Below are 57,671 nucleotides of genomic sequence, written 5' to 3'. Positions count from 1 at the left end.
ACAGTCGATACCGCCGTTATGGAAGCCAAATATAACCTTTGCCACGGATGGTTTTCACCCTTGGCCGACCATCGCTACGCTCGGGGAGTTTTTTACGTAGATTCGATAAATGCATGTCCAAGCTGCGATCGAAGGGCATGAGTTTTTTGCCGAGCACTTTCTCGTTTAACTCTTCCTTGTTCATCAACTCTCCAGCGTGCAGTGCTAGGGTGTGCAGCAGAGTGAATTCAGTGCCTGTGAGTATGATTAATTGCTCATTACAGTAAGCTTCTTGGCGCGATGGATCTAAGCGTAGATCGCCAAACTCTTGGGCGGGCGCGGCATGGATTTCTTGGGTTGTTAAGTTCGAACGACGAATAATGGCGCGGATACGGGCGATTAACTCTCTGTCATTAAACGGCTTTGGCAGATAATCATCGGCGCCGATTTCAAGCCCAACTACGCGATCGATTTCATCGCCGCGAGCGGTCAGCATTAATACTGGGGTTTGTTTATGTTGGCGCAGTGCGCGTAGCACTTCAAAACCGTTTAATTTAGGTAGCATGACATCGAGTAGGATCAGATCGTAATCTGCGGTCAGTGCCAGATCTAAACCTTGTTTACCGTCGTAGGCCAAGGTTAATTGAAACCCTTCTAACTCGAGCAGTTGCCCTAGTAGCTCAGATAACCCCAGATCGTCATCGATTAATAATATCCGACTCATACTGTTCCTTAATCTCTGTAATGTGGCCTCATGTGCCTGTTTATCATAGACACTTTTAGCGCTTTGGCTGAGTATACCTGTTTTGATGTCAATTGCTGTGTAGCAATGTAAGCCAAAGTAAAGAATAGAGTTATTGCCGCAACTTTACAGTGATTTACTCAGGCAACGCCCTCACTTACATATAGGGGTTTAGACTGGAAGGGTCGAAAGTGACTCGGCTTAAAAGGGTCGTCACTGTGTCTTATTAATTGCCATATTAAAGTTGAACCATCGAGGTTAACACTATGAAAACATTATCACCTTTGAAAGCGAGCCTGTTTGCCATTCTAGCGAGTTCTGCGGTTTTCGCGACGGCAGTTAATGCTGCACCTAAGGATGCTGGCTGCGACTTCTCTAAATCTGAATTCCATAAAGGCGACCGCATGGAACATGGCGGCCGACATATGGACCACGGTGGTATGCATCGTATGTTTGAAGGGCTCGATTTAACGGATGCCCAGAAAGCTGACGTCAAAAAGTTGTTTGCCGATCAGAAAGCCACGCGCGCTGATAATCGTCCAACGAAAGAGGAACGCTTGGCACATCGCACTGAGATGCAGGCCTTAATTACCGCGCCTAGTTTTGATGAAACACAAGCAAAGGCACTGATGAGTGCGCAGCAAGAGCAGCGTCAAACTCAAGCCATTGAACGTATGAAGCTGCATAATCAAATATTTAATCTGCTGACACCAGAGCAGCAAGCTAAGTTTAAAGCGAGATTTGAAGCACAAGCTGGTAAAGAACCTCGCGGTTAAGCGTCTTAGCTGATATACAATAGGGTCATAGCTTCTCAAGATAGATCCCTTATGACTCAAACTTCCCAATACGATTTTTGGGTCAAACTGGCTAGCCGCGCTTCCGTGGCTACCGCTTTGATCCTTATTCTTATCAAGATGTTCGCTTGGCTTTATTCCGGCTCTGCCAGTATGTTGGCATCTTTGACGGATTCCTTTGCCGATGCTCTCGCTTCTATTATCAATTTTATTGCCATTCGTTACGCGCTTGTGCCGCCGGATCATGACCACAGATATGGCCATGGTAAGGCTGAGCCGTTAGCGTCTCTAGCGCAATCCGCCTTTATTATGGGCTCTGCATTTTTATTACTGTTCTATGGTGGCGAGCGTCTATTAACACCTGTTCCGGTTGAAAATGCCACCATAGGTGTAGTTGTTTCTATCATAGCGATTGTGATGACGTTAGCTTTAGTCATGTTGCAGAAACGCGCATTAGCGGCGACAAAAAGTACTGTGGTTGAAGCTGATTCGCTGCACTATAAATCAGATTTATTCCTTAATGGTGCGGTATTGTTGGCATTAGTATTAGCGCAATACGGTTGGTGGTGGGCTGACGGTTTATTTGCGGTAATGATTGCATTTTATATTGGTCATCAAGCCTTTGGCTTAGGTTATCGCTCAATTCAAGCCTTGTTAGACAGAGAGCTAGACGAAGAAACTCGCCAGCAAATCACGCAAATCGCGATGGAAGATCCACGCGTGCAAGGGCTGCATGATTTACGCACTCGTCAAGCAGGCAAAACTGTTTTTATTCAATTTCATTTAGAACTCGATGGCAATTTGAGTTTGAATGAAGCCCACAGTATTGCCGATACAACAGGGAGAAGAGTCAAAGCCGCCTTCGAAGATGCCGAGGTGATTATTCACCAAGATCCGGTTAAACCTGATGTAAACGAAACATAAATTAAGGGCAAGCTATGGCATGGATGCAGAAGCAAAGTCACAGATGGGATCATTCCACTCGATTGATATGTTTGGATGTGAGAAGTCGTTCCCTCATCCGTTGGCTATATGCAAGTTTTATAGGATTGTTGCGGGTGCTAAGTTAAAATCGTTAGTTGTTTCAATTTAAAAAATAATACTTACAGTAAATATGGTTTTGTTACATAACGAATAACGATAACTTCCATTTTCCGACTCAAGCTGAATCAATGCTGTATGATTTGTATTTTGATAATTTAAACCATGACACTCCTGAATTGCTTATTGTAATATCCGCGCCATCTAATACTTTCGTTAAATCATTAGGGAATTATGATGAATAAATTATCAATTGTTGCTATCTCTTTATTATCAGCATTAGCGGCCACTCAAGTCTCTGCAGCAACCGACACTACTGGATTTTATGTGGGTGGTGCATTAAATAGAGTCACAGCTGATGCTTTTGATGGTTCAGAAACCGGTACTGGTGTAGGCGTATACGGTGGCTATAACTTCAATGAGTGGTTTGGTTTAGAAGCTAACCTGTTTGCCACTGGTGACTTAGGCGATAAGGATGTTGATATTAGTGCAGGTGCATTAAGCTTCACACCTAAATTTACTGCACAAATTAATGATATTTTTTCTGCCTATGCCAAAGTGGGTATCGCATCTATGGCAGTGAATGTTGATGGCTATGGTTACGATGAAGACTTTACTGGTTTTGGTTGGACTTACGGTGTAGGCGTTAATGCCGCCGTAACAGAACACTTAAATATCCGTGTAAGCTATGATGTCACTACGGGCGATTTAGATGCAGACCGTAGCTATTTAGGATTAAAAGATATAGACACTGATATTAAGCAATTCGCTGTAGGTGTGCATTATCAATTCTAATTTTTTAGATTTGGCATATTTAATTCATGCCAATGAAAATTAATTTCAAATAGAAAGGGATGTGAAGATATCCCTTTTTATTGTTTGATATGAATAAGCTTGTATTGATATAACGAGTAGTAACGTTATTTTATCTACTCAATCCATCGACAGTTCTTTTAATTTCCGCGTTAAGGTATTTCGTCCCCAGCCTAAACGTTTCGCCGCTTCCTGTTTATGGCCTTGAGTATGGCGCAGCGCCGTTTCTAGCAGTATGCGTTCGAATGCGGGCTGCACCTCAGTTAACAGATCGCTGTTTCCTTCCGAGAGTTTTTGATCTATCCACTCAGTCAGTGCCGATTGCCAATCTTGGCTGCCTTTCGCCGTGTGGGTGACACTCACAGGGTCTTTCAGTAATTCTGGCGGTAAATCTTGGGGTAAAATTTCTTGCCCCGATGCCATTACGGTTAACCAACGACAGGTGTTTTCGAGTTGTCGGACATTACCGGGCCAAGGTAATTGGGAGAGTTTTACCGCGGTTTCCTTGGTCATTATTTTAGTTTCTACGCCAATTTCCTTTGCTGCAGAGGCGAGAAAATGGGTGGCGAGCTGGGGAATGTCTTCCCGTCTTTGTGACAGTGGCGGCAAGTGCACGCGGATCACGTTGAGGCGATGGAACAAATCTTCCCTAAAGCCACCTTTTTGTACTAATAATTCAAGATCTTGGTGGGTCGCCGCTATGATACGCACATCGACTTGTACCGCATTATGACCACCGACGCGGTAGAACTGGCCATCGGCGAGCACTCTGAGTAACCGTGTTTGTACGTCTAACGGCATATCGCCTATTTCATCTAAAAAGAGCGTGCCACCGTTTGCTTGTTCGAAGCGACCTTGGCGGACATTGGCTGCGCCGGTGAAGGCACCTTTTTCGTGGCCGAATAGCTCTGATTCGATCAAATCCTTAGGGATCGCAGCCATGTTCAGCGCGATAAACGGCTTCTCTTTACGTGGGCTGTGCTTGTGTAACGCGCCAGCCACTAACTCTTTACCCGTTCCCGATTGACCATTGATCAGCACGCTGATCGATGAGCGTGAAAGCCTGCCTATGGCGCGAAACACTTCCTGCATCGCTGGCGCTTCACCTATGATTTCGGGTGTTTTGACTTGGGCTTCCTGCGCGGGTGCTGGGCTCTGTTCAGTGGCATGGGTAAGTGCGCGCTCAACCAGAGAGATAGCCTCATCGATGTCGAAGGGTTTAGGCAGATACTCAAATGCGCCCGCTTGATAGGCACTCACTGCACTGTCTAAGTCTGAGTGCGCTGTCATAATGATCACGGGAATATGGGGATAATGCACCTGCAATCGTTCGAGCAGGCTTAAACCGTCCGTGCCGGGCATACGGATGTCCGACACTATCACGTGCGGTTGCGATATTTCTAATGCCTGCCACAGGGATTCGGCGGCGGCAAAGCTGGCGGTGCTGAGCTTAGCACCTTGCAGTGCCTTTTCGAGTACCCAGCGTATCGAGCTGTCATCGTCGAGGATCCACACTTGTTCACTAATTCGCATCTTGCTTCCTCATACGGTATGGGTAGGTACTGTCGAAATTATTTAGCGCTTAAAATCGGTAATGAAATGATAAATTCTGTGTGCCCAGCGCTGGAGAGGCAATCGATTCTTCCCGAGTGTAAACGGGCAATATTATGGGCAATTGAGAGGCCTAAACCTGAACCTTGCTCACGGCTTGTCACCATTGGATAAAATAATGTGTCCATTAGCTCAGGTGGTATACCGGGGCCGTTGTCGATAATCGATAGGGTTAACACTAGCTTGTGGCGCTGTGAACCTATAGTGACTTGGTGTTGAGTGCGAGTGCGGATCAAAATCTCGCCCCCCGTATGCTCAAGTGCTTGCACCGCATTTTGTAAAATGTTCAGCACAGCTTGCTGCATTTGGTCAGGATCAATCTCGATATCGGGAATGGATGGATCGTAATCCCGTTTGAGCTGGATGTTAGCGGGCAGCGCCATTTCAACTAACTTATAGACCTTTTGCACCACTTGATGGATGTTGTGCAGACTGTGCTGTGTCGGCCTTTGGGGGCCGAGCAGACGGTCCACTAAATTACGCAGCCGATCGGCCTGCTCTATGATGAGCGTAGTGAATTCCTTCAGCGCCGGATCATCCAGCTCCCGCGATAACAACTGCGCCGCACCGCGAAGGCCGCCTAAAGGATTCTTGATTTCATGGGCTAAGTTGCGCACCAAAAACTGCGCCGCTTGTTGCTGTGCATCTTGACTCAGTTGCTGATGAATGCGTCTTTGTTGGTCAACTTGGCGCAGTTCGAGCAGGCTGAGCTCTGCCTCGTCATCGAGGGGAATAAGGGTTAAATCAACGGTATGATGTTGGCCATCGAGCGTGACTAGTGCTGCCGTATTGACCGTTAAGCCTTGGCCGGCTGTTACTGCATCCATTAATAGCTTGGCGTCGACACCGAGGATTTGATAGTGCTCAGGCAAAGTTTGTTCTACGAGTCTATGGCTACCAACACCTAATAATTGCTCTGCTGCTGCGTTGGCATAACAAGGCTTGAGATCCTTATCTATGACAAGTACAGCGGTAACTAAATGATTGAGCAGTGTCTCTTTATCCATCGACCGTTCCTAGAAATAGGGTTGCACCACTATGGTGCACCAATCTGGTGCAAGCTGCAACTTGTCTTCATCAAACGGTTTAGTCAGGAGGAGTTAATCTAACTTCATGTATTTAAAGTTTTTATACTAACTTTTACTATACAAATAGTGACATTAACGCTTAGCTGCTTGATGAAGAAATATCTTTCTTGGTGAACTTGATGCAAAGACTTTGCCGTTTTGAGTCAAAGCGTCAACGACTAAGGTATGTTCACCTCTGTCGATGTTTTTGAGTTTGAAGGTACCGCCAATTTGCGGCTGACCGACGGGGTTGCCATCGAGCTTGAGGGTCATCAAATACTGACTTTTTAGCTCTGGGGTGATAGTCGCAACGACGTCGAAATCGCCATTGTTATCTCTGACGGTTTCCTCTTCGGTTGGAGAGGTAATATTGACTTGATATTGAATAGATTCAATTGCTTGATTTGAGCTGTTTAAGTCTGTTTTGGGCAGAGGAAGGGCAATTTGATTTAAGGTCTTATCTTTTAGCTCAACGACTTGGGCATTTGGCTGCGGCTCATCGGAGTAATGGACTTTGCCATCTTTATCGACCCATTTATAAACAGTCGCTTGCGCTAACATGCTAAATAGCACTAAGCCGATGAGTGTGAGTGAACGCATGCTAAAGTCCCTGTAGCCTTGAGATAGAGTTAATCAAGATTAGTCTCTTTTACATCAAAAATCATGGTGTTTGTTGCGCTAAGTGGTTAAGGATGTCACCACAGAGAAGGTATAAAGTCGACAGAAAATGGGGAGGCAGAAACAGGGGTTAGTTAAAGTGGGTTAAGCTCGGGCACTAACATGTGCCCGAATTCGATCCATCAATTACAGGCTTGCATCGAGTTGTTTCTCGATCTCACTCGCTTTGACCCAAGCGGCATGTTGGGATAATTGAGTGGCATAGCGTTCAATGTGTTCAAATTTCGCGAGATCGCCACTGTTCGCCAGTAGCTCTACGACGAAGGACATCATGATATCCGCACCCGTGAGCTTGTCTGCAACAAGATAGGTTTTATCGGCCAACATATCATTGAAGTAATGGCTTATCTTACTGACTTCTATCGCCGCATAACCTTCAAGGAAATTGGTTTTACAACCGTCCTTTTGCACGAACATACGCAGTAACAAAGGCAGCATGGCTGAGCTTTCGGCAAAGTGTAGCCATTGCAGATAACTGACATAGTCTGGGCTGTCTCTGGCGGGGGCAAAGGTATCCGCCGCATATTTTTCAATCAGATATTCGGTGATCGCCCCCGATTCTGCTATCACTTGACCGTCCATTTCGATAACGGGTGATTTGCCTAACGGATGAATTTGCTTAAGTTCGGGTGGCGCGAGAAAAGTCTGGCTATCACGTTGATAACTCTTAATTTCATAGGGTTGACCGAGCTCCTCTAGCAACCAGATGATGCGTTTAGAGCGTGATTTATTGAGATGGTGCAAGGTGATCATGGGCTTTCCTTTGGACAGTGAGAGTACATTTTGGCTGTCGCACTATTATGGTGCGACAGCTCTTTTTAACGTATTTAGCACACTTGTGCGCCTGTCTTTGTTCATTTCAAGCTGAGCGTCGCGTATTTATCGCTTAGCCTCTCGCATTCAATTGCGCAACTATGGTTTCGGCTACGGCTTCGGATGATCCCGGATTTTGGCCTGTGATCAAATGGCCATCTGCGACGACAAAGCTTGTCCAGTCATCACCTTTGACATAATTGCCACCATTTTTCTGCAGCATGTCTTCAACCAAAAATGGCACGATATGAGTGAGTTGCACGGCTTCTTCTTCAGAGTTGCTGAAACCGGTAACACGCTTGCCGCTGACCAATGGCTTACCATCACTGGTTTTAGGGTGCTGCAATGCAGCAGGCGCATGACATACGAGCCCTAGGGGTTTATTGGCTTGATAAAACTGTTCAATTAAGGCGATAGAATGTTTATCTTCGGCAAGATCCCACAGTGGGCCGTGACCGCCCGGATAAAAAACCGCATCATAATCGGCTGCATTGATTTCACTTAAGCGAGTGGTATTCGCTAGCAGTGCTTGAGTCTCAGGATCTTTGCTAAAGCGCGCAGTGGCTTCGGTCTGAAAATCTGGCTCATCACTTTTTGGATCGAGTGGTGGTTGACCGCCCAGTGGTGAGGCTAAGGTAATGTCAAAACCTTTATCTTTAAAAACATAAAAAGGTGAGGCGAATTCTTCTAGCCAAAAGCCGGTTTTTAAACCGGTATCACCGAGTTTATCATGCGACGTGAGTACCATTAATATATTCATTTTCATACCTTTACCTAAGTTGCTCACATCAATACGTGTGAGCTTTGGGTTTAGTTCATTTGACGTTATAGGGCTAAAGTCAAAATGTTACGGCTCATGGCTGGGTCAATATTGCCATGTTCGCCGAGTGCCACCATGCCGTGCAGTTCAAGCTGTTTCACTACGGTATCAACGTGGTTGGCATTGAGATCATAGGCAGATAAATGTGTCGGTATGCCCATGGCTTCGAAGAAAGCCTTGGTTTTTGCGATAGCGGCGTCGATACGCTCGTCATCTGTACCTGTGTTGATGTGCCACACACGGTCGGCGTACTGGAGTAACTTTTCGCGTTTAGCCTCTTTTGTACATTTCAACAGGGCCGGTAGTACGATTGCCAATGTGCGCGCATGGTCGATATCGTAAAGTGCAGTTAGTTCATGGCCAATCATATGGGTTGCCCAGTCGTGGGGAACACCGACACCAATCGTGCCGTTGAGTGCCATAGTGGCAACCCACATTAAGTTCGCGCGAATGTCGTAATCTTCGGGTTGAACTAGTACTTGTGGACCAAGCTCAATCAAGGTTTGTAAAAGACCTTCGGCAAATCTGTCCTGCACGGCGGCGTTAACTGGGTAAGTGAGGTATTGCTCTGTGATATGTACAAAAGCATCTACCACACCGTTGGCCACTTGGCGCTCTGGTAGGGTGAAGGTTTTCGTCGGATCAAGTATTGAGAATTGTGGATAAACCAAGTCATTACGGAATGGCAGCTTAGCTTGCAGTGATTTGCGGGTCACTACGCTGGCGTTGTTCATTTCGGAACCGGTCGCAGGTAAGGTTAAGACTGAGCCAAAAGGCATAGCTTGAGTCACATTTGCGCCCCAGCTAGTGAGAATGTCCCAAGGTTCACCTTCGAATACCGCTGCAGCGGCAACAAATTTAGTACCATCGATAACCGAACCACCGCCAACCGCGAGGAGGAAGTCGATATTCTGCTCACGCACTTGGGCGACGGCTTTCATTAAGGTTTCATAGGTTGGGTTTGGCTCAATGCCATCGAACTCGACAACGAAACGATTACCCAATGATTGTTTAACTTCGTCTAACGTGCCTGTTTTTCTAGCACTGCTGCCGCCAAAGAGGATCATCACTTTAGCATCGCTCGGTACTAGAGAATCAATTTCGGCGATAGTGTCTTTACCAAAACGGATTCGGGTCGGGTTGTAATAGTTAAAATTTAGCATGGATGATGTTATTCCTATTATTACTTTAAATGAGCAGCGTTAATTGAGCTGCATTAATTAATCGCCCGTTAAATTAGTAGACCAGTCGTCTAATTTTGGGGCGTGAAGCTGTATTCTTTAAAAATCTGGGCTGATCGATATCAGCAAATATTAGTTTTGAGTCGGTATTAGGTTAAAGGGCCGTTTTAGGCGTTAAAATGGATTCAGTCGTTACGAGTGCACGTTCGAGTGCCGCAGGGCTGTGGCCCAACTTGTTCATTAAGCTGGCGCCTAACCACATGTGATACAACATTTCTGCGGTTGATTGCGGATCTTGCTGGGCGATTGATCTATCGGTTATGCCCACTTGAACACAAGTCGTTAACCTCTCTATGATGCCGGCGGAGCCTTTAAGTAAGGCAACACGCATGGCTTCTGATAAATCGGCCACTTCGGCGCTGAGCTTAACGACTAGACACTTTTGGTCTACGCAGCCATCGGCTTGTACGTGCAACCATTGTTGCCAGTATTGCATCAAGCGTTGATGGCCTGTCAGTGCTGAGTCATTGAATAATGCGTCTAGATCTAATTGATATTTTTCAAAATAATCAGTAATAAGCGCTTCGCCAAATTGTTCTTTGGATTTGAAGTAGTGATAAAACGAGCCTTTTGGCACTTCGGCCGCCTGCAGCAGTAGGGATAAGCCGACGCTGGAGAAGCCTTTGCGTACGATCAGCTTGTAGCCGATATCGAGAATGTGCTGGCGAGTGGATTGAGTTTCAATTTTCATGTGGGTTAGGATAAATCAAATTAGACCGGTCGTCTAGTGTTGTTTTTTTCGGCGATATCAACGCATTCGATTTAGTATGCTTTGCATTGTGACTTTTGCGCTGCCTTGAGCCAGGTTAATAAAATTGCCAAATTGATAAATGTTAGACGGATAAGGCATTCTGATGGTGAAATGGTGAAATGGTGAAATGGTGAAATGGTGAAATGGTTCGGTAGGACAACATACTCACAGTGCTGAGATAAACCGTCACTGTGAGCGTTCGATTAACGATTGATATGAAATATTAATCGCACTGTCACTTAATCGAGATGACTAGAGATAGCTACAGCAATATTCGGCAATGGCTGTGTTACGAATTTTAAAGCTAACATTTGCAGCCAGCTCAAACTGAGTTCCTTCGCTAAATTCTTGCCAAGTCGTTGTTTCTGGAAGCAACACCTCAAAACGGCCGCTAGTCACTTCCATGATTTCGCCTTGGGAGGTTGAGAACTCATATTCCCCTGGTAATACAACACCTAAGGTTTGCTTGCTGCCATCGGCAAAAAATACGCTACGGCTAGCCACTTTGCCATCAAAGTAGATGTTGGCTTTTTTAGATACTGACACTTGCTCGAGTAAACTCATTATTAATCCTCTATAAATTGGCTTGGGATGAATTTATATGCATATTTAATAAATTTCAATGCATCATTTGTCGCATGGATGTGCGCATTGAATATAAGTTGATGCTAACGTTCGGTTTATCGCTTATTTCCCACTATATCATTTTGTTTGAAATGGTCGGTATGGCTTGGTTGTCATTTAAAGTTATTAATCATTTTTCTACTTAAAAATAATGAGTTGTCGGAATTTTAGTGAACTTTTGATGAAAATAGTCGGCACCGCTTTGTTTAGCTGAGATTCTTCTCCTATAGTTTTAAGGCAGGTTTGATTCTGCAAAGATTGAAGGAATGGAATTCGACGCGCGACAAGGAGTCTCACCATGGGTTTTACTCGTAAAATTCAGCTTATCAGTTTATTGATTGTCCTATTACCCCTCATATTTGCCACCGCAATAGTGACTTACATTGCTCGGGATGAATTGTTTGCCGAGGCTCAGTCTCGTTTAGTGGCTGTACGTGAGATCAAGCAACGGCAGATTGTTGGCATGTTTCAGGACTTTTCCGATAACCTGCAGGCCGTCAGCGCCGTAATTGCCAGCCAAAAAAGCCTCGATACTCTTACTGACATAGATCAAACCTTGCAGTCATTAAATAAATCCCTCGGTTTTTATGACCTATTTATTATTAGTGACGACGGCACCGTTTTATATACAGTGGCGAAGGAGTCTGATTTCGGCACCAATTTGCGTACTGGGCCCTTCCATGATTCGGGATTAGCACAGTTATTCAATAAGGCATTGGGATCGGCTGGCACTGTATTACTTCAAGATTTCTCCGCATACGCGCCTTCAAACGGTCAACCTGCGGCATTTATTGGCCAGTCGATTCAGTTTAATCAACAAAGATTGGTGGTGGCGGCTCAAGTATCAATCGATCGCATCAACAGAGTTATGCAAATTCGTGAGGGTATGGGGCAAAGTGGTGAAACTTATCTCATTGGCCCAAATAATCGTATGCGTTCTGATTCTTTTCTCGACCCCATTAATCGTACTGTTACGGCTTCGTTTGCGGGAACGGTAGCTCAGAATGGTGTTGATACGCTGGCGGTAAAGGAGGCGCTGGCTGGTAAATCGGGGGTGATGCAAGTGAATGACTATAACAATAATCCCGTTTTATCCGCTTATTCTCCTGTCGTTGAGCTCGGTTTACGTTGGGGTTTGATGGCTGAAATTGATGTGAGTGAAATTGCTGCTCCCGCCTACCGTATGATGTTTATCGGTTTATCTGTTTGTGCAGCAGCCTTAGTGTTGGCGTTCGCTGCCGCTAAGTTAGTTACAGGGTTTGTATTAAAGCCGCTCGGCGGTGAGCCTGAGGACATGTGTAACTTGACCAGTATGATCGCCTCTGGCGATTTAACTCATAATTTACCGCATGTTCAAACGGATAATCACCTGATGAGTTGGTTGGCGCGGATGCAAACTAAGCTCAAAGAAATCATCAGTCAGCTGGTGGGCGTTGGGCATGAACTTGAATCTGCCGCCGAACAAAACTCTGCCGCTATGACACAAGCCGATTGCAGTATTCAGATGCAGGCTAAAGAAACTGATATGTTGGCCACTGCAGTTGAAGAAATGAGTTATGCCGCAGCTGAAATCAGCACGAATACGATGAGATCCTCCGATGAAGTGTCCGCCTGTACCCATTCGAGTGAAATTCTTTCGCAAAACTTGGCCAGTACTCGTAAAAGCTTAAAAGTGACCTTGAGCAGTTTTGCAACTATTCATCAACAGGTGGGCAGTCTTGAGGCGGATAGTCAGAAAATCGGCTCAGTATTAGCTGTGATAAATGCGATTGCGGAACAAACTAATCTCTTGTCTCTTAATGCGGCGATTGAAGCAGCGAGAGCTGGCGAGCATGGTCGTGGATTTGCTGTGGTTGCCGATGAGGTGCGTCAGTTAGCGGTGAAGGTTCAGTTAGCAACTCAGGATATTGGGCAAGTGTTAAAAGGTATTCAGCAACAGTCAGGTGTGCTGGCGTTGCATAGTGTGACTTGTTCCACTGAAGCCTCTAAAACCGCAGAAGATGCCGATGGAATGCAGACCGCGGTGGATGATATTGCTTTGCGCTTAGAAACCTTAAAGGCATTAATGATTCAAACCGCAACCGCTGCGGAAGAACAAACAACGGTTTCGGCGACGATTGCGCAGGGGATTGCGGGCTTAAGCGTGGCGGCGGAGGAAAATAGTGCGGCTATCAGCCAAGTGGCAGCGAGTACGCGGAGTCTGTTAGGGTTAGCGAATCAGCTTGGTTTAACAACGGCACAGTTTAAGGTGTAGATATTTTTCGCTGCATTTACAGTGTTCTCACCTTAGTTGGTGCTGTAAATGTGACTGAGCTGGATGTTACACATCCGCCAGAAATGGATTTCTGGCGGATATTTTTATCAGGACTTCAGTTGGTTATCCCATGAGTGAGCATTAACGTTTACGCCAAATTGTCATTTCTGAGATGGAATGTTGGAATTTACGTTTAGTCTCGCGGATCACGAAGGGAATTTCCTTCACTGCGACCAGCTCAAATTGGCCGATCAAGGTTTCGGTCAAACCATCTAAGGTGGTGAAGTTCTCTCCTTTGACTTTAACGCCACCTAACCATTTATCCTTGGGCGTATAATCTTCAAGCCAAGTGTATGGCGAGGCAATCACAAGGTATCCACCTTGATTAATTCGCTGGGCAATACTGGTTAAAAAGTGTTTAGGCTCGTTCAACCTGTCGATAAGATTTGAGGCATAAACCAAATCATAACCTGTGTAGATGGGCTTTAAATTACAGGCATCACCTTGCATAAAGTTGACCTTTTTCGCCTCAAGCTCATATCCCAGTTTCGCGAGACTCGCACTCTTAAATTCCTGTAAGTCGCCTTCGGTACGTATGGTGTAACGTTTTTCACCTTGTTCTGTCAGCGCATAGGCCTGTTGAATAAAGCGCGCCGAGAAGTCGATACCATCAACATGATCAAACACTTTTGCCAGTTCGAAACTCGCGCGACCAACGGAGCAGCCGATATCGAGGGCTTTAGCTGTATGAGTCAATTGAATTTCACTCAGCGCTTGCTGCACACCATTGACGCAGAAGTTAGCCACCCCGAAATATTCGGCGCCATAGTGGAACTCAAGGTATTGGGAAATCAGTTCATCCGTTTCGTACACATTGACCTCGGCCATTTGAGCTGGATTTTGGGGGGATTCCACATAGCGAAAGCCCGCGTGTTGATAAAAATGTCGACGAAACGCATAGCGTGATGAAGCAATTGCCTCATTACCCGTAGAGATCCACGAGCCGCCTTTGATGAGATTATGTTTGCCATCGAAGGTTGGGGTGGAGAAATCATCGTAAAGTGGGTGTACGGCGAAGCCGTCAAAACCGTCGATTGCGGTTTCTGTCCATTGCCAAACATTACCGACAATATCGAAAAAGCCATTATGTTCGAAGCGATTCACTGGGCAAGAAGATGCGTAATAAGCCAAAGCAATATTGCCCGGCACTTCATGCCAATCGGGCGCATCGGCGGGCACATTCTCGCGTAAGATGTACCACTCAGCTTCAGTTAATAGACGTATATTGCTTTGCTTTTGTTCGGCTTTCCAATTACAGAAGGCCTTAGCTTCGAGCTGATTCACTTCAACAGGCCAGTTTAATGGCAGCGGAATTTCTTCCACTAAGTTACGTTGCCACCATTTATCTTGTCTTAAGCGCCAAAAACGCGGCATTTGTGCTTGGGTATAGGCAAGCCAAGCTTGGCCTTCTTCATTCCAAAATTGGGGTGAGCGATAGCCGCCAGCCTCGACGAATGCGAGATACTCTTGATTCGAGACTAAGAATTTAGCAGCCTTAAAGTCGTTAACGTTAAATATTTTATGGCCGTATTCATTGTCCCAACCGTAGGTTTGGTCTTGTTCAGTTTTGCCTAAGGTCACTTTTTGCCCTTTTACAGCCAATAAACTGTTGGCCTCGGCAGGGGCGGTGTCTTGGCACGCAGGCCAGAGGTGGTTGGGTGCGACATATTCCAGCGGCAGTTGGCGTATGATCACCGATGAGGTTTCTAAATGAATACGCTCATGTTCAATGCCCATCAAAATGATCCAAGCTGGACTATTTTGAGTGATAGGTAACGCTAGAGGCATTTCATCGATAACACGATTGACGACAGCATTAACTTGTTGGCGATAGCTTCGCACCTCTGCCACATCCGGCCACGGATAATGTTGTTCGTTCAAATCATCCCAAGACATCTCATCGACACCAATGGCGAACATGGATTCGAAGTTGTCGTTTACCCGTTCATCGAGAAATTTACCGAGTTTGAGTTTGTTGATATAGAAAGTGGCCGTATGGCCAAAGTAAAAGATTAACGGATGGCGCAGCGGCTCGGCTTTGAGGTAATAGGCGCTATCTTCTTGGATCAAATCATACAGAGACTCGTATAAAGCCCATGTCTGATTAAAGTATTGCTTAAGCTCTTGACGCTTTCCGGCCTCAGTTTCACCAATGAGCTTAAGGGTTTGAGGGGGTTGCGTTATGGGCTTATCCATAGACAAGTAAACTCCGTATTTATCGGCCTGCGGTGCAAGCATGGGAAGATTAATCTATCGTGTGTGACTCTATACGCGATTACTGAGCTCAGGATCACTTTGTCAGCTTAATGTGTCGGTTTGAGGCAAAGTGTTTTACAAACTAACAGAAAGACTAATTGAGTCCAACATCAGTGCTGGAGCTTAAAGCATCTCAGGTATGACCCTCTGGTTTGGGATTATCTTACAAAGAAAGTGATGCGCTCAATTTAGTGATGCTATTCCTTACAGGGATTAAAATTATTTTATCCCTGAAGAGTATTTTCTCTGTCGGGGTTAAGGCAGAATGATCCCGTCCGTAAAATTATTATGCAGGATATAACGGGATGACAATTAACGCATTATGGATACCCGCCTGGTATGAGCTTGATCCGTCGATCGTAGTGGGTGTGACTGAGGAGTTTGTTTTTCACAAGACTGCCGCAAACGAGGCGTTAAAGTTTTACAGCGGTGCAAAGGAAAACGATGCCGTTAAGGCAACCGGAACTATTTCGGCCATTAAGCACAATGTCTTGGGGGACATTGAAAGTGTCGATGCGCAGGGGCTCGATTATACGCTTGTGTTGCAAGATGGACGGCGTTTGTTAGTCAACGCAGAGGAAAACCCTGGCTTGGTTTATGAGTGGGTTGATGACAGTTGGCAGCCTTCAGATATGGTCATTACAGATTGGACATTAGCAGTACAATTTGCGTCTTTATCACCATTGACGCCAATAAAGTAATTGAAGGTTTATCGTGAGTAACTAGATGACAAAGTGCAGTTAGCGCTCGGGATCCGAGGTTGACTGCACTTTTACTTGTTCAGCCAGTTGTTGGTATTCTTGTTTGATTTCTGCAATATAAACATCGTGAAAATTCAATTCATTAAATTCTTCTATACAGAGCTGATAACGGCGTAGCTGCTCAGATTTTTCTTCGGCGGTATCCCATATTTCCATTAGCATAGCGTTTGATTCCATTCATAAATTTAATATATGTATCCAGCATGCATTTTAACTATGTCTACTGATAATTAATCGAGTCGGCTTCAAAATGGTTACGCTTCATTTTGTCCTGAGACGTTATCTTTTCTATAAATCGATTTTAAACAAAGTGTTAGAGTTAATGGTTATGTTATACCGTATGAGTGTACAACTGTTTTCCTCATCTTCTTCGGGACAAATGCTTACATCAAGGCGCTGCCATATCCTTATAGTGTTTCTATCTTGATGATTGGATTGTGCCTGTGAGCATTTTGCTCTAGATTGATATTTCTTTGTTTTTATCTTCTGGCCTTGATGCTTTTTTGCCCTTTGGAGCCGTGTAATGGCTAATATTCTGTTAGTTGCCAATCTCAACTGTGATCGGATCTTACTGCTTGATAAACCTTTAAAAACGGGTGGACGTTTCCATTATCAAGATGGCGGCCAAAGGCTCGGCGGTGGTGGGGCAAATACCGGATTAGGTTTAGTCTGGGCAGGGCATAGTGTCGCGCTGGTGAGTCAAGTGGGCCGTGATGACATGGGGGATTGGCTCATTGCAGAAGCCAGTACGCAAGGTCTCGATTGTCGTTTAGTGCAGCGCCGCGCCGGCAATACATGCGAAATGCTGCTTGTAATGACGCCAGATGGCGAGCGCACCATTATTCGGCCACAAAGACCCATATTTGAATTATCTGTACCGCCGAAATGGCAGCCATGGGACGCGCTGTATTTTAATACTTCCGCAGAAGGCTCTGTCAGCTGGGCAAAAACAGCTTTAGAACATTGTCTTGTGGTCGCGCAATTAGCCAAGGACGACAGACAGAGACCTTGTCATATTTTATTGGCCTCCATGAGTGATATTCAGGGGCGTTGTGATGGCGCATCTTGGGAATATGGCAAAAGCATTGGCGGCGATTGTCTGCGTTACTTTATTGTCACCGATGGTATCAATGGGGCTAAGGTTTACACGCACGATGAAGTGCAGCATGTTGCCGCTATCCCTGCCACAGTTGTTGATACCACAGGCGCGGGTGATGCCTATGCGGCAGGGTTGATCCACAGTCTCTGCATCGGCCAGTCGATTACTGAGGCCATGGCAGAAGGGGCGATTTGGGCGGCATTTGCGGTGGCAACTGATAGTTCTATTCCGGGTGAGGCACTAAAACAGTATTTAGAGGCGAAGCAAATCGCATGATAAATCTGCGGGCGAGCAGTTTGAGTCATCTTTCTGTCATACGTCCTTGCTAGAGTATGTCTTGTGGCGCATAGCTTGTCCCTTAACGTTTTCTTGTACTTTTCTCCCATTTATTGGTTAGTATGTTTTTTGCCTCGTTTCCCCAACGAGGCATTTTTTTGCTCAAAATAAAGTTATTCCATCGTAGAACGCCAATACGACAGAAATCTTGTGCGGCCATGGCACAATTGCGTTAACATTTATTCAACTAAAATAGTTATCGTTAAATTAAAATAATAAGCCACTCAAGGTGTTCTGTAGTCTTTGGAGTTGAGAATGGGCAATAACGCTTGGAATGATAAAAATAAATTTATTTGGCTTCTGTCTGTTTTGCTTTTGGTCGCCTTTTTAGTGACCAGCGGTATCAGTTACAAAGTGGCCCATGATTCACTGAGCCAGCAAATAGAGAGCAATACCTTACCGCTCACAAGTGACAATATTTATTCAGAAATTCAACAGGATTTGTTACGACCCATCTTTATTTCATCCTTGATGGCGCAGGATACCTTTGTTCGGGATTGGACCTTAAGTCATGAGCAAGAGCCCGAAAAACTCATTCGTTACCTTAAGGAAATCCAAGAAAAATACGGTACAGTCACTAGCTTTTTTGTGTCTGAGAAAAGTCGAAATTATTACCATTCCACGGGCATTTTAAAACAAATCCAAGATGTAGAGCCTGATGATGCTTGGTATTTTCGAGTGCGCTCTTTACCCGAATCTGAACATTATGAGGTCAATATTGATGCCGATACGGCAGATCGCAGTAAGACAACCGTATTTGTGAATTATAAGGTTTTTGATTTTGAAGGAAAATTTATTGGTGTTACCGGTGTGGGGTTGGCGGTTGAAAAGGTTAAAGCCTTAATTGAGTTATATCAAAAGCGTTATAACCGCCGAGTGTTCTTTACCGACCGGCAAGGTAATGTCACTTTGCATGGCGATCAATATGACGGTACGGATTCGCTGCAAACGAACGTAGGGCTTGATAATTTGGCTACGCGTATTTTAACCAGCCCAAGTGCCGCCTTCAGCTATCAGAAAAACGGGAAAACGGTTTATCTCAATAGTCGCTTAGTTCCTGAGTTTAAGTGGTATTTGATTGTTGAGCAGGAGGATGCGCCACAAGAGCGGGAGCTGTTAAATACGTTTTGGGGTAATTTGGCGTTAAGTCTAATGGTGACTCTAGGTATTTTATTCATCTCAAACATGACCTTAGGTCGTTATCAGCGCAAACTAGAAATTATGGCGTCTACCGATAAGCTCACTGGCGCCGCTAACCGTCAGGTGTTTGATGAGTACTTTAGGCAGGCATTAGATAAAGCTAAGCTGACACAATCGCCGATTTCAATACTCTTGCTGGACATCGACCATTTTAAAAAAGTGAACGACAGCTATGGGCATGGAATTGGTGACTTAGTATTAAAAACCATGACAAATATGCTGCGGAGCGCACTGCAGCAACAGGATATCTTATGCCGTTGGGGCGGCGAGGAGTTCTTGATTTTACTTCCGGGGATGGATTTAACCCAAGCGGCAGAACTGGCTGAGCAGATCCGTGAGCTTATTTTTCAGCGGGAAATTAAAGTGAATGGCTTACACATTTCTATTACCGTTAGTATTGGCGTCGCTGAGCATCAGGCGCTAGAGCCTGCGGAAGATCTGATCAAGCGTGCCGATCTGGCCTTGTATCAGGCTAAAGAAGCCGGTCGAAATCAAGTGGTGTTAAATCATTCATAGATTCTGCCTCGTGCTTACTGGCGGCAAGATGTCGTCTACATTTATGAGTTATTGAGTGAGTTGATTGTGTTATTGGCGCATCGCAGTTTACACTCTGGCGGTAATGCGAGATGGGTTATGGATTGGGAGTTGCAGATGTCAAAGTTGTTGATCAATAAGTTATCTGGATTGTATTTAGGGACGCATCTGCAAGAAATAGCAGGTGTCGCCACAGGTATTGATGGCAAGCAAGCTGCTCAACAACTGCTAGTACATGTCAGCCATGTTGAAGGGGATGCGCAGGCCGATCCTAAACACCATGGCGGACTCGATCGCGTGTTACATCATTTTCCCCGCGAGCATTACGGTCAATATCGTCGTTGGGATTTAATCACTCAACTCGAAGATGCGCCCAGTATGGGAGAAAACATCAGTACCGTTGGGCTGAACGAAACCCAAGTTAATATTGGTGATATCTTACAAATTGGCGCCGTAACAGTGCAGGTTACTCAGCCGCGTTCACCTTGCTTTAAGTTGAATCTGCAATTTGGTCACAGAGAATTCGCACTCGCCATGCAGCAAAGCCAATTATGTGGTTGGTTTTATAGAATCTTAACCCCAGGGATTATTCAGTTAAACGATAGGATTGAATTAGTTGAGCGTCGTACTGATATCAGTGTTGCCGAGGCCATGTCACTCTATTTCTCGCCAACGTTTAATGCCAGTGCCTATGATCGTTTAGCTTCCTGCGAGGGATTAGCGCTGAGTTGGGTTAATAGCCTACAACGCCGCTTAGCATTACAGACAGTAGAAGATTGGCAAATGCGTTTATATGGGCCGAGTGGAAAATAAGGCTTTATATTCAAAATGATAAAACAGGGATGACCTATGATTGAACCCGTTACAAAAAGTGATAAAGATTTTGGCTTACTGGTATACGCCTCAAGTTTTATTGGATACTTAGTGCCGTTGGGCTCTATTCTTGGTCCTTTGATCATTTGGCTGATGAAGCGTGAAGAGTCCGCATTTGTCGATCAATGTGGCCGTAGTTGTTTGAACTTTAAATTGAGCCTGTTGATTTATGTGATCATCAGTGCCGTATTAGCTTTGGTCGGCATTGGTTTCATCTTTTTAGCCATACTCGGCATATTCGATTTGGTGTGCACTGTGCTGGCGATAATTAAGGCCAGCGAAGGTAAAGTGTATCGCTATCCATTAACGATTAAATTTATTGCTATGGATTAATTACCTCTGCGAGTTAAAGAAAAACGCCTTAGATGGAAACATCTAAGGCGTTTTTTATGGCGTAAGTTTTAAGGTTTTACACCTTAAACTTGGCCACTAAGGTATCTAAGCGGTGTGACAGTTGATTCAAGGCTAAACTCGCCTGTGCCGCCGCTTGTGCTGTATTGGCAGTACGTTGAGTAATGTCATTGATTTCAGTGACGTTACGGTTGATGTCCTCCACAACTGTGGATTGTTCTTCCGTTGCCGCAGCAACTTGAATGTTCATGTCGCTGATAAGACCAATGCGATCGCTAATGCCAATTAACGATTTACTGGCTTCATCGACGGCCACAACGCCTTCGTGGGAGCGGGTACGACTCTGGGCCATCGCATTAACCGCGCGGCTGGCTTCCGATTGCAGTTTGTCGATCATGCCTTGCACTTCATTGGTCGATGCCGCGGTGCGTGAGGCTAAGTTACGTACTTCATCGGCCACGACAGCAAATCCGCGTCCAGCTTCGCCGGCACGTGCAGCTTCAATGGCCGCGTTAAGTGCTAACAAGTTAGTTTGTTCAGAGATTGCGCGGATCACATCTAAAATACCACCGATGGATTTAGTGTGGGTCGCGAGGGACTCAATCACTTCACCCACTTGGCCAACGTCTTTTGACAATTGGTTAATGGTATCGCGGGCACGGGTTACCACAACTTGGCCGCTGCTGGCTTCAGTATCTGCATCTCTGGCGGCAACCGCAGCTTGGGCGGCATTACTGGCAATTTCGTTAACCGTCGCGCCCATTTCATTAATGGCCGTTACCACCATCATAGTGCGATCTTTCTGCTCGTGGCTGTCTTCTAAGGTTTGTTGTGCCTGATTCGACACATCCTTAGCCGAGAAACCGAGCTGTTCGCTGGTTTGTGCCACTTCGATGACCGAATCTTGGATCTTACTGATAAAGCTGTTAAATCCCTTGGCGAGTTGCGCAATTTCATCTTCACCATTGACAGGTAGACGTTGACGTAAGTCACCTTCGCCTTCGCCTATGTCGTGGAACATCGCGGCAACTTGGGCAATAGGACGACTTACTGAACCTGCCACCACGATGGCGAGGACAATAAAGCCCGCTGCAATGATTAGCGTCCAGATTAAGATCTGATAAGCCGCTTCGGTTAATAGTGCGAATACTTCGGCCTCTGGCACCTGTGCGACTAAGTACCAATCCATAGATGCGATATAACTACTGGCAACCAGCATGTTTTCGCCATTGATTTTGGTATTGATCAGATTGAAATCACTGCGGTTTAATAATGAGCTTGAACTTGCATCCTTGTATAAGCTGCTTAGGCTGCTCTTACCAATTTGGCTCGTATCTGGGTGGAGTTTTACCTCACCTTTAGCATCCACTAAGTAGACTAAACCAGTTTCTTCAATCTTAAACGAGCTCAGCAAACGCACCATGTCATCGAGTGATTTAGCAAGCCCGACTAAGCCGCGACCATTGGGTTGTTGGTAGTTGATAAAGAGTTTGACTTCGCCGTTGGCCTCAGTAAATACGTTCAACATTCGTTCTTGGCCACTGTCTCGGTAACCAAAAAACCAGCCATCCTGCGCAGGAGTGAGCACTCGCAGAAAACCATCTTGAGTGTAGTAGGCGGCAGTTTGTCTGTCGGCGTAGGAAGCTTGCGCTAGCTTATACTGACGAGTGATGTCTTTGAGTTGGGCTACGACTTGGGTTTCTTGGGCCTGCGGTCTACCGTCTTCGAGCCATTGCAGTAACATGCGGCTACTGGCCAATTGCTCTGCAGCATTCATCAAAGTGGAAATGTCGAGATCGATCTTATTGCGAATTTGCATCATTAAGCTCGGTAATTCCGAGCCTAACATCCTTTGTTGTACGACATTTTTCGCGCTACGTTGGCTTAATACGCCGACGAGTATGGTCGACAACAGTACTGCAAATGTCACTGTTAACAGAATTTTCTGCTTAATGGTGAGGTTATTAAATATCATAAATATCAATATGCCTGTGTTGGACTATTTTGAGTTATCGGTCAACGCACTCTTGTACGGTAAAAGATTATCGGACAGAAATGTGAAAAGTTAACCTTAGTCTAGGCCGGTTGCCGAATAAAACAGCGTATAGAACACTTATTTGGCCTAACCTGTTGGTCTTGCTGTAGATCTAATTATGTAGAGTATAGATGGAAATGAGATGGTGATTGAAAACGAACTCTTTTTTGTGTGGCAATTGTGGCCAATGTCGCGAGTAAGGGCAAGCAAAAAAGTGAACTATTCGTGTAAAAGGTGAAAAAAAGGCGCTCCACTGAGCGCCATTATTTACATTTATCATCCAAATGTTACATGTTGGGGTAGTTTGGACCACCACCGCCTTCTGGTGTAACCCAAGTAATGTTTTGGCTCGGATCTTTAATGTCGCAGGTTTTGCAATGAATGCAGTTTTGCGCATTGATGACAAACTTGGGTTGACCCGCCTCTTCGACGATTTCATACACGCCTGCTGGGCAGTAACGCTGTGCTGGCTCATTAAACTGAGTCAAGTTAATGCCCAGTGGAATGCTGCTGTCCTTGAGACGTAAATGGCAGGGCTGATCTTCCTCATGATAAGTGCTCGACAGATACACTGAGGACAGTTTATCAAAGCTAAGCTTGCCATCGGGTTTTGGATAATCAATCTTGCTGTAAGCGTTCACAGGTGCCATTTGCGCATAGTCTGGGTGCTCATCACGCAGTGTGATAGGGAACTTTCCGCCAAACCAGTTTTGATCTATATAGTTGAATGCGCCGCCTAAATAGGTACCAAATTTGTGCATCGCTGGACCAAAGTTGCGGGATTTATGCAATTCTTCGTATAGCCAGCTTTCTTCAAGGTGGGTTTGGTAACAGTCGAGATCTTTACCGCCTTCAACCCCTGCCATCATGGCTTTACCTAAGGTTTCTGCTGCAACAATCCCGCTCTTCATCGCAGTGTGAGTGCCTTTGATTTTAGCAAAGTTCAAAGTACCCGCGTTGCAGCCTATGATAAGACCGCCAGGAAAACTCATCTTAGGTAGCGAGTTTAAGCCGCCTTTAGTAATCGCGCGGGCGCCATAACTAAGGCGTTCGCCACCCGTTAAATACTTAGCAATCACAGGGTGGGTTTTATAGCGCTGGAATTCGTCAAATGGGCTCAGATGCGGATTTTTGTAGTTCAAATCAATAATAAGGCCGACCGCAATTTGGTTATCTTCTATGTGATAAAGGAAGCCGCCACCCGATGCGCCCTCGGTTAATGGCCAGCCACCTGTGTGAACGACTTTGCCTTGTTCGTGTTGCTCGGCGGGGACTTTCCAAATTTCTTTGAAGCCTAAACCATAATGCTGTGGTGTTTTACCATTATCTAAATGGTATTTTTCGATAAGTTGCTTGCCTAAGTGGCCGCGGCAACCCTCGGAGAAAACGGTATATTTAGCATGCAACTCCATGCCTGGCATAAAGCTGTCTTTGGGTTCGCCATCGGCACCCACTCCCATATCGCCAATTAAAATACCTTTAACGCTGTTATCGGCGTTAAATAGCAGTTCACTGGCGGCAAAGCCGGGGAATATTTCGACACCGAGTTCTTCTGCGCGATTGGCAAGCCAGCGGGACAGATTACCGACGCTGATAATAAAATTGCCGTCGTTGTGCATGGTTTTTGGCACAAAAGCATTAGGCATGACTCGGCCGTCGGTGGCTGAGCTGAGTAGGTAGATTTCGTCGTGGGTGACAGCGGTTTTTATTGGGGCATCTTTTTCGCGCCAGTCGCTGAATAGCTCGTCTAGCACTTTTGTCTCGAACACTGCGCCTGACAGAATATGCGCGCCCACTTCTGAGCCTTTTTCTACCACACAGACGGTAATTTCTTTGCCTGAATCCTGTGATATTTGCATTAATCGACATGCCGTGGCCAAGCCAGCTGGACCAGCACCGACGATAACAACATCGAATTCCATTGATTCGCGTTCCATCAGTTCACCTCTTCCTTCACGTTTCCCCGATTTTTATCGAGTGTTGTAGTTTGTAAACGGGCGTTTTATTGCTTGCACCACCTTACCTGAAAATAAGATAAGGTCACAGTGGATTAAGCTGCTGTTTAGTCTAATTCAATACAAATCTTTAGGTGAGGACTGTCACAGATTATTCACGCTAGCGTGATCTAGGTTAATAAATACCTGTTTAGGGGTATAGCTAGTGAGTACTTTCGGCCTATAATCACCGACGACGGTTCTCCGAGCTTGCCTGCCTAAGTCGAAAGATATGGAGGTGTAGCCGTGGTAATAATGCCACCGGGGTGGGATAAGAAATGCTCTCACCTCCCACACTTGGAAAGGTGATCATGTCTCAATTACAAGACAGCTTTGGTCGAAAATTTCACTATTTACGGATGTCAGTCACTGACGTTTGTAACTTCAAATGCAGTTACTGCCTCCCTGATGGTTATCATCCTGAAGGTAAACCAAAATTCTTATCTCTCAATGAGATAGAAAACTTAGTCTCCGCATTTAGCCAAGTCGGCACCCAAAAAATCCGCATTACAGGCGGTGAACCTACCCTGCGTAAAGACTTTACCGACATCATTCGTGTCGTCGCTGATAACCCGCGCATTCATACTATTGCGACGACGACTAATGGATATCGACTCGAAAAGCATGCCAAAGAATGGTTCGATGCTGGCTTGCGTCGTATCAATGTGTCCGTGGATAGTTTAGATCCCAAAATGTTTTACCAGATCACTGGCGAAAATAAGTTTGATGAAGTGATGCGGGGGATTGATGCCGCCTTGTCGGCAGGTTTCGAGCGAGTAAAAATCAACGCCGTACTGCTTAAAGGTTTAAACGATAAAGATTTGCCACGTTTTTTACACTGGATTAAACACACGCCAATCGACCTGCGTTTTATCGAGCTGATGGAAACGGGTCTTGGTCGTGAGTATTTTGAAGCCCATCACCTAGCGGGCGCCGACATCAAAGCACAGTTACTGGCAGATGGCTGGCAATTAGATACACCAAGTGCGTCCGATGGTCCAGCCCAAAATTTCAGCCGCAGCGATTATCAGGGCCGTATCGGCTTGATCATGCCCTATGCCAATAATTTTTGTGCTACCTGTAACCGTTTACGGGTATCTGCTAAGGGTAAATTGCACTTGTGCCTCTTTACGGAATCCGGTGTCGATTTACGTGATCTGCTACAGCATTCTAACCAGCAAGCGGAATTAATTGAGCGTCTGCACGGTCAATTAGCCCAGAAGAAAGAAACCCATTACTTGCATCAAGGCATCACAGGTGTCACTCAGCATCTTGCCTCTATTGGCGGCTAGACCTGATTTTAGGTCTGTTGTCATAGCCAATTTAGCGCGAGTATAAGCTCAATTTCCCTTGTACCCTGTTTTGACCTCAATTAAAGGATCGCTCCGATGAGCAATGTATTTACTCATATTAATGCCGATGGCAATGCCCATATGGTCGATGTAACTGAAAAGGCCGTTACTGAGCGCGAAGCCCGTGCAGAAGCTTTTATTGAGATGGCGAGCACGACACTCGAGATGATCATGAGTGGCAGCCACCACAAGGGGGATGTGTTTGCGACCGCGCGTATTGCGGGCATTCAAGCCGCGAAAAAAACCTCAGACCTTATCCCTCTCTGCCATCCGCTGATGCTAACGAAAGTTGAAGTCGATTTAGAGGCACAACCTGAACATAACCGCGTGCGTATTACTAGCCTGTGCAAGTTATCCGGCAAAACGGGCGTAGAGATGGAAGCGTTAACTGCAGCTTCAGTGGCGGCGTTAACTATCTATGACATGTGCAAGGCCGTGCAAAAAGATATGGTGATCTCCCAAGTCCGTTTGCTAGAAAAACGTGGCGGCAAATCGGGACATTTTAAGGTTTAGCCTGACAGAATAGGCTTTAGCCACTCGGCAGATTACCAAGTGAGCGAAGCTGTCCAAGCTTAAGTCTGACGCGCTATTGGTGAGTCAGTTAAGCGGATCAAAAACGAGAGAAGATTATGATTAACGTGTTGTTTTTTGCTCAAGTTCGAGAATTATTGGGCACAGCTAAATTAAGCCTAGAGGCGAGCGAGCAGACACAAACCGCTGAAGCGTTACGTGCGACGCTGGCCGCCACCGACGATAAATGGGCTAAAGTATTAACCTCAGACAAATTGCTGGTAGCGGTAAATCAGACCATCAGTCAATGGGATACGCCTGTAAACGATGGTGATGAAGTCGCCTTTTTCCCACCCGTTACCGGAGGTTAATATGCGCTTATTACCCGCAGTTCGAGTGCAAGAAGTCGATTTTAGTGTGACCGACGAATATCGGCAGTTGGCTCAAGATGATAGCGATGGTGCCGTAGTCACTTTCGTCGGTAAAGTGCGTGATTTTAATGATGGCGCCGCCGTGACTGACTTAACCTTAGAGCACTATCCTGGCATGACAGAAGCCGTGCTAGAACAAATCGTTGTCGAGGCGCGCAGTCGCTGGCCACTGAACAAAGTCACTGTGATTCACCGCGTGGGCACTATGGCCTTAGGTGAGCAAATTGTATTTATCGGCGTAACCAGCGCCCATCGCAAAGCCGCCTTCGCGGCCTGTGAATTCTTAATCGACTTCCTAAAAACCAAGGCGCCATTCTGGAAATTAGAAGCGGGCGAGCAAGGTAAAAGTTGGGTTGAAGCGAAAGATGCCGATGAACAAGCGGCTAAGCTATGGCAACACAAAGACTAGTCGCGTGGCAGAGATACTCGTAGTCGCAACGCAGCTTGCCAGTTTAAGACCCGCGCGAATATTGCACTAAGGTGACCCAATGCAGAGTTTGACCCGTTTCTTCCATACCTGTGTTTTTGCATTACTCTGGTGCTTGGCGGTCGCGCCATCGTTCAGTCGAGCGGCGGATAATACAGCGATTCCCGCAATTGCCGCTGCCTCAGATTTACGTTTTGCCCTCGATGATATTAGCCAAAAATTTACCAATGAAACTGGGCTAAAAGTAAAAATATCCTATGGGTCATCGGGCAATTTTGCTACTCAAATCCAAAACGGTGCGCCCTATGAATTATTTTTATCTGCGGATGAAAAATATATTCAACAATTGCATAGTGCTGGCGTTGCCCGCGATGCTGGTGTGCTTTATGCCCAAGGGCAACTCGCTATTGTTGTACCTAAAACTGGTTGTTTGTCCGTTGATCCTGAACTTAAGGGGTTAGCCGAAGCACTCGCTGCAGGAAAAATTACCCGTTTTGCTATTGCTAATCCTGATCACGCTCCCTATGGCGAAAAGGCCAAAGAAGCATTGCAGTTTGTGCAGTTGTGGGATGCGATTCAACCTAAATTGATCCTTGGGGAAAATGTGTCCCAAGCAGGGCAGTTTGCGATTAGTGGTTCAACCCAGGGCGGGATTATTGCGCTCTCTTTAGCTATGTCTCCTACTTTTGCCAAACATAGCGATTACGCCATAGTGCCAGCAAAAATGCATAGTCCACTGTTTCAGCGTATGGCATTAATGGCCAAGGCGGGTGAAACTGCTCAGCATTTTTACGATTATTTAAGAGCCGATAGTGCTCGTCGTGTTTTGGCCGATTATGGTTTTTCATTGCCAGAGCAACCATGATGGATTGGCAGGCACTTTGGTTATCGGTCAAGCTGAGTGGCATCACAGTTTTAGTGTTGATTCCTCTAGCTATATTGGCTGGACGGGCATTAGCCTATCGTCAATTTGTCGGCAAATCTTGGGTCGAGGCGCTGATCATGGTGCCCTTAGTATTACCGCCAACTGTGATTGGTTATTACTTGCTGGTGGGGCTTGGCAGTCAAAGTTGGCTCGGACAATGGATTGAGCAAGTCATGGGTCAGCAACTCGTGTTTCACTTTTCTGGTCTGGTTATCGCCTCCGTTTTAGTCAATATTCCCTTCGCTGTGCAGCCGATACAACGCGCCTTTGAAACTGTACCTAATGATGTTCGCGACGCAGCGGCTTGTTGCGGTATGAGTCGACTTAAAATTCTACTTAAAATTGAATTGCCTATGGTGTGGCCGGGTGTGCTAACGGCATTAGTTCTGTGCTTCTCCCATGTGCTTGGGGAGTTTGGCGTTGTGCTGATGATGGGAGGTAATATTGCTGGCGAGACTAAGACGATTTCGATTGCAATTTATGACAGTGTGCAATCATTCGATTTTAATGCCGCTGGCACTATGTCATTAGTCTTATTGCTGTTTGCCGTGACGGCGTTAGCACTAACAACCAGTCTATCGCGGCGTTTAGGAGGTCAGCGTGGCGCAAATCATCGCTGATCTGCAGTGTCAGATCCAAAATCATAAACACATTAAACTCAACGCCGATTTTCGCTGTAAAGCGGGTGAAGTACTTGCTGTGGTAGGGCCGTCTGGCGGTGGAAAAACCACGCTGCTACGGATGATCGCTGGGTTAAATCATCCCGATACGGGACAAATCCACTTTGGCGATCGGCCTTGGTTTGATGATAAAGCGCGTATCGCCTTAAGCCCGCAGCAACGCCATATCGGTTATATGCCGCAGCATTTTGGCTTATTTCCGAATCTCACTGCCTTAGAAAACGTAGTCGCTGGACTTGACCATATCCCCAAATCGGAGCGCATACCGCGCGCGAAAGATTGGCTCGAACGGGTCAATCTACAGGGATTACCCGATAGATTACCGGCGCATTTATCGGGCGGCCAGCGCCAGCGCGTTGCGCTTGCCAGAGCGCTTGCCCGTGAACCGTCGGTTTTGTTGCTGGATGAGCCTTTTTCTGCGGTGGACAGGGAAACCCGTGAGCGATTATACCTTGAGCTTGCGCGCCTCAAAGAGCTGTTACTCTGCCCAGTGATTATGGTCACCCACGACTTAAATGAAGCCTTACTGCTGGCTGATTCGATGATTTTGATCAGCCAAGGCAAGATGCTACAGCAAGGTGCACCTTTCGAGGTATTGTCGCGACCACGAAATGAAGCTGTGGCTAGGCAGATGGGGCTAAGAAATATTTTTGATGGTGAAGTGGTATTTCAAGACTGCACTAAAAATCTCACTTGGCTTAAATTTGGCGAGCAGCTTATTGCCTGCGACTATGGCAAAGATCGCCCTGTGGGAAGTCGAGTCCGTTGGGTTATCCCCAATCAAGGTATTCGTTTTAATTCGATATCCAAAGGGCGTTTATGCCGCAGTTTTAATAAATTAGATGTCACGATCGACGCTATGTTGGTGATGGGCGAATCCGTTCGGCTCATCTGCTACGTCACTGGCACCTCATTACAACTTAACACTGAAGTCTCGCTGCATTTTGCCCAAAAGCTTGCTCTTACTAAGGGGATGCAAACTACGGTGGCACTCAAATCCGAACAAATTCATATTTTGGAATAGCTTAGCCCTTAGTCCACCATGATAACTTTGAGTAAACCTGCCACCATATTAGGTGCGATTTCGCATTATCGTGTCTAGCTCACTTATCAATTGGGCTATTGTTGTTTGAAATTGAGCTAATTCCGCTTCAGCATTATTATTTCCCTGTTGCCTCATTTTTTCTTCGAGTATCCAAGCGTGCTCTGCTATTGATGTGAGCCCTAACATACTGATAGTTCCCGCACATCTATGGATCTTATCCGCAAGTTGAGGTGCTTTAAGTTGAATATCCTGAAGTGAGATTTCGAGCTCAGTTTTAAACATTAATAGCATTTTGCTTAATGTCTCTTCCCGACCAAAGGCATCCTCTAAAATTTTTATATCGATAAGTGCTGGTTTTGCAGAGGGTAGCCATTTCAAAAGCATTTCATACAACTCATCTAAGTGCAGTGGTTTTGCCAGTAAGTCATCCATCCCAACTGCCATGCACTTTTGTTTTTGCTCATTTAGCACGTTGGCCGTGAGTGCGATGATGGGAATATGTTGCCCCTCGATTTCCTGCGATCTCACTTGTTGGCAAAAAGTGTAGCCATCCATCACTGGCATGCGGCAATCGCATAACACTAAGTCATATTGAGTCTTTTGCATGAGGGCGAGCGCTTGGGCACCGTTATCTGCAATATCACATGTTAGGCGTAACTGTTTCAGCTGTCGCTGCACCAATATCTGATTAAGTTGATGATCTTCAACTAATAATATTTTGCATTCTGGCCAGTTAAACTTAAATTGAATATCCCTTTGCGGGGTTGAGACGATAGTATCAATCCACCCCATGTTGATGTAACAAACATCCTTCACAGCTTGCGATGTTAAGGGATTTGCATTCAATAAACATTGCTCATTTTGATATCTATAACCCAGTGCTTCATTAAAGTGAGTGCAGAGTATGTGTTGCCGATCATCCGAAGCATTATCAGTAAACAACAGGTCTGCATTGGCTTTATTCTCTGTTAATACAATGCCTAATGAAGCTAAATGCCAAGATAAAGTGTGACGTAGTTTTATATCGCCGATGGCGATATATGCTTTTAATCCCTGTAATTGCTCATCAAATTCATTCTGAGCCACCACAGGTAAGCGAATGCGTAAACCAATAAATGTGCCTAAATGAGGGGCGCTATTCAGGATGATGTCGCCGCCCATCATTTCGGCGAGTGTATGGCTAATGGCAAGGCCCAAACCTGCACCACCATAGCTACGTGTTGTCGAGACGTCAGCTTGCTCAAAAATATTGAATATTCGCGCTTGAGTCTCAGTGTTCATGCCGATACCCGTATCTTGTACGCCAATGAGCAGTAATTGTTGACCTTCTTGTTCGGCTTCAAGCTTGACTGAGACTTCAATAAACCCGCGTTCAGTGAATTTAATGGCGTTATTTACCCAGTTGAATAGGATTTGCTTTATGCGAAGACTGTCTCCTGTTACCCGTGCTGCTACGCCTTGGTCAACGTGTAAGTAGAGGCTTAAGCCTTTAGTGCGTAAATCATTCATGACCATATTAAGCGTACTATCGAGAACTTCACGCAATAGTATTGGTGTCGATTCTAGACGCATTTTTCCCATGTCTATTTTAGAAAAATCGAGAATATTATTAATGATTTGGAGGATTTCTTCCGCGCCATTACTAATGATTTGCACCATTTGTTTTTGTTCTATGCCAAGAGGGGTAAAGCTGAGTTGCTCTGCCATACCCACGAGTCCATTCATGGGCGTGCGGATCTCATGGCTCATGGCTGCGAGAAATTCAGCTTTTCTTTTAGTGGCTTGCTCGGCGTTTTCTTTTGCGATGGCTAGAGCATTTTCGACGATGCGCCGTTTATTGATTTCTTGCCTGAGTTTTAAATAGGCTATGGTTAAGCCGCCAATGAAAAGCAGTAAACCTATCGCAATCGGCAGTAGTGTTTTGAGTAAGGTGTGCCAAGAGATGCCTTCGCTGTAATTTACGGCTAGCCAAGTATTGCGGATCTGCTGTTTTTCTTTCTCACTCATACTGGAGAAAACACGGTTAATTAATGGGATAAGTGGCCAATAAGGTTCACGAACGGCAACAGCGAGTTCATCTTTATAAGGCGTTGGTGCTGCTACTCGTAATTCATCGTCAAATTTGTCGTCGATGAGCATAGTCACAACGGCCAAATTACCTATGTAAGCCGCTGCTTTGCCCTTTGCGACTAAGGTCAGACCTTCGTCAGGATTGGCTGAAACTACAACATCGATATTCGGATAGGCTTTTTTAATGCTTGGCAGCAGTAGATTATCTGTGATGACCACGCGTTGAAAGTTCAGTTCTGACAGCCCCGCGATTCGCGGACTGTTGCGGGCAGTGGCTATAACAATAGGGAAAGACGTAAACACTTCGCTCATGTGCCAGTCTGGATATTGTGCTTTCAATCGTGTTGGAATAATGGCGAGATCAATCTCATGATTAACGAGTGCGCTTTGGATTTCATCCCACGTTCTGGTTTTTTGTGCCGCATAATCAAGCCCTAGTTTTTCTCTGAACTGTTCAAGATAATCAGCAAGTAAACCAACCAAGATGCCTTTATTGTTAACCGAAGAGAATGGCATCCAATGACTTACAAATCCGACTCTGAGTGAAGGTAAACCTGCCAGCCATTCGCGTTCATTGGGTCTAAGTAGAAAATTACTGTGGCCTAAAAAATGAAGATCGCCCATACCTAGCCAAGTCACTTCGAGAGCATTGCGCTCTTCTACACTCAGAGCCATTAAGGCGTTATCGAGTTGTGTTACAAGCAGGCTATTGTTCTTCGTGATCCCTAAATGTAAGTTTTCCATCATCAGGGGGGCTTGGGCAACGATAAGAAGTTCAGGGTGTGCGCTAATGTATTGGTTAGCAACATGAAGATTACCGATATAGGCATCGGTCGTTTTATCAATGACGGAGGAAAGTGCTTGTTCTGTATTAGAAAATGTTACTTCTGTTACGGTTGGATAATGCAATTTGACTAATTTCTCCGTCGAGAATCCTTTTTCAACGGCAATCCGAGCTTGGCCAAATTCACTCACATCGCGAAAAAATCGGCTGTCGTAACGAATAACGACAACAGTGGGGGAGGTGTAGTATGAGCGGCTAAACATAAGGCATTGAGTACGTTCAACAGTACGAAAAGCGTCAAGCAAGACATCGACTTCCCCATTACAGCCAGCAGAATAGAGGCTCATCCAATTGGGATAAACCTTCCAGTCAATTTGGTAATTAAGATTTTTGGCGAGCAGTTGTATGAGTTCGACACTAAATCCCGTTGTTATCTGGTCATTAATTTGTTGAAAAGGTCCCCAGCCATTGGCGAGTACGCCTACTCTAATTGTTGTGGTTTTGGGCTGTTCGGCATGAGTGATAAAAGTCATGCATAGCAGGGATAAGCAACTGAAGATGCAAAGAAGTTGGTAACGCAATTTTTGAGTCGCACTCATCTCTATGACCAAAGTGTATTAAGTCTCGAAAAAAACACCGATGCCAAGTAGTATAGATAAGGCATCCATAAGTTCACATTATCACGAGGAGTTATATATGGCTTTTAAGATCATCCTTGCCGACGATCACCCTATTATACTCACTGGCGTGCGTAGTTTGATGGCTGAAATGCAGCCAAGTTGTGACATTGTTGCTGAAGCAAATAATGTTTCCGAATTATGGCGTACATTAGAACAACATGAATGTGACTTATTGATCACAGACTTTAGTATGCCTAATGATGACAATGTCGATGGTATGGCCATGATTAAACAGCTAAGACGAAAATATCCAAATTTACCCATAATAGTATTGACCCAAGTACATAATTTAGGTGTATTACAAGCGCTGTTACAGATTGGAATACAAGGCTTATTATTAAAAAAATCAGTCATTGCCGAATTAGAGAAAACAGTTAAAAAAGTATTATTAGGTTCTGTTTACATTGGCGAAACTGTCCGTGAATTATTAAATGAACAAGGTATTAATCAATATACCATCCCAGTTGAACTTTCACTGAAAGAAATAGAAGTGGTACGTTTACTGGCAAACGGCATGTCAGTGACTCAAGTTGCCAGCTATTTACACCGCAGTGTAAAAACCATAAGTACCCAAAAAACCAATGCGATGCAAAAACTCGGTTTAAAAAGTGACAGTGAATTGTTTCATTATGCACAGCAACAGGGATTATTTTAATGTTAAAATGGAGGGATTTCAGCCTCGAACATAATAGTTACATCCCCTTGGTAAGTGCTTCCTGGATATTTCATCATTTCAGTTAAGTTGGTTTTGTTAATTTCAAACAATAGCTTTCTTGCAACATTGATATATTCCCCATCTGTATTTGTAAAATGGTACTTTGATGTCGATAGCGGCACTGATTTTCCTATACCATTTATATAACTGATTTCTATATTTGTTTTGTGACTGTTTTTAATGTTTTTAAGTTGGCACTGGCCATTGTTTTGATATTGGCAATAACTCAATGAAACATCAAATGGTGCGCTAAACCAAAGCTTAAACGGCAATTCAGCTTTCAAGTTGGTGGGTGTTTTACCGCTGTTAATCCATGGTGCCCAACCTTTGGGTGGTTGCAAGATCACTTTATTGCTACCAGCAGGGAACTCAACCTTAAGTTGATGCGTGACCCTTAAGGTAAATTCTATGGTTACGTTTGAGTCTGAATAGGTTGCATCACCAAAGTCGAGATCTTTATTGCGTCCAAGGCTCAAGGTTAAGCTGCCCTTATAAGTGCCATTTTCCATTTTTAAAGGATCGGGAGGTTGCAGTTTATAACCAATATAAATCTTTTGAAGGGTGACATTCTTTGATGATGTGAATTCCGGGTTAAATTTATTGTTGTAACAAATGCCTCCAGACTGTTGGTTAGCATTTTTTATATCATAAAAATAATCTAAAATACCAATGCTTGCCCATATTTCCAATCTAAGATTGCAATCGCCTTGAACGCTATTCAACCAATATGATCCTGTATTTCCAGCTTCTTTAACTGCATTCGGAGTTTGAGATGCCCCAATTTGTGTTAGTTTGAACTTCATTTTATGTGTTGTGCTGCTCCCTTTTTTTATTAGCTCTACTGTTTTTTCACCAGAAAACTTCTGATAGGTAATAGCATGTTCGAGTTTTTGATCATTCTTTATTAATTTTTCTAATATTTTAGTCTCTACTTTTATTGCTTGTTCTTTGTCTAAAGATGCTGTGCCATTACACCAAAATTCAGGACCTGAGCTGTTTGTTGATACTGAGCAAGGGGTGGTATTAATAAACTTACTACCATTAATATCATAGGGTGCAGGTTTATATTCAGCAGTAACCTGAATGGTGGCGGCCTCTGTTAATGGGCTGAGTAGTAGATATCCCATCAAAACATATAAAGCGTAACGATAATTCACTTGGCTAGGTTCTCTGTTAATGTTTGTTGTGCCCATGTTTGGGTATTACAAGTGATATTGCCTAATAGCAATAGGTTCTGTTCACGTTTCACTCGGTGTAAGTCGAGTTCAAGGTTGCACTCTTGTATACCTTGATACTCCACTTGCAAGCTCGGATGGTGTTCACTCATTTCAACGGCAAAAAAGCCATCGGCCTCACTCAAGCTGCGCCCCGCATGGTTGGCTATGAGCGCGCCTTTAAGCGGCAATCCCTGTTGATTCACTAAGCGGCCAATCACAGTGACAGTCTTCATGACTCTGATTTGTTGGTAACTGACGCCGCCCTTATTGAGGTGGTAATGCAATACGCTCGGTTGGATAACTGAAGGTGTGTCATCAAAGTCCTGTATGGCGAGCTGTACGCTACCACTGCGATAGGCGGTCACTGGCACTAAGTTGCGCCCAGGCTTTAAGGTGACACTGCCACCGTGCTCATCTTCTGCTTGTAAAAGGATGTCTGGGGTATCAGCCATGACATCGATTATCATGCCCGCATCGTGGTTTTGGCTTTGGCCTGAGATGCTGAGTTCACCCTGTTGCCCTAGTGCAACCATGCTATCGAGGTTTATGCCGCTTGTGATGCCACTGTTATAGGACGATGACTGTGCATAGGCATCCCCGCTAACAATATTGTTGCTAAAGCGGCTATTGGCGGTTGCGCCAACACCATAGCTATCCGTGTTTAGTCCCATCCCTATGGTTTCAATGCCACACCAGTCTAGTTGCTGTTGGTAATCAACATAGGCATGCTGTTCTTGCCCGCCAGAACGTGAAGTTCTGCTGCCTAAGCCACCACCCATTCGACGCGTTTGATCGCCTAAGTTCATACTGAAATAAAGTGCTCCGCCTTGGTCGCGCTGGCCTGAAGTGTTAATGCTGCCGGGACGATCGAACGCATTTAAACTCCAGCTCATTTGGCGTCCCCAGAGTTTGCCGTTGTACTGCCAACCTAAGTCAATGCCTTGACCTTGCTCAGATTGATGTGACAAATAGGCCGAAACAGAGTGACCTCTCCCTAGGTTATGTTGCAGAGATGCACTCGTCTTTTTGGGATTAGAGTTCGTAATATCACTGCTTTGCGATTGGCTGAGTTGTTGCTGATGGCTGAGTACAAAACTACCTTGCCTGTAGCTATAAACTGCTTGCAAATCAAAATCGCTGCCCTGTTGTTCATTCATCACCCAATTACCAAAAAAGCGCAGTTGTTGGTTCCAGTCCCAATCGGCCGAAACGCTGTAGTGCCAGCCTTTATCCATAAATTGAGCCGCGGCGCCAAGGATGATCGCCGGTGTTAATAAGTAGTTTGCGAGTACCCCCGTGCTGAGTCCGCGTCTGCTTTCATCATCCCAATTCGTTATGTCTTGTAACTTTTCTCCAGCAAACAAGTTCACCCGAAAGGGTTCTTCAGTGTTTTGCCATTGAATGGGTTTGTTAATGATTTCTCGACGACGTTCAGTGACTTGGCCATCTTCTAGAATCCGAATTTCAACTTCATATATGCCAGATGGTAATACTTTAGTATCAATGGCTTGTAAGCCTGCGTTAATCTGTTGTGAGTTGATCAATTGTCCATTTTGGTAGATTTCTACCACACCTGCACGATTCGGAGTGACATAAATGGGTGTTGCACTGGCATAGGCTTGATCGACCAATAACTGATTAGAGTCACCCAACATCACCCCCATCACAGCTTGTGAGCTGCCGCTATAAATGATGGGCTGACGAACTAAACCTTGGGCATAAGGGGAGAAATACCCGAGTCGATAGAAGTGTCCTTCGTTTTGACGTTCTGTATACAACTGTTGAATAGTCGAGTTGAGTGTCTCTTCATTATTTTGAGTGACTTCACCTTCAAGTAGTGTGGTCCACTGGCCTAAACTTGCTTGGGCTTGCAAATTATAACGGCCTGCGTAATCGCTCTCATTGGATTGACTCCAATTGAGTTGTTGTCGAAATAGCGCGCCGTAGCTTCCCTGTTCAGGCAAGGCATAGTAGTGTGAGTTTGATGGCTGCTTTTCGATATTGGCCGTTAAAATAGATAATTGAGAGTTCTCCAAATTATATTCAATCGCTAATATGCCGCCCTGACAGCCTTTTGAGCACAAACCCAACTTATGTTTTTGGTTTAATTGCGCTATCCATAATTGTTGCTGACGTTCGTCAAGATCGCTTTCGCTCACGTCAACGAGTTTTAATAGTTGCACACTGGTATCGAGTCCTAACACTATTTCACCTTCGCCAAGCAATTTATTATCGATGGTGATTCTTACTGTTAATGGGGCATTAAAAAAATGCTCATAAAATCCATCAGGCAAGTCTTGATATTGCTTTAGCAGCTTGAGTGAGTCTGATGGCGTATTATTAGCTAAAGAGCAAGAGCTAAAGATTAGCGTTGCGATCAGAATCGTCAGGATCAAAGATGACAAGTGTGCTGCCTCATATCGAAAAAATGAAAAGCATGAGTCGTTAACTTGAAAATTAATAAAGCTCCCTTTGCGGGAGCTTTTTTGAAATTTAACTTAATAAATCTCTATGGTTTTTTAGGTGGTGTTTCAGATTCGAAAATCATATTGACCATACCTTGGTAGTTACCTGCGACATAGCCGCTTGCTGGGACAGTTGGAATGATCTCTAGTGCAAGGGTTTTACCCGTTTTAGCATTGTCGACATCGACTAATTCTGTCGCAGATGTCTTCAGTTCAATACCGCCCACTTTAACTGTTAGTGCAATATTATCATTGCCACTGGCGATAATGGCTGGGTTTGATAAGTAACCCGTAATAGCACCAATGGTACTTTTCACTTCTAGTTGCTTATTTAATTGATCTAGCTTTTTTGTATGGACGTTATATGCTAACTTTTGCTGGCTGTTGATCCAGTTATCATTGCCTGTTGGTTGCACAAAAAAGTTCTCTGACGGAATTTGTGCAATCACAGTGACTTGATGTTCAATCTTTTCAGCCGCAAATGAGTTCATGGCCACTAATAAGGTTATTGGGGCCGCCTTCCATATTTTCATTACAGTCTCCTTTTAGGGATGCATTAGTTACCAATAACTATGCTTTTGGTTTTATCACCTTCAATCAATTGAAAGTGATAGCTTTCGTTACTATTTTTTACCAGTTGTTTTTTTGAACCGGGTAAGATGTGCAATTTGGTCGCTGTGGAACACTCTTTGGTTTTTTTGTTACATGATTCAAAAAAATCTAAAATAATAGTTGTATTCCCGTTATTTTTTATTTCTGCGTTATTTGTGTCTTCCGTTATTTCAGTCGAGTATTTAGGTTCTTCTGGGGTGATAAATAAAAATGCCCCATAACCTGTTAGTATTTGTATTCCGGCAGTGAGTTCTTCATGCGTTTTTTCAGTTTTTTGCTCATCAAATCCATCATTGTTTTTTGGCTGCACTGGTACAAAGCGAACTCTAAAGTAACGTTCTGTGTCTTTTTTATCTAAGAATAACAATCTCGTTGCTTGTACTCCCTTGGCTGGAATAATTAAGCGAGACGGGCTAGCTATCAAGGCGCGGTTTTCTGTCTCTTGTTCAGGTACTTCATAGGGCAGGCCATTTTCATCATATTTTATTTCGTTAATCGATATTTTAATAAATGCAGTTGAATCGCCCATGTTCATTATTTTTTTCAAATAAGTGGTTTTATTGCTAGGCATATAGTCAAATAAGGTGCCTATGCTTATTTCTGCCGCAGCATAAACTTGAGAGCTATAAAAAATAATACCAAAAAGCGCTAAATATAATCGCATTATTATTGAGTTACCTTGTATTGAGTTGCCTTGATTTCATTTTTGGTTGATGTTGCTGTTAGATTGGAACAACATTTTAGCTGTATTTTATATGGGTGATTTTTATGCGTTAATAGGAATAGTCCTATAATAAAGTGCAGTGATTTTTTGTTTTTAGGATTTATCTGATAGAAGCGAGTGCCAATTTAGTTAAAATGAGTCAGATATATTAATATTCTGTAGGTATCTATGCTGTCAGTTAAGCGTAAAAAAGTGAGTGAAGATATTGCAAGCTGCATTATGTCTGATGTGGTTATGCCTTTTTATCAGCCTATTATCGGGGTTGATAAAACCGTTATAGGATATGAAGCACTTGCACGCCGTTGGGATGCCAAGTGTCATGCATATACAGGTATTGATTTTTTATTGTTAGATAAAAATGCTTCTTTGCATATTGATATATGGATGTTGAGGTCGATTATCAAAGACTTACCTCGATTAGCCGATCAAGGCGTTGGCATACTGTCCATTAATTTAAATCCCATGCCATATAGTGTGACTTATCAAAATTTATTACAAATGCTGTTACTTCAAGCAAAAGTGCTGTGCATCAAAATTTGGTTTGAAGTGTTAGAACACACTTTATTAGACGATAAACAGCATGAATTGATTGAAATGTTACGGGCACGAGGAGCCAGCATCGTACTGGATGATTTTGGCACCCAAGAATGTAATTTCTTACGTATGATGGTATTGCCCTATGATGTCATCAAGTTAGACCGTTCCCTTTTGCTGCAAGCTTGTCGCTCTTCACATTCAATGCGTATGTTGACGAGCTTAGTTGAGTATTTACAGCGATTAGGAATGCAGGTTGTTTGTGAAGGTGTGGAGACTTTGACGCACATTGATGTGGCAACCTTATTGGGATGCGATTATCAACAGGGGTATGCCCATGCTATGCCTGCGCCGATTTCACACTGGGGATAGTTAGGACGAATCACGCACTAGATGCAAATTAACTGAGGCTGTTTATTTCGTTTTTCGCTTACCGAGTAATCCAATCCAAAATGTCCCTTCCAATAGCATGCCTAAGATGATGAACACCAATGCACTGGTGGTGCTGCCATAGGCATAAGCGCTTAATGCTGCTATTAGTAACAAGCTTAAGCTTATCCATCGTATGACTGGTTTCATTTTCGCTCCGATTTAAAAATACCGTTACCTGACGCTAAGTTATCTGACTTTAGTCGAGGGCGATTTATTTGCCAATTCCACTTTTTAATGACACAGATAGACTAAAATACCCGCTAAAATTCAATCCTCTTGATTCTAAATGGCGAAATTGAGGGTTATCACTGAAAATGTCATGTTTAAAAATCCTCAGATGATCAAAGCTTAATCTTGTTTCCATCGGTGTTTAAGCTGGTATTAGGTAGACTTTACACATTAGCCACAAAATGATTTAGTGTTTGGCTTATCAGCGATTTAGGTTCTGTTGACGTTGGATTTCAGATCAATTGATGGCCGAACCAGAGTTAACGCTGACACAGTGTGATGCTATATCCAGTGGTAAATTGTGAGGGATTAGCTTGGAATTGCATACAGGCGCAATAGGTCCATCGACTTCTAACTGATTGTCTCATAAGATACAAACTTAGCTGATTTATATGGAGGGGCCATGAGACTATGGTTGCTAGGATTCATGTTGGTATCTGGTGTCGCAACGGCGGCTCAGAGCATGTATTCGATGTTTGCGGGTGGAGACTATGTACCGCCGTTGAGCGTTATGCAGCAGATTGAAAAAGGGTTCTCCGGTGTGATTGCCGAATTTCATATGGAAGAGCAAGAGGGTGAATTAGTCTATCAATTTGAGTTGATTAATCCTTTAGCAAACTCTATAACGCGGTTTGAATATCGTGCCCGTGATGGTAAGTTACTGAAACAAAAGGCGAGTAAAGTAAGCGCCGATGATCTGGGTGAGGTTGAGGCAACGCGTATGATCGCGGCAAAAGATCAAACCTTTTCAGGTCTAATCGTTAAGGCCACTAAAGATCATAAAGCCTTCTTAACCGAAGCAAAGTTAGACCACGACTTAGGTATCAGTTACTTAGAACTTAAGCTGCTAGACGATACGGGTAAGTTTAAGTTGGCCTTTGATGTCGAAAATTTACGACCGTTACCTTTACTCAAGTGGGATTGAAATATCTAAGTCAATCGAGTGCTCACACGAGTGCTTAAGATTGAGGAGCGCAACATACAGATGAAAATACTTTTAGTTGAAGATGATGCGACGACGATTGATTACATCGTCAAAGGATTTCTTGAGCAGGGCCACAATATCGAAACGGCGAGCGATGGCCATCAAGGTTTGTCACTCGCCACGAGTAGTCAGTACGATCTCGTGATCCTCGACCGCATGTTACCTCAGCTCGATGGCTTAAAATTGCTGGCCGCCTTAAGGGCAACGGGTAATCAAACACCAGTGCTGATTTTATCCGCTTTAGCGCACGTCGATGAGCGAGTAAAAGGCTTGCGGGCAGGTGGCGACGACTATATGACTAAGCCGTTTGCTTTCTCCGAGTTATTAGTCCGCGCTGAAAAACTGATGCACCGTGGGCAATCTGTGCCTGTGACAACTGATCTCGTTGTTGGTGGTTTGAAGATGGAGTTACTGACCCGTAATGTCACTTTAGACGGGCAGGAGTTGATGCTACAGCCGAAAGAGTTCCAGTTACTTAAGTATCTGATGGAACATGCTAATCAAGTTATTAGCCGCACCTTATTGTTCGAAGCAGTGTGGGATTATCACTTCGACCCGCGCACGAACGTCATCGATGTGCATATCGCAAAATTACGCCGTAAATTTGAAGAGTTAGGCCATGGCGAGCTTATCGAAACCGTGAGGGGAGCGGGTTATCGCTTACGACAAAGGCATTAAGCCTTACCAAAGCAGCGCCTGGCGCATCACAATCGTTTTTTCGACCTTAGTGATAGTGATCATCGGGGCGTTGCTATTTGCCCTTTATCGACAGTTGATTATTGAGCAGCAGTATCAAGTAACTCAATATTTAGAGTCAGAGACCCAACGTTATCAGCAACTTGCCCTAACGGTTGATCGCCGTAGTTTTGCCGCTCAAATCCGCGCCGCCGATCCACAAACTGCCCTGATCGCTTGGCGTAATAGCTACGATATGGTCGGTGCTTTGAGCTTTATGCCCGAAGGCATGCCCATGCTGCCGCAAACGCGGGATTTTCCTATCTTAACCGGTGGCCCGGATAAGCTGCATATTCTTACCGGCGGTCTGGTGATGACCCGCTACGGCCCAGTATTGATTGCGACCCGTACCGATAACTTAGCGACGTTAATTGATAAGTTTATCAGTGCCGCCGCGACGGCCGTCATGCTTACCGTAGTGTTGACTTTAGCGCTCGGCTATCTATTTTCTAAGGCGATTTTACGTCGATTAGTGCAATACAACCGCTTGAGTGAACAGATTGAACGCGGTCATTATGACACCCGCTTACCCTTGAGTTGGCGTCAGGATGAGTTCGATATGTTGGCGCTGCAGTTTAATAATGTGCTGGATATTCTCGAAAATAACCTGATGGCAGTGCGTGGTGCGACCGATAATATCGCCCATGATTTACGTACTCCACTGTCACATATCCGTATTGGTATTGAAGAGTTGGCGAGTAAGCCGAGCAATGAGATTAGCGAAGGTTGCGCCATTTTGACCGAGGAACTCGATCATTGTTTAGCGACGTTTGATGCCATGTTATCGCTCACGCGTATCGAAGAAGGTCAGCAGACACTCGATTTGCAGGAGTTAAGCCTAGCGCAACTGTGTACTGACTTATTGGATATGGCCGATGCTGTGGCTGAATCTAACGAGCAAACCTTGAGTTTATCGTTACTGACAGATCATAAGGTTTTTGGTGATAAATACTTATTATTCCAAGCCTTATATAATCTTGTCGATAATGCGATGAAGTATTCTGGCCAAGGTGCGCGGATTGAGATTATTCAGTCAGGCCCACAAATTCAGATCCGCGATAATGGCCCTGGTATTCCAGACGAGAGTAAAGAAAGAGTATTCGAACGTTTAGTGCGCCTCGACCCTAGCCGGCATTTACAGGGCACTGGTTTAGGATTATCTATGGTCAAAGCGATTCTCTCACGGCACAATGCCAAAATTAATCTCACGGATAATCATCCTGGCTTAGTCGTCACTATTCAGTTTTAAGTCGATGTCCGCATTACAACGCCGAGTACTCCATGTATCAAATCATAGCCGATGAGGCTGATTTTATTGTTATTTCCAAATCAGCCAAAGTGCATTTCCACAGTCAGGATGGGACTGCAGGCGTGGTGGCGCAGGCTGAGCAAGATTTAGGGATTAAGCTTTTTGCTGTTCATCGACTCGATACACCCACGTCCGGTCTGTTGATTCTGGCTAAGAGTGCGGTCGCCGCCAAGCAATTTACTGAGCTGTTTACCGCCCATAAAGTGCAGAAATATTACCTCGCCCTCGCGAAAGGCAAGCCGAAGAAGAAGCAAGGCTGGGTGATTGGTGACATGGCAAAGTCGCGTCGTAGCATGTTTAAGTTACTGCGGACTAAAGAGAATCCAGCGATTACGCAGTTTTTCTCCTTGAGTGTTGGCGAGGGATTGCGTTTATATTTGCTTAAACCTCACTCAGGTAAAACCCATCAATTAAGAGTCGCCTTGGCGAGCTTAGGTGTACCCATTTTAGGGGATGATTTATACGGCGGAGAGGCCGCGGATCGGTGTTATCTGCATGCATATTGTCTGCATTTTCGCTATGGTGATGACGTGACAGGTTGGCGTGATTACGCTTATCGGGATTTGCCGACTCAAGGTGAGCATTTTGACGCTGAAGGTGTCACTGAGGCGCTAGTTTCATGGCGTGAGCCCGATACTTTGGCTTGGCCTGCGAAAGGAGATTAATCTTTGCAGCGTTATGTTGCAAAAGCCTAACAAGCTTGGCAAATACGGTCTCGGCCCTCAGATTTTGCGCGGTACATAGCTTGGTCTGCTTGAATGAGTAGTTTGTCAGGTTGGCATCCTTGATAAATCGTGGCGTAACCTAAACTGGCATGAATTTTTATCGTAACACCTTGCCAGATAAATGAATTGTCCTTAAGTACTTGATGTAATTTCTCGGCGACGACTCTGGCCGCGGGGGCATCAGTTGCGGGTAAAATTACCAGAAACTCCTCTCCACCGTGACGACATAGGGCGTCATTTTCTCGCAATACTGATCCAAACAGTCTCGCCGCCGTCAGCAGGGCGAGATCGCCCGCATCGTGCCCGTATTGATCGTTGATGTCTTTAAAATGATCAAGATCCAATAAAATCATACTGTAAGGTACTTTATCCCGCAGCCAGCGTTGATGGATATTGTTTAAAAACTTATGCATAGCACGGCGATTCCACAGGCCTGTGAGTTGGTCTCGCTCCGCTAACATGCGGATTTTACTGACAAGCCGCGTCATGGCATTACCTATCATCACGATATTGATCAATAGGGCCAGAAATACATAGAACCAAAGCACAGGTATGGCTTCTTGCGTGTGCATGGCGATAAACATCGGACTTTCTTCGGGAGAAAGCAGGGCGATGAAGATACGAATGATAAAAATACCCACCATGGCGACTAAGGGCATGACCATAGCGATGGCAACTCGATTTCCCGTATCGCGTTTGATGGCAAGATAGTTATCTCGAGTTAACATGGCGAAAATGAGCGCGGCGCAGGCTGAGAATGCGATGGCCAAAATGTGTTCGGAGCTGAAATTAGGTGGAACCAAGAGCATCACACCAGCGGTGAGTGCTAAAAGAATAAGATCCGATTTTACGCTGGGCTTGAGTCTAAAAAGCGCCTTCGTTCCCCAACGCGCTAGAATGAAGCCAAATAAAATCGCCATATCCGAGCAGAACCAAAAAAAGTAACTGGAGGCTTCGGTGCGTTGGCTGTTGAGTATGATGCCAAGGAGGACGAACAAGTTCGCCAGAGAAAAGCGCATACTGGCTTGAGTGGCAATTTTTAACGGTTGTGCAATGAGTCCCCATGCGATGGCAGCCGTGCTAGTAAGCAGGCAAATAAACTTGATGAGTAATAAGGCTTGGGGATCAAATATCATTCTTTTACTTCATATTTTTCTTTAACTATAGATGCTTTTAGGGATTTTCGGTTGGAGTTTAGTGGATATCTTAGTCTACTCTGGACAGATAATGGGTTGAATATCCTTTTTCATTTTAGGGAATGGTAAGGGCCTTCATTTAGGCTGCGGCTGGGATTATTTACGCCTTGCAAACTAAAAGGTTTGCAAATTCTGAGTCTTCCTGCGAAGTTAGATCTTGTTGATTTGCCTACAATCTCCGTTTTGAGGATGTTCTGTTATGGATACAAATAAACTACTTTTAGTCATTATTGCGATTTTATTGCCCCCAGTTGCTGTATTTTTGAAGGCGGGAGCGGGTAAAGATCTGCTAATAAACATCGTGTTATGTTTACTGTTCTGGTTCCCTGGTTTATTACACGCACTCTGGGTCGTGACCAAGGCATAATTTGCTTTCTTCCACACAATAAAAAAGCGCAATTTAATTGCGCTTTTTTATGTTTCAAAATGGGCCTTTCACTTAGAAAGGTAAGGTGTAGCCTATTGTTGCAGTACGTCCCATCCCTTTGAAATAACGATCATTTGTACCCATGGTTTGTGAGTAATAATTGAAATAATCCTTATTAAATAGATTTTGCAAACCTAGGCTCAGGGTGCCAGTGTAAAGCGGCATTGAGAAGGAAGCATCGACTGTCGTGTAACCATCAAACTCTGCATACTTATTGCCCGCCGCGTTTTTAAAATCGCGGTCCATGTAGTAATTGGCTTGAACGCGGGTCGACATTTCATTATCGAAGCTATGGGTCCAGAACAGGTTGATACGGTTTGGCGAAATATTTGCACCATCGAGATCGGTATCGACTTGGCTATCACCATTTGAATCGTATTCGCCCTGCTGGAAGGCGATATTCATGCCGAGATCATCATTGCTGGTAATGTAGGCGGTGACATTGGCTTCAATACCATCGATCACACTCTTTTCGCGCTTCACGTCGTAGAAACCATCACTATTTAAGGCCAAACGTGAGCCAAAATCAGTGGCGGAACGATAGTAAGCTAGCTTAGCGCTTAAGTATTTACCTTGGTAATCGGCGCCGACTTCAACGTTATCTGTGACGATCGGTGTGAGCGCCAGTGAGCCATCTATGCTGGGATTGTCGCCGGGGAAGCTTTTACCATCACGCAGAATTCGGCCGATATCCGGCATGCCAAAACCTTGGTTATAGCTGGTATAAACACGAATGTCAGGAGTGATTTTATAAGAGATACCGACGTTAAATAAGGTTTCATCGAAGGTGGCTGAACCGCCCGCAATTTGCTTATTGCCTGCACCCCATAGGGTTTTGTAATCATCGACACTTAACTCGGCATGTTCGTAACGAACACCAGTCGATAAGGTTAAATTTTCAATTAAGTCATAATCTAACTGTAAGTAAGGCGCAACGTTGTCATAGGTACTTTCGGGAACCCATGAAAAGCCCGTTTTTACTAAGTCTTGCTCAGTGGTGTCGCGGAAAAGGTCGACACCGTAGGCCGCATCAATTCCTGAGCCGGCAATATCCTTAGCGATCAAGGCGCTTTTTAAACCCCATTTAACCGAAGAGTTACGCGATTGCTCGTAGTACAAGCTTTCGCCTTTACTGCCGATACCGCATTGGATGACTTGATCGCTGCCTTCGAAGGATGGATCGTAGAAGCTATCGAAACAGCCACCGCCATAAACTGCTTTAAAATCTTGATTAAAGAGTTGCAGGCTAAGTTGTTGACCACCAATGTTGGCGTGGGTGTAAGTCAAACTTGTGGTGGTCACTTGGTTGTTGGCGGCTTCCCATGGCTGAGTTTCTTTAACTGCACCTGTGGGTACACCATTGGGCTTGTCACCTGCAACGGGCATCCAATCGCCATTGTTGTCTGCATTGTAATGGTTAACCATTAATTCAAGGCGAGACTCATCGAAGTTATGGCCAAGCTTAATGAAGAAGTCTTTACTCTGACTATCCATCGACTCGCCTTGAGTCGTGTCGACACCCACTACGTTATGATTAGCATCGTAATAGACGCCATTATTGCGGTAGCTAACCGAACCTATCATGTCGATAAATTCTGATTCGCCAGAAAACGCATAGCTAGCACCAAAGCTTAAGCCATTGGATTTCATTGAATCAGGCACTGTGACATCGAAACTAGCAACCTGTTCGCTGTCGCCTGTAGGCTTTTTAGTGATGTAGTTGATGATGCCGCCTTGGGCACCGAGACCGTGCATGGCATTGGCGCCGTGAATGATTTCGATGCGCTCAATCATGGCAGGATCTATGGTTTGTCCCTCTCTACCACCACTGCGAAGTGGGTTTGATTGCGGTACGCCGTCGATCATAATCAATGGCGGACGACCACGCAGGGTTTCACCTGTGTTACTCATCTTCTGGCGGCTCGGTGAAAAGCTAGGCGCTAAGTTACCGATAATAGTCGATAAATCTTTAGTGGTGCGGAACTGTTCTTCTAATTGGGCACGGTCGATGATAGTGACAGTATTGGGGATCGAGCTGGGAGATTTATCCATTCGACTCGCGGTGACAGTGATTTTTTCTATGTCTTTATTTTTGTTGTTTGGACTGTTGTCGGTGGCATCTTGGGCCGCAGCGGATTGGGTTAACGCTGCCAATACGGCTAAAGCAACAAACGAGGTTTTGAATGTCATATAACTTCCTGCTAAGGGCGAATGAGTTTGTTACACCGGCTCCCTTGGCATAGGTTAATATTCCATTAAATTGTATTGCAAATGATAACGATTTTTATTATTCGCGATTTTAGGGGAGGAATTACAGCTTGTCTAGTCACGCCATACAGGAAATTGCATGATTTGACGACAGTATGAATAAATTGCGACACAGCACTCGGTATCGAGAGGTTTTACCGTAAAGGACATACATATAGTGCGAGTTTATGTCGGTAAGGCATTACCTTGTTTGGCATTTGTCTTTGATTTAGGAGACCTATGCTTTAGTCGCAGGTTTGATTATTTGATTGGGCTACGCGTTTGCCTTAGTGCTTTCGATTGTCTGGCGTGTTGATGGAAGGCTATAATCGCGCCCCTTTATACCGTATCTCGCATTGGTGCCCTGATGAACCGTAAAAAGAAGATTAATCAAACCTTGAAGAGCAAGGCAAAAAAGGCCAATGCCAAACTGCAATCTAGCAATAAACCTAAATATATTGCGAAGGCAGAGAGAGAAGCATTAGCTGCGGCAGTTGAGCATGAAACCCCATCAAAAACCGCAGAACCTCAGCTTGGCCAATAAGCTGATTAAAGTAAGTTGTTAAGCCTATAGTGCAGTTAAATACTCGATAGGGTTTTGATAAAAGGCCTTTTTATAACCTTGGGTTGAAGTATCCATTAGCCAAGGTTTAGGTAATAAGCTCAAAATGGAATAGTGCAGATGGGGCGGTTTACCTTGTGCATTGCCCGTATCGCCGACAGTGCCCAAAGTGTCACCTTGGTAGGCAATCAATCCTGTGGCTGATTCAATTTGTGCTAAATGGGCAAAGTAGTGAATTTGCCATTTCGGACCTAAACCAACCACCACATTTCCTCCTTTGAAGAAGTCACCTCGATACAAGATCAGCATAGGCGTTGGCGCAATCACTGCGGTGTTTTTGGCGGCGAAAATATCTATCCCCTTGTGAACGCCCGATGGACCCCAAGGTTCATACCAAAAGGTTTGGCTGTTCCAATCTTTACTGCTGGCACCTTTTACTGGGATCGCGGGTGACTCAGGGATCAGATAACCACCAAGTAGCAGTAACGTCAGTGCTAATCCAACATATTTCAATTTCATTTTTTATCCTGCATTAAGTGTTTGCGTACCTTAAGTTTTAATGAAACTCGCTAAATTCCCGCCAACTTTCAGGATATTGCAAGCGCTCAGTTTCTGAGAGTGATAGCCAATAGGGGCGCCAAAAATAGCTGCACCAAAAGTCGATATTACCTTGAAGACTGCCGAGAGTATCGGGATCGATATTGGGAAAGCTTTCCCATGGATTGGGCGGGGCGGATTTGAATCTGATTAATGCTTCTAGCAAGGGTTTGTCATTGGTCACTAAGGTTATGCACACACCCGCAAAATCGTCATATTGGTTCAGCAATACGCAGGTCGCTTGGGTTGGGTGTTCGATAAAACCGTTAAAGTTGACCGTTTGCTCGGGCAATGTGTTAAAGCCTGCCTGGCTAAGTAAAGTGTTTAAGGCCTCTTTCCCTTGGTAAGTCAGCAAGCAATGCAATTGATAAGCAAAAATATCTTCTCTGTTCATAGGTACAACGAGTGGATAGGTTTGTATGATTGGCAAGCTGATATTGGGCATCTGGGTTTGATGAAAAACAGTGCGTAACTCAGTTTGTGGCCTAGATTGCTTGAGGCTATCACTATTACGTGCAAGGCGTTGTTTAATCCAAGTTAATACTGACATTATTGTTATTTCTCAGTGAACCTTACTGGGGAATGGCGTATTTGCGGATTCTGCAATCGGGGATGCTGTGATTTCCGGAGCCTGCCATCTTAACCAACCTTTTACTCGAGGCGCATCAATATACCAGAGGCCGTTTTGTTGAATTAATGCCAACCGTTCGCGTGATGGGCCAAAGGGGCCGGGATTTTGTTGGGCAATTTCAATACTGCTATCGGTAACTGAGGCAATGATTGCAACGTGACCGTAAGGGTTAAATATCCATGGAGAAAACACGAGTAGATCATCCTGCATAGGTTTGGTCTGACTCGCATTAGTGTATTGCTGCATAGCGCGTTTTTCATTCCACATGCCATCGCTTAACTTGTTATCAAAAAAGTCTCTAGCATGGCCTAAAGCGTCAGGCATTTTATGCTGGTAGCGTTGGTAAAAGTAGCGCTTAACAAATTCAACACATTGATATTGAATGCCTAAGTTATAACCATCTATAGATAGGTTACGTCCTGAATGGGTATTAACTCCTCCGTTATAATAGATATTAACCCCGTTTAGAGTGTCGATGACTTCTCCTACTTGATGGTGGGAATTAAAGTTAATCCGAGTTATCAGACTGTAGGCACAGTATACGAGCCCCATCAGTATCGCGAAAAAAGCTAATAGAATGGATAAGCGTCTAATCATCTTTAGTACGGCAAGCTAAAAAGAGTTGTTGAGTAAGATACTTATCTCACTTTCGGGCTGCGTATTTTATGTTCTGAAGAATATGGGCGTCTAGGGTATGGGTTTTATATTGGCACAGGTTAATACTTTTGGGTGATCTAAGGTTATCTAAAACAAAGGCCGCATCTGCGGCCTTTGTTATTTGTGGAGGTTAGAGTAAAGCGGTTGCGAGTAGATAACCGACAGCCGATGCTGTCGCTACACCGATAAAGCCTGGAATGATAAAGCTGTGGTTAATAATGAACTTACCTATTTTAGTCGTACCTGAACGGTCAAAGCCGATACAGGCCAGATCACTTGGATAGGTTGGTAGCACGAAATAACCGTAGCTTGCAGGGAGGAAGGCGATTAAGAGTTTTGGATCGACCCCTAAGGCGAGTCCCATAGGTGCGATTGCTGTGAGTGCTGCCGCTTGGCTATTAACAAGCTTAGAGATGAGAAACAGCACTAAGGCATAGGTCCAAGGCTGGCTTTGTACTACATGGGACAGGTTTTCCTGCAGTACATCCATATGGCTGATGAAGAAAGTATCACTCATCCAAGCCACACCAAATACTGAGAAAATTGCCACCATGCCCGCTTTAAAAACGGGGCCATTAGAGATGTTGGTCGGTTTGACTTTACAGGTCATCAGGATAAAAGCACCTGCAATTAACATCATCATCTGGATCACTAAGTTCATCGAGAGCAAGGTCGACTTACCTTTAACGTCAAAGGCGGGACGCAATTCACTAAATGAACCTAACAGTACCACAGCAGCGATAGCGGTGAAGAAAATCCCCGTTGCCCAGTAAGCTTCCTTCGGATATTTTTGATTTAACAGGGTTTCGCTTTTGTCATAGATAAAGGCTCTTTGGACTGGGTCTTTAATGCGTTCTTGAAACTCTTCGTCTTTATCTAAATCTTTACCACGACGCAGACTCCAAAGTGCAGCAGCCATGACACCGCAAAGCGATGCTGGCACTGACACCATTAAAATTTCGAGCAGATTGTAAGCGCGGCCTACACCCTGTTGTGATGCCAGAATCGACACCATAGACACCACAGCTACCGACACGGGCGAAGCACAAATCGCCATTTGTGAAGCGACAGATGCCACCGCCATTGGGCGCTCTGGGCGAATATTTTTCTTCAGCGCGATATCGGAAATAATCGGGAACATGGTGTAAACCACATGGCCAGTACCGCAAAGGAAGGTCAGCGTCCACGTGGTCAGCGGCGCTAGAATCGTGATGTATTGTGGATGACGGCGCAGTAAGCGCTCGGCATACTGCATCATCACATCTAATCCACCCGCGGTTTGCAATACGGCTGCACAGCCAATGACTGCAAGTATGGTTAGCATAACTTGCACTGGCGGTTGTCCCGGCGCTAAACCGAAAACAAAAATCAGTAGAAATAAGCCAATACCGCTGATGAGGCCGAGTCCCATGCCGCCGTAGCGGGTACCTAGCAGTAGGCAGCTAAGCACTACTATAAATTCCATTAAAATCATCCGATTTACCTCTGCGGAACTTACCGCTTAGCTATTAGTTGAGTGATGAGTGTTTTCAGGAACATTCTGCGGAGTAAAAGTGTTTGAAAAATTGCGCTGGCGCATGGTGTAAATAAAAAATGGCATTAGTTTTTTCGGAAATTTGACCTAACGCTAGAAACACGTGGCGATAAGTTGCATTCTGGTTACGAGTTTTACGGATTGGGCTAACGCTTTGAGCTCACTCCGTTTAAAAGAACGATAACAATACTCAAGGATAAGCCCGTGAAACCTGCCACCTTTAATACCGAAGCCTTTGATGATTGGATCCGCAGCCGCTTTGTGGAACTCAATTCCGAGCTAGAACAGCTTTACTACCAACAAACAGATCGGGCCAATGTGCTCGATATCGGCGCAGAAGCTAAGTTGGCGCTGGAGAGCGAAGGGCGAGAGTTGATTAAGACCTTGCTCGATGAGGGGAATACTGATGAAGGTTTCGACAGTGCCTTCGATTTACTCGGCAATGTGGGCTTGTATATGGCGGCCTGTCGGCGCCATGAAATTACCGAGCCCTCGCGGGAAACGACATCGCCATTAGCTGAGGCTTCTGCGCTCGCCATGCATATTGGCGCTTCAATAGGCGTCACGCCACGCTTTGCCACCGCACATTTAACCACGCACAATCGTGCCCACAATGGCATTTATAAGCGCTTTACCGATCTGAGCGCCGAAAAGCTGTTTGTGGATTACAACACTAAAGGCATTTTGGCCTATAAACGCGCCGCCGATGCGCTATTGAAGATCCAGCCTTTGGGCATTTCCCATCCCATCAGCCACGATTTACTGCGAGTCGCTAAACAGGCATTACAAGATGTGATTGAGTCGAATACTCAATTATTCAATCGATTAGATACGGATCGTTTCTTTTACTGTGTTCGCCCTTACTACAAACCTTATCGGGTGGGCTCGGTCATTTATCGCGGCGCCAATGCAGGGGATTTTGCGGGGATTAATGTCATCGATTTAACGCTAGGTCTTTGTTTTGCAAACGAAGCATCCTATTCGCAAATGCTGGTGGACAAGTTTTTATATATGATGCCGGAGGATCAACAGATATTGCGCGAGTGCATGCGTCGGCCGAATTTGATGGATGACTTCCTGCAGGCCAAAGACTGCTCAACCCAAGATTGGTATCAAGAAAACTTGCGACTCTTCATTGAAGTCTGCGAATTACATGGCGAGACTGCGATTCAGCACCATAATGAGTTAGTAACTAAATATATTGCTGAGCCTTCGACAAGTATGGAGCAGCAGCATTTAGCTAAGGTTACCGCGAGTGGTCCGCCACTGCATGTGCTACTCGGCTCATTGGAGCGACTCAGAGATAGACGCGCCGCCGCTCAGCGCAGCGATATTCGGACTCGTTATTGTGATATTAAAAAACTAAAAGAGAGTTTGAGATAACACTATGTTTGAAGATTTTAAAAAGGACTTTTACCTAGCAGGTCCAGGATATCTATTAAACCATTCCGTTGGCCGGCCATTAAAATCGACCGAGCAGGTCTTTAAAGAAGCCTTTTTTGCGCCTTGGCAGGAGTCGGGGCGTGAACCTTGGGGCCAGTGGTTGGGTGTGATTGATGATTTTACCTTTGCTTTATCTAAGTTATTTAACGGCCACCAAAAGGATTTTTGCCCTCAGGTCAATCTTTCCAGTGCGCTGACTAAAATTGTCATGTCCCTCGACAGATTGAACCGCGAACACGCCGTTGTGTTAATGAGTGAGATTGATTTTCCCAGCATGGGTTTTGCCCTTAAAAAAGCGTTGCCTGCCAGTTGCGAAGTACGCTTTATTCCTAAAGGGCTCGATATCACCGACCCTAATGTGTGGGATGCGCATATCAGCCGCGATGTGGATCTGGTGTTTGTCAGCCATGCTTACTCGAATACGGGGCAGCAGGCGCCATTAGCCAATATTTTCACCATAGCCCGTGAGCGAGGCTGTTTGAGCTTAGTGGATGTAGCGCAATCGGCGGGGATTATTCCGCTGGATCTCGCGCGCCTACAACCCGATTTTTTAATCGGTTCGAGTGTGAAATGGCTCTGCGGTGGCCCTGGTGCTGCCTATCTTTGGGTTAATCCCGCCATATTGGAGAGTTGTCAGCCTAAAGATGTGGGTTGGTTTAGCCACGAGAATCCGTTCGAATTTGATATCCATGATTTTCGTTACCAGCATTCCGCACTGCGCTTTTGGGGAGGGACATCATCAATCGCGCCTTATGCCATTGCCACCCATAGCATTCATTATTTTGCTGGTTTAGGTACTCCGTTGCTGCGTAAATACAATCAGCAATTGATTGATGCTGTGGCGCAAGAGCTCGACCATGAGTTTGTGTCGCCGCGGGATACTGAAAAGCGCAGCGGTACGCTTATTCTGCAGTTTGGTAAACAGCAGCATCAAATGATGACGGCATTGGCGAACGCGAATATTAGTGTCGACGCCCGCAGTATGGGGATCCGGATTTCTCCGCATATTTATAACAATATGTCTGATATCAAGTTGTTACTTGATGTGATTAAAGCAAATCGCTAACTTAAATGATTTAGAATGGCTTACTAGGCTAGGTTGTACTACGTAATTATAACTAACAAGGCACAACACTCTGGGAGGCAAACCGCGACATGGTCGTTCCCGTATGTCGGCGTTAATTCACCGCCACACAGGCAACTTGAGGTTATTTATTGGGTGCGATCATGCTTAAATCTTGTAGTCATAGCGGCAGACCATAGGTCGCGGGGTGTGGAGCTTGGGATCGCTGGGCGTGATCGCTAAATCTGCAGGTAGCATAACAGTATCGATGATCAACGCACTGCTCATATCAACGAGTGTCAGCGGGATGGTAAAGAGCAGCAAGGGCGGGGCCGCCAACGCTGAGATCATCATACACTCCTCGCCATTATCAACAGCCGTTTGCACACTTGAGAAAGAGTGGCCCCAAGTTGAATCTTCTCCCATCCTCGACGTTATCGTTGCACATCCCGTGAGAGAACAGCACACGACCAACCAAGTCAACCAACGCATAACCACTCCATTGTTTATATGTGAAAAACTGCATTGCTTCGGTATGATCTACTCACTTGATCAACTGAGAGCGTTAGTGGTGTGGAACCAGATCAGGTTTCATTTGACGCCAACCTGTTCTGTTTCAACAGCTTGGCATTCTAACTATATGATTATATCTGTCAATTATTCATCAACAGAAACGAGATACAACCAAGCTCAATAACCTAGTTGTTAACGGCGACTATAGTTTTGGATTGGTATTAATCATGGAGGTTTGTATGCCGTGTCCTCGCAGAACTCAGATGAGTTTTGAACATACTCTTTAAAATCAGTCTCCACTTCCCTCACTGGCCATCTAGCTACTTTTATTACTTTCCTTAAAACTGCTTCAGTAAATATTCGCTTGAGGGTAGGCCGAGAGCATATTATGTTGCTGATTTAAAATGGATGGCTGGATTTACTGCTTGGCGATGACCACGCTACAAGTAGAGCCTACCGAGAGGTAACAGGATGAACAATAAAGCAGCGCCGCAGCAGTCGGCGTCGACAGAGCAAGACACACAACCGTTGAACGACAGCCGGTATGAAGATTTGCCACGCAGTGAGTTCCTGCAATTACTCCAAGAGGAGCAAGACCGGCTCAATAAGCTACGTCAGCAGCGCGTGCGTGAGGCGCCGACCCTCTATGAGTGGGATATTCGGGTGGCGACTGTCTATGGTCTATTTTGGTTAACCTTCCTGATCCCGTGTGGCTGTTTAGCACTTATTGGGAGCTATTTGCTATCTGGCGATACTAGCTTGGGTATAGGGTTAATCATCATGGCTTTAATTATGTGCCTATCTGCTCGTTACCTCTGGTTTGCGGACAAACAGTACCATTATCGGCTTACCACCGAGGGGTTAGTTACCACCTATCATGACGCGATTCCGGATGCTGCCTACGCGGTAGTACGGGGGCTGGCTTGGTTTGGGGTAGTGGTTTGCATCGTCGGCGTGGCGTTGTTAGGCCCGGCCGCTTTGGTCGGCGCGGGTGGTTTTGCCGTGATGGCATTTTTCTTTACTGGTTTTAAAAATGTAGAGACAACTTACGAGAGTCCTATAAAAAATGGGCATCGCCATTTGATTAAGGTAACGCGGAATCGTCCATTTATTGCCTGCCAATCGGGTGTAAGAACAATGGGCTTACGCGCAAGTATTCGTCTTCATTGCCCATTGGATAAGATGCACATTATCTTGTCATTGCTGATGAGGCAGTTACCTGATTCTGAAATCCGTGTATTTAAAAATGAGCGCGTGTTAGATGGCGTACCATTTGCGTCATTTGAGTCAGGCAAACCTGCCCAACTATCAGATTTTTCCCCTGACAATACCCAGCCCAGTTAACGTTTTTTCTCGCGCCTGTTATTGGCGCGAGACTCGGTGTCCATCAGTGACAGCTTTGCCACCAAGATGCTAACAGACTTTTTAGCGGCAAGGTCGTCAAGGGCGAGAAAACATTAAGTACGAGCTGTGTGGGTAGGTTAACGATGACCGTGCAGTCCGTAGGTACAGCAAAGGAATAGCTATATGAATAAGAGAGCAGCGCCGCAGCAGTCGGCGTCGACAGAGCAAGAGACACAACCGTTGGACGACAGTCGGTATGAAGACCTGCCGCGCACTGAGTACCTGCAATTACCCCAAGAGGAGCAAGACCGGCTCTATCAGTTGCGTCAGCAGCGGGTGTGCGAGGCGCCCACGCTTTATGAGTGGGATATTCGGGTGGCGACTGTCTATGGTCTATTTTGGTTCACCTTCCTGATCCCGTGTGGTTGCTTAGCACTTATAGGGTGCTATTTGCTATCTGGCGATACTAGCTTGGGTATAGGGTTAATCATCATGGCTCTAATTATGTGCCTATCTGCTCGTTACCTCTGGTTTGCAGACAAACAGTACCATTATCGGCTCACCACCGAGGGGTTAGTTACCACCTATCATGACGCGATTCCGGATGCAGCCTACGCGGTAGTGCGTGGGCTGGCTTGGTTTGGGGTGGTGGTTTGTATTGTTGGGGTGGCCTTTTTAGGCCCAGCAGCGCTGATTGGTGCAGGCGGAATGGCTCTGGGGGCATTTTTCTTTACTGGTTTTAAAAATGTAGAAACCACCTCAATAAGTGCTATCAAGCGTGGACATCCCCACATGATAAAAGTGACTCACAAGAGGCCATATATATCCTGTGATACAGACAGGTTTTATTTCGGATATTATTCAAATCTCGACTGTTATTGCCATCCCGAAGATATGCATAAAGTGTTGTCGCTACTGATGAAGCAATTACCGGGGTCGGAACTCTTTTTATTGAAAAATGAACGAATAGTTGGCCTCTCTAAAGTTGGCACCCGTGACGGCAAACTAGCCCAACTATCAGATTTTACCCCTGAGAATCCCCTGCCCAGTTAACGTTTTTTCTCGCGCCTATTATTGGCGCGAGATTCGGTGTCCATCAGTGGCAGCTTTACCACCAAGATGCTGACAGGTCTGTTTGTGCTAGG

55 protein-coding genes and 1 riboswitch (1 of these 56 only partly in view) are annotated in these 57,671 nt (G+C 45.1%); of the genes, 28 read left to right on the top strand and 27 right to left on the bottom strand.

What is annotated here, in order from left to right; all coding sequences use genetic code 11:
• A protein-coding gene (locus L5M40_RS17620; protein ID WP_263256971.1) for an ATP-binding protein crosses the window boundary here: on the bottom strand, positions 1 to 2 show a 2-nt sliver of it. The gene continues 1,348 nt to the left of window position 1, outside the view; a 2-nt sliver of its 1,350-nt coding sequence is all that appears in the window; its start codon straddles the left edge of the window (only 2 of its three bases are visible, at positions 1 to 2); its stop codon lies off the left edge, out of view.
• A 14-nt stretch (positions 3 to 16) separates the two neighbouring features.
• Entirely contained in the window at positions 17 to 703 is a 687-nt protein-coding gene (locus L5M40_RS17615; protein WP_105251061.1) for a response regulator, read from the bottom strand.
• Positions 704 to 987: 284 nt separating this feature from the next.
• On the opposite strand from L5M40_RS17615, the gene L5M40_RS17610 reads away from it, so the two are divergent.
• The 3 genes from L5M40_RS17610 (at position 988) to L5M40_RS17600 (ending at position 3,351) form a co-directional block, all read left to right on the top strand.
• Positions 988 to 1,497, top strand: a complete 510-nt coding sequence (locus L5M40_RS17610) for a Spy/CpxP family protein refolding chaperone (RefSeq protein WP_113941370.1) — start codon at positions 988 to 990, stop codon at positions 1,495 to 1,497.
• Positions 1,498 to 1,548: 51 nt separating this feature from the next.
• Complete coding sequence (locus tag L5M40_RS17605) at positions 1,549 to 2,439, top strand: cation diffusion facilitator family transporter (RefSeq protein WP_263177487.1); 891 nt, start codon at positions 1,549 to 1,551, stop codon at positions 2,437 to 2,439.
• 354 nt (positions 2,440 to 2,793) lie between these two features.
• The gene (locus tag L5M40_RS17600) at positions 2,794 to 3,351 is read left to right on the top strand and encodes a porin family protein (protein WP_263201475.1); all 558 of its coding nucleotides are present in this window, start codon (positions 2,794 to 2,796) and stop codon (positions 3,349 to 3,351) included.
• 138 nt (positions 3,352 to 3,489) lie between these two features.
• Here the strand turns inward: L5M40_RS17600 and glnG are convergent, their stop codons facing one another.
• The 8 genes from glnG to L5M40_RS17560 all read right to left on the bottom strand — a co-directional run bounded on the left by glnG (position 3,490) and on the right by L5M40_RS17560 (position 10,914).
• Positions 3,490 to 4,902 (bottom strand): nitrogen regulation protein NR(I), encoded by a 1,413-nt coding sequence (glnG, locus tag L5M40_RS17595; protein WP_105251066.1) that lies wholly within the window; start codon positions 4,900 to 4,902, stop codon positions 3,490 to 3,492.
• A gap of 38 nt (positions 4,903 to 4,940) precedes the next feature.
• Positions 4,941 to 5,987: a nitrogen regulation protein NR(II) gene (gene glnL, locus L5M40_RS17590; protein ID WP_263147879.1), complete on the bottom strand. Its 1,047-nt coding sequence runs from the start codon at positions 5,985 to 5,987 to the stop codon at positions 4,941 to 4,943.
• Between the two features lie 153 nt (positions 5,988 to 6,140).
• Positions 6,141 to 6,647 (bottom strand): DUF4124 domain-containing protein, encoded by a 507-nt coding sequence (locus L5M40_RS17585; protein ID WP_105251068.1) that lies wholly within the window; start codon positions 6,645 to 6,647, stop codon positions 6,141 to 6,143.
• Between the two features lie 204 nt (positions 6,648 to 6,851).
• Positions 6,852 to 7,478, bottom strand: a complete 627-nt coding sequence (locus L5M40_RS17580) for a glutathione S-transferase family protein (RefSeq protein WP_263174536.1) — start codon at positions 7,476 to 7,478, stop codon at positions 6,852 to 6,854.
• 133 nt (positions 7,479 to 7,611) lie between these two features.
• Complete coding sequence (locus L5M40_RS17575) at positions 7,612 to 8,304, bottom strand: type 1 glutamine amidotransferase domain-containing protein (RefSeq protein WP_263177004.1); 693 nt, start codon at positions 8,302 to 8,304, stop codon at positions 7,612 to 7,614.
• Positions 8,305 to 8,363: 59 nt separating this feature from the next.
• Positions 8,364 to 9,521 (bottom strand): iron-containing alcohol dehydrogenase, encoded by a 1,158-nt coding sequence (locus L5M40_RS17570; protein ID WP_263177003.1) that lies wholly within the window; start codon positions 9,519 to 9,521, stop codon positions 8,364 to 8,366.
• Between the two features lie 172 nt (positions 9,522 to 9,693).
• Positions 9,694 to 10,290, bottom strand: coding sequence for a TetR/AcrR family transcriptional regulator (locus L5M40_RS17565; RefSeq protein ID WP_263177002.1), 597 nt, complete (start codon positions 10,288 to 10,290; stop codon positions 9,694 to 9,696).
• A gap of 312 nt (positions 10,291 to 10,602) precedes the next feature.
• A complete protein-coding gene (locus L5M40_RS17560; RefSeq protein WP_063884943.1) occupies positions 10,603 to 10,914 on the bottom strand; it encodes a pyrimidine/purine nucleoside phosphorylase in 312 nt (103 codons plus the stop codon).
• 358 nt (positions 10,915 to 11,272) lie between these two features.
• Between L5M40_RS17560 and L5M40_RS17555 the strand changes: the two genes are divergently transcribed.
• Positions 11,273 to 13,228, top strand: a complete 1,956-nt coding sequence (locus tag L5M40_RS17555) for a methyl-accepting chemotaxis protein (protein ID WP_105251072.1) — start codon at positions 11,273 to 11,275, stop codon at positions 13,226 to 13,228.
• Positions 13,229 to 13,369: 141 nt separating this feature from the next.
• Here the strand turns inward: L5M40_RS17555 and ovoA are convergent, their stop codons facing one another.
• Entirely contained in the window at positions 13,370 to 15,484 is a 2,115-nt protein-coding gene (gene ovoA / locus L5M40_RS17550) for a 5-histidylcysteine sulfoxide synthase (RefSeq protein WP_263177001.1), read from the bottom strand.
• 365 nt (positions 15,485 to 15,849) lie between these two features.
• Here ovoA and L5M40_RS17545 point away from each other — a divergent pair, with 365 nt between their 5' ends.
• Positions 15,850 to 16,245 (top strand): hypothetical protein, encoded by a 396-nt coding sequence (locus tag L5M40_RS17545; RefSeq protein WP_105251074.1) that lies wholly within the window; start codon positions 15,850 to 15,852, stop codon positions 16,243 to 16,245.
• 39 nt (positions 16,246 to 16,284) lie between these two features.
• Here the strand turns inward: L5M40_RS17545 and L5M40_RS17540 are convergent, their stop codons facing one another.
• Entirely contained in the window at positions 16,285 to 16,467 is a 183-nt protein-coding gene (locus L5M40_RS17540) for a hypothetical protein (protein WP_105251075.1), read from the bottom strand.
• Between the two features lie 361 nt (positions 16,468 to 16,828).
• Between L5M40_RS17540 and L5M40_RS17535 the strand changes: the two genes are divergently transcribed.
• From L5M40_RS17535 to L5M40_RS17520, 4 genes are all read left to right on the top strand, one after another.
• Positions 16,829 to 17,680 carry a PfkB family carbohydrate kinase gene (locus tag L5M40_RS17535; protein WP_263177000.1) on the top strand — a complete coding sequence of 284 codons (852 nt, stop codon included), beginning with the start codon at positions 16,829 to 16,831 and terminating at the stop codon, positions 17,678 to 17,680.
• A gap of 315 nt (positions 17,681 to 17,995) precedes the next feature.
• A complete protein-coding gene (locus tag L5M40_RS17530; RefSeq protein WP_263256969.1) occupies positions 17,996 to 19,456 on the top strand; it encodes a diguanylate cyclase in 1,461 nt (486 codons plus the stop codon).
• Positions 19,457 to 19,591: 135 nt separating this feature from the next.
• Entirely contained in the window at positions 19,592 to 20,287 is a 696-nt protein-coding gene (locus tag L5M40_RS17525) for an MOSC domain-containing protein (protein ID WP_263256967.1), read from the top strand.
• 36 nt (positions 20,288 to 20,323) lie between these two features.
• Entirely contained in the window at positions 20,324 to 20,680 is a 357-nt protein-coding gene (locus L5M40_RS17520) for a DUF4870 domain-containing protein (protein ID WP_263256966.1), read from the top strand.
• Between the two features lie 76 nt (positions 20,681 to 20,756).
• Here the strand turns inward: L5M40_RS17520 and L5M40_RS17515 are convergent, their stop codons facing one another.
• Both L5M40_RS17515 and L5M40_RS17510 read right to left on the bottom strand, forming a co-directional pair.
• The gene (locus tag L5M40_RS17515) at positions 20,757 to 22,673 is read right to left on the bottom strand and encodes a methyl-accepting chemotaxis protein (protein WP_263179374.1); all 1,917 of its coding nucleotides are present in this window, start codon (positions 22,671 to 22,673) and stop codon (positions 20,757 to 20,759) included.
• Positions 22,674 to 23,020: 347 nt separating this feature from the next.
• Positions 23,021 to 24,670: an electron transfer flavoprotein-ubiquinone oxidoreductase gene (locus L5M40_RS17510; RefSeq protein WP_263207371.1), complete on the bottom strand. Its 1,650-nt coding sequence runs from the start codon at positions 24,668 to 24,670 to the stop codon at positions 23,021 to 23,023.
• A gap of 247 nt (positions 24,671 to 24,917) precedes the next feature.
• Positions 24,918 to 25,051, top strand: a riboswitch (molybdenum cofactor riboswitch).
• Here L5M40_RS17510 and moaA point away from each other — a divergent pair.
• The 7 genes from moaA to L5M40_RS17475 all read left to right on the top strand — a co-directional run bounded on the left by moaA (position 25,039) and on the right by L5M40_RS17475 (position 30,076).
• Positions 25,039 to 26,019: a GTP 3',8-cyclase MoaA gene (moaA, locus tag L5M40_RS17505; RefSeq protein WP_105251082.1), complete on the top strand. Its 981-nt coding sequence runs from the start codon at positions 25,039 to 25,041 to the stop codon at positions 26,017 to 26,019. It overlaps the preceding riboswitch by 13 nt.
• Before the next feature lie 96 nt (positions 26,020 to 26,115).
• Positions 26,116 to 26,592 carry a cyclic pyranopterin monophosphate synthase MoaC gene (gene moaC, locus L5M40_RS17500; protein ID WP_006079755.1) on the top strand — a complete coding sequence of 159 codons (477 nt, stop codon included), beginning with the start codon at positions 26,116 to 26,118 and terminating at the stop codon, positions 26,590 to 26,592.
• A 116-nt stretch (positions 26,593 to 26,708) separates the two neighbouring features.
• Positions 26,709 to 26,960: a molybdopterin synthase sulfur carrier subunit gene (moaD, locus tag L5M40_RS17495; RefSeq protein ID WP_006079756.1), complete on the top strand. Its 252-nt coding sequence runs from the start codon at positions 26,709 to 26,711 to the stop codon at positions 26,958 to 26,960.
• 1 nt (position 26,961) lies between these two features.
• Positions 26,962 to 27,429 (top strand): molybdopterin synthase catalytic subunit MoaE, encoded by a 468-nt coding sequence (gene moaE / locus L5M40_RS17490; protein ID WP_006079757.1) that lies wholly within the window; start codon positions 26,962 to 26,964, stop codon positions 27,427 to 27,429.
• 79 nt (positions 27,430 to 27,508) lie between these two features.
• Complete coding sequence (modA, locus tag L5M40_RS17485; protein WP_263176997.1) at positions 27,509 to 28,312, top strand: molybdate ABC transporter substrate-binding protein; 804 nt, start codon at positions 27,509 to 27,511, stop codon at positions 28,310 to 28,312.
• The gene (gene modB / locus L5M40_RS17480; RefSeq protein ID WP_105251087.1) at positions 28,312 to 28,992 is read left to right on the top strand and encodes a molybdate ABC transporter permease subunit; all 681 of its coding nucleotides are present in this window, start codon (positions 28,312 to 28,314) and stop codon (positions 28,990 to 28,992) included. Before modA ends, modB begins: the two co-directional genes overlap by 1 nt.
• Positions 28,973 to 30,076, top strand: a complete 1,104-nt coding sequence (locus L5M40_RS17475; protein WP_113941347.1) for an ABC transporter ATP-binding protein — start codon at positions 28,973 to 28,975, stop codon at positions 30,074 to 30,076. The genes modB and L5M40_RS17475 overlap by 20 nt, the downstream gene beginning before the upstream one ends.
• A 48-nt stretch (positions 30,077 to 30,124) precedes the next feature.
• Here L5M40_RS17475 and L5M40_RS17470 read toward each other — a convergent pair whose 3' ends face one another.
• Positions 30,125 to 33,550, bottom strand: coding sequence for a response regulator (locus L5M40_RS17470; RefSeq protein ID WP_263214191.1), 3,426 nt, complete (start codon positions 33,548 to 33,550; stop codon positions 30,125 to 30,127).
• 97 nt (positions 33,551 to 33,647) lie between these two features.
• Here L5M40_RS17470 and L5M40_RS17465 point away from each other — a divergent pair, with 97 nt between their 5' ends.
• On the top strand, positions 33,648 to 34,286 hold the full coding sequence (locus L5M40_RS17465) for a response regulator transcription factor (protein ID WP_168826430.1): 639 nt from the start codon (positions 33,648 to 33,650) through the stop codon (positions 34,284 to 34,286).
• Positions 34,287 to 34,288: 2 nt separating this feature from the next.
• Here the strand turns inward: L5M40_RS17465 and L5M40_RS17460 are convergent, their stop codons facing one another.
• From L5M40_RS17460 to L5M40_RS17445, 4 genes are all read right to left on the bottom strand, one after another.
• Positions 34,289 to 35,503, bottom strand: coding sequence for a hypothetical protein (locus tag L5M40_RS17460; protein WP_263176995.1), 1,215 nt, complete (start codon positions 35,501 to 35,503; stop codon positions 34,289 to 34,291).
• The gene (locus tag L5M40_RS17455) at positions 35,500 to 37,968 is read right to left on the bottom strand and encodes a fimbrial biogenesis outer membrane usher protein (RefSeq protein WP_263174614.1); all 2,469 of its coding nucleotides are present in this window, start codon (positions 37,966 to 37,968) and stop codon (positions 35,500 to 35,502) included. Before L5M40_RS17455 ends, L5M40_RS17460 begins: the two co-directional genes overlap by 4 nt.
• Before the next feature lie 104 nt (positions 37,969 to 38,072).
• A complete protein-coding gene (locus L5M40_RS17450) occupies positions 38,073 to 38,561 on the bottom strand; it encodes a CS1 type fimbrial major subunit (RefSeq protein ID WP_198572499.1) in 489 nt (162 codons plus the stop codon).
• Between the two features lie 23 nt (positions 38,562 to 38,584).
• Positions 38,585 to 39,304 carry a hypothetical protein gene (locus L5M40_RS17445; protein WP_211085937.1) on the bottom strand — a complete coding sequence of 240 codons (720 nt, stop codon included), beginning with the start codon at positions 39,302 to 39,304 and terminating at the stop codon, positions 38,585 to 38,587.
• Between the two features lie 228 nt (positions 39,305 to 39,532).
• On the opposite strand from L5M40_RS17445, the gene L5M40_RS17440 reads away from it, so the two are divergent.
• Positions 39,533 to 40,270, top strand: a complete 738-nt coding sequence (locus L5M40_RS17440; protein ID WP_263256965.1) for an EAL domain-containing protein — start codon at positions 39,533 to 39,535, stop codon at positions 40,268 to 40,270.
• A gap of 42 nt (positions 40,271 to 40,312) precedes the next feature.
• Here L5M40_RS17440 and L5M40_RS17435 read toward each other — a convergent pair whose 3' ends face one another.
• Positions 40,313 to 40,477, bottom strand: coding sequence for a hypothetical protein (locus L5M40_RS17435; RefSeq protein WP_263176993.1), 165 nt, complete (start codon positions 40,475 to 40,477; stop codon positions 40,313 to 40,315).
• 484 nt (positions 40,478 to 40,961) lie between these two features.
• Here L5M40_RS17435 and L5M40_RS17430 point away from each other — a divergent pair, with 484 nt between their 5' ends.
• From L5M40_RS17430 to L5M40_RS17415, 4 genes are read left to right on the top strand one after another with little or no spacing between them, the layout of a single operon-like run.
• Positions 40,962 to 41,483 (top strand): hypothetical protein, encoded by a 522-nt coding sequence (locus L5M40_RS17430; protein ID WP_113941345.1) that lies wholly within the window; start codon positions 40,962 to 40,964, stop codon positions 41,481 to 41,483.
• 60 nt (positions 41,484 to 41,543) lie between these two features.
• Positions 41,544 to 42,221 carry a response regulator transcription factor gene (locus L5M40_RS17425; protein WP_006079763.1) on the top strand — a complete coding sequence of 226 codons (678 nt, stop codon included), beginning with the start codon at positions 41,544 to 41,546 and terminating at the stop codon, positions 42,219 to 42,221.
• A gap of 49 nt (positions 42,222 to 42,270) precedes the next feature.
• Entirely contained in the window at positions 42,271 to 43,527 is a 1,257-nt protein-coding gene (locus L5M40_RS17420) for a sensor histidine kinase (RefSeq protein ID WP_105251097.1), read from the top strand.
• Positions 43,528 to 43,559: 32 nt separating this feature from the next.
• On the top strand, positions 43,560 to 44,252 hold the full coding sequence (locus L5M40_RS17415) for a TIGR01621 family pseudouridine synthase (protein ID WP_105251098.1): 693 nt from the start codon (positions 43,560 to 43,562) through the stop codon (positions 44,250 to 44,252).
• A gap of 26 nt (positions 44,253 to 44,278) precedes the next feature.
• Here the strand turns inward: L5M40_RS17415 and L5M40_RS17410 are convergent, their stop codons facing one another.
• Positions 44,279 to 45,448: a GGDEF domain-containing protein gene (locus tag L5M40_RS17410; protein WP_263176992.1), complete on the bottom strand. Its 1,170-nt coding sequence runs from the start codon at positions 45,446 to 45,448 to the stop codon at positions 44,279 to 44,281.
• Between the two features lie 259 nt (positions 45,449 to 45,707).
• Between L5M40_RS17410 and L5M40_RS17405 the strand changes: the two genes are divergently transcribed.
• Positions 45,708 to 45,875 carry a YqaE/Pmp3 family membrane protein gene (locus L5M40_RS17405; protein ID WP_006079767.1) on the top strand — a complete coding sequence of 56 codons (168 nt, stop codon included), beginning with the start codon at positions 45,708 to 45,710 and terminating at the stop codon, positions 45,873 to 45,875.
• A 72-nt stretch (positions 45,876 to 45,947) separates the two neighbouring features.
• On the opposite strand, the gene L5M40_RS17400 is transcribed toward L5M40_RS17405, so the two are convergent.
• The gene (locus L5M40_RS17400) at positions 45,948 to 48,125 is read right to left on the bottom strand and encodes a TonB-dependent receptor (protein ID WP_219251330.1); all 2,178 of its coding nucleotides are present in this window, start codon (positions 48,123 to 48,125) and stop codon (positions 45,948 to 45,950) included.
• Positions 48,126 to 48,549: 424 nt separating this feature from the next.
• Here L5M40_RS17400 and L5M40_RS17395 point away from each other — a divergent pair, with 424 nt between their 5' ends.
• On the top strand, positions 48,550 to 48,726 hold the full coding sequence (locus L5M40_RS17395) for a DUF2986 domain-containing protein (protein WP_263176991.1): 177 nt from the start codon (positions 48,550 to 48,552) through the stop codon (positions 48,724 to 48,726).
• Between the two features lie 24 nt (positions 48,727 to 48,750).
• Here L5M40_RS17395 and L5M40_RS17390 read toward each other — a convergent pair whose 3' ends face one another.
• From L5M40_RS17390 to L5M40_RS17375, 4 genes are all read right to left on the bottom strand, one after another.
• Positions 48,751 to 49,263 (bottom strand): M23 family metallopeptidase, encoded by a 513-nt coding sequence (locus tag L5M40_RS17390; protein WP_168826445.1) that lies wholly within the window; start codon positions 49,261 to 49,263, stop codon positions 48,751 to 48,753.
• A 37-nt stretch (positions 49,264 to 49,300) separates the two neighbouring features.
• Positions 49,301 to 49,891 carry a hypothetical protein gene (locus L5M40_RS17385; protein ID WP_263176990.1) on the bottom strand — a complete coding sequence of 197 codons (591 nt, stop codon included), beginning with the start codon at positions 49,889 to 49,891 and terminating at the stop codon, positions 49,301 to 49,303.
• 12 nt (positions 49,892 to 49,903) lie between these two features.
• Complete coding sequence (locus tag L5M40_RS17380; RefSeq protein WP_263256964.1) at positions 49,904 to 50,524, bottom strand: CHAP domain-containing protein; 621 nt, start codon at positions 50,522 to 50,524, stop codon at positions 49,904 to 49,906.
• Between the two features lie 235 nt (positions 50,525 to 50,759).
• Positions 50,760 to 52,103, bottom strand: coding sequence for an anaerobic C4-dicarboxylate transporter (locus L5M40_RS17375; RefSeq protein WP_105251110.1), 1,344 nt, complete (start codon positions 52,101 to 52,103; stop codon positions 50,760 to 50,762).
• A 264-nt stretch (positions 52,104 to 52,367) separates the two neighbouring features.
• Between L5M40_RS17375 and L5M40_RS17370 the strand changes: the two genes are divergently transcribed.
• Entirely contained in the window at positions 52,368 to 53,546 is a 1,179-nt protein-coding gene (locus L5M40_RS17370) for a PrnB family protein (protein ID WP_105251111.1), read from the top strand.
• 4 nt (positions 53,547 to 53,550) lie between these two features.
• Complete coding sequence (locus tag L5M40_RS17365; protein WP_263176989.1) at positions 53,551 to 54,672, top strand: aminotransferase class V-fold PLP-dependent enzyme; 1,122 nt, start codon at positions 53,551 to 53,553, stop codon at positions 54,670 to 54,672.
• A gap of 165 nt (positions 54,673 to 54,837) precedes the next feature.
• On the opposite strand, the gene L5M40_RS17360 is transcribed toward L5M40_RS17365, so the two are convergent.
• Positions 54,838 to 55,095, bottom strand: a complete 258-nt coding sequence (locus tag L5M40_RS17360) for a YceK/YidQ family lipoprotein (RefSeq protein WP_261271753.1) — start codon at positions 55,093 to 55,095, stop codon at positions 54,838 to 54,840.
• A gap of 558 nt (positions 55,096 to 55,653) precedes the next feature.
• On the opposite strand from L5M40_RS17360, the gene L5M40_RS17355 reads away from it, so the two are divergent.
• Both L5M40_RS17355 and L5M40_RS17350 read left to right on the top strand, forming a co-directional pair.
• Positions 55,654 to 56,526: a hypothetical protein gene (locus L5M40_RS17355; RefSeq protein WP_263176988.1), complete on the top strand. Its 873-nt coding sequence runs from the start codon at positions 55,654 to 55,656 to the stop codon at positions 56,524 to 56,526.
• 183 nt (positions 56,527 to 56,709) lie between these two features.
• Complete coding sequence (locus L5M40_RS17350; RefSeq protein ID WP_263176987.1) at positions 56,710 to 57,579, top strand: hypothetical protein; 870 nt, start codon at positions 56,710 to 56,712, stop codon at positions 57,577 to 57,579.
• The last annotated feature ends 92 nt before the right edge of the window (positions 57,580 to 57,671 follow it).

This window comes from Shewanella sp. SM68 (assembly GCF_025653925.1).
Classification (GTDB): Bacteria; Pseudomonadota; Gammaproteobacteria; order Enterobacterales; family Shewanellaceae; genus Shewanella; species Shewanella oncorhynchi.
The sequence above is the reverse complement of the archived record's forward strand: the minus strand, read 5'-3'. Positions and strand labels throughout refer to the sequence as shown.

Excerpts from the sequence above, each read along its gene's own strand:
- L5M40_RS17615 (WP_105251061.1), bottom strand. The coding sequence starts at position 703 with ATGAGTCGGATATTATTAATCGATGACGATCTGGGGTTATCTGAGCTA.
- L5M40_RS17610 (WP_113941370.1), top strand. The coding sequence starts at position 988 with ATGAAAACATTATCACCTTTGAAAGCGAGCCTGTTTGCCATTCTAGCG.
- L5M40_RS17605 (WP_263177487.1), top strand. The coding sequence starts at position 1,549 with ATGACTCAAACTTCCCAATACGATTTTTGGGTCAAACTGGCTAGCCGC.
- L5M40_RS17600 (WP_263201475.1), top strand. The coding sequence starts at position 2,794 with ATGAATAAATTATCAATTGTTGCTATCTCTTTATTATCAGCATTAGCG.
- glnG (WP_105251066.1), bottom strand. The coding sequence starts at position 4,902 with ATGCGAATTAGTGAACAAGTGTGGATCCTCGACGATGACAGCTCGATA.
- glnL (WP_263147879.1), bottom strand. The coding sequence starts at position 5,987 with ATGGATAAAGAGACACTGCTCAATCATTTAGTTACCGCTGTACTTGTC.
- L5M40_RS17585 (WP_105251068.1), bottom strand. The coding sequence starts at position 6,647 with ATGCGTTCACTCACACTCATCGGCTTAGTGCTATTTAGCATGTTAGCG.
- L5M40_RS17580 (WP_263174536.1), bottom strand. The coding sequence starts at position 7,478 with ATGATCACCTTGCACCATCTCAATAAATCACGCTCTAAACGCATCATC.
- L5M40_RS17575 (WP_263177004.1), bottom strand. The coding sequence starts at position 8,304 with ATGAAAATGAATATATTAATGGTACTCACGTCGCATGATAAACTCGGT.
- L5M40_RS17570 (WP_263177003.1), bottom strand. The coding sequence starts at position 9,521 with ATGCTAAATTTTAACTATTACAACCCGACCCGAATCCGTTTTGGTAAA.
- L5M40_RS17565 (WP_263177002.1), bottom strand. The coding sequence starts at position 10,290 with ATGAAAATTGAAACTCAATCCACTCGCCAGCACATTCTCGATATCGGC.
- L5M40_RS17560 (WP_063884943.1), bottom strand. The coding sequence starts at position 10,914 with ATGAGTTTACTCGAGCAAGTGTCAGTATCTAAAAAAGCCAACATCTAC.
- L5M40_RS17555 (WP_105251072.1), top strand. The coding sequence starts at position 11,273 with ATGGGTTTTACTCGTAAAATTCAGCTTATCAGTTTATTGATTGTCCTA.
- ovoA (WP_263177001.1), bottom strand. The coding sequence starts at position 15,484 with ATGGATAAGCCCATAACGCAACCCCCTCAAACCCTTAAGCTCATTGGT.
- L5M40_RS17545 (WP_105251074.1), top strand. The coding sequence starts at position 15,850 with ATGACAATTAACGCATTATGGATACCCGCCTGGTATGAGCTTGATCCG.
- L5M40_RS17540 (WP_105251075.1), bottom strand. The coding sequence starts at position 16,467 with ATGCTAATGGAAATATGGGATACCGCCGAAGAAAAATCTGAGCAGCTA.
- L5M40_RS17535 (WP_263177000.1), top strand. The coding sequence starts at position 16,829 with ATGGCTAATATTCTGTTAGTTGCCAATCTCAACTGTGATCGGATCTTA.
- L5M40_RS17530 (WP_263256969.1), top strand. The coding sequence starts at position 17,996 with ATGGGCAATAACGCTTGGAATGATAAAAATAAATTTATTTGGCTTCTG.
- L5M40_RS17525 (WP_263256967.1), top strand. The coding sequence starts at position 19,592 with ATGTCAAAGTTGTTGATCAATAAGTTATCTGGATTGTATTTAGGGACG.
- L5M40_RS17520 (WP_263256966.1), top strand. The coding sequence starts at position 20,324 with ATGATTGAACCCGTTACAAAAAGTGATAAAGATTTTGGCTTACTGGTA.
- L5M40_RS17515 (WP_263179374.1), bottom strand. The coding sequence starts at position 22,673 with ATGATATTTAATAACCTCACCATTAAGCAGAAAATTCTGTTAACAGTG.
- L5M40_RS17510 (WP_263207371.1), bottom strand. The coding sequence starts at position 24,670 with ATGGAACGCGAATCAATGGAATTCGATGTTGTTATCGTCGGTGCTGGT.
- moaA (WP_105251082.1), top strand. The coding sequence starts at position 25,039 with ATGTCTCAATTACAAGACAGCTTTGGTCGAAAATTTCACTATTTACGG.
- moaC (WP_006079755.1), top strand. The coding sequence starts at position 26,116 with ATGAGCAATGTATTTACTCATATTAATGCCGATGGCAATGCCCATATG.
- moaD (WP_006079756.1), top strand. The coding sequence starts at position 26,709 with ATGATTAACGTGTTGTTTTTTGCTCAAGTTCGAGAATTATTGGGCACA.
- moaE (WP_006079757.1), top strand. The coding sequence starts at position 26,962 with ATGCGCTTATTACCCGCAGTTCGAGTGCAAGAAGTCGATTTTAGTGTG.
- modA (WP_263176997.1), top strand. The coding sequence starts at position 27,509 with ATGCAGAGTTTGACCCGTTTCTTCCATACCTGTGTTTTTGCATTACTC.
- modB (WP_105251087.1), top strand. The coding sequence starts at position 28,312 with ATGGATTGGCAGGCACTTTGGTTATCGGTCAAGCTGAGTGGCATCACA.
- L5M40_RS17470 (WP_263214191.1), bottom strand. The coding sequence starts at position 33,550 with ATGAGTGCGACTCAAAAATTGCGTTACCAACTTCTTTGCATCTTCAGT.
- L5M40_RS17465 (WP_168826430.1), top strand. The coding sequence starts at position 33,648 with ATGGCTTTTAAGATCATCCTTGCCGACGATCACCCTATTATACTCACT.
- L5M40_RS17450 (WP_198572499.1), bottom strand. The coding sequence starts at position 38,561 with ATGAAAATATGGAAGGCGGCCCCAATAACCTTATTAGTGGCCATGAAC.
- L5M40_RS17445 (WP_211085937.1), bottom strand. The coding sequence starts at position 39,304 with ATGCGATTATATTTAGCGCTTTTTGGTATTATTTTTTATAGCTCTCAA.
- L5M40_RS17440 (WP_263256965.1), top strand. The coding sequence starts at position 39,533 with ATGCTGTCAGTTAAGCGTAAAAAAGTGAGTGAAGATATTGCAAGCTGC.
- L5M40_RS17435 (WP_263176993.1), bottom strand. The coding sequence starts at position 40,477 with ATGAAACCAGTCATACGATGGATAAGCTTAAGCTTGTTACTAATAGCA.
- L5M40_RS17430 (WP_113941345.1), top strand. The coding sequence starts at position 40,962 with ATGAGACTATGGTTGCTAGGATTCATGTTGGTATCTGGTGTCGCAACG.
- L5M40_RS17425 (WP_006079763.1), top strand. The coding sequence starts at position 41,544 with ATGAAAATACTTTTAGTTGAAGATGATGCGACGACGATTGATTACATC.
- L5M40_RS17415 (WP_105251098.1), top strand. The coding sequence starts at position 43,560 with ATGTATCAAATCATAGCCGATGAGGCTGATTTTATTGTTATTTCCAAA.
- L5M40_RS17410 (WP_263176992.1), bottom strand. The coding sequence starts at position 45,448 with ATGATATTTGATCCCCAAGCCTTATTACTCATCAAGTTTATTTGCCTG.
- L5M40_RS17405 (WP_006079767.1), top strand. The coding sequence starts at position 45,708 with ATGGATACAAATAAACTACTTTTAGTCATTATTGCGATTTTATTGCCC.
- L5M40_RS17400 (WP_219251330.1), bottom strand. The coding sequence starts at position 48,125 with ATGACATTCAAAACCTCGTTTGTTGCTTTAGCCGTATTGGCAGCGTTA.
- L5M40_RS17395 (WP_263176991.1), top strand. The coding sequence starts at position 48,550 with ATGAACCGTAAAAAGAAGATTAATCAAACCTTGAAGAGCAAGGCAAAA.
- L5M40_RS17390 (WP_168826445.1), bottom strand. The coding sequence starts at position 49,263 with ATGAAATTGAAATATGTTGGATTAGCACTGACGTTACTGCTACTTGGT.
- L5M40_RS17385 (WP_263176990.1), bottom strand. The coding sequence starts at position 49,891 with ATGTCAGTATTAACTTGGATTAAACAACGCCTTGCACGTAATAGTGAT.
- L5M40_RS17380 (WP_263256964.1), bottom strand. The coding sequence starts at position 50,524 with ATGGGGCTCGTATACTGTGCCTACAGTCTGATAACTCGGATTAACTTT.
- L5M40_RS17375 (WP_105251110.1), bottom strand. The coding sequence starts at position 52,103 with ATGATTTTAATGGAATTTATAGTAGTGCTTAGCTGCCTACTGCTAGGT.
- L5M40_RS17365 (WP_263176989.1), top strand. The coding sequence starts at position 53,551 with ATGTTTGAAGATTTTAAAAAGGACTTTTACCTAGCAGGTCCAGGATAT.
- L5M40_RS17360 (WP_261271753.1), bottom strand. The coding sequence starts at position 55,095 with ATGGGAGAAGATTCAACTTGGGGCCACTCTTTCTCAAGTGTGCAAACG.
- L5M40_RS17355 (WP_263176988.1), top strand. The coding sequence starts at position 55,654 with ATGAACAATAAAGCAGCGCCGCAGCAGTCGGCGTCGACAGAGCAAGAC.
- L5M40_RS17350 (WP_263176987.1), top strand. The coding sequence starts at position 56,710 with ATGAATAAGAGAGCAGCGCCGCAGCAGTCGGCGTCGACAGAGCAAGAG.